The 56731-nt window shown below is 67.1% G+C and carries 55 protein-coding genes (2 of these 55 cut by a window edge); 29 read left to right on the plus strand and 26 right to left on the minus strand.

What is annotated here, in order from left to right; translation table 11 throughout:
- Positions 1-976, plus strand: partial view of an alkaline phosphatase gene (locus GD627_RS08995; protein ID WP_152272220.1) — the 3' end only. Its footprint begins 1382 nt before the window's first position; only the last 976 of its 2358 coding nucleotides appear in the window; its start codon lies off the left edge, out of view; its stop codon occupies positions 974-976.
- 100 nt (positions 977-1076) lie between these two features.
- Entirely contained in the window at positions 1077-1496 is a 420-nt protein-coding gene (locus GD627_RS09000; protein WP_152272221.1) for an SRPBCC family protein, read from the plus strand.
- Positions 1497-1608: 112 nt separating this feature from the next.
- Here GD627_RS09000 and GD627_RS09005 read toward each other — a convergent pair whose 3' ends face one another.
- From GD627_RS09005 to GD627_RS09025, 5 genes are all read right to left on the minus strand, one after another.
- Positions 1609-2337 (minus strand): YqjF family protein, encoded by a 729-nt coding sequence (locus GD627_RS09005; RefSeq protein ID WP_246165407.1) that lies wholly within the window; start codon positions 2335-2337, stop codon positions 1609-1611.
- Positions 2338-2395: 58 nt separating this feature from the next.
- Entirely contained in the window at positions 2396-3700 is a 1305-nt protein-coding gene (locus GD627_RS09010; RefSeq protein WP_152272507.1) for a cation:proton antiporter, read from the minus strand.
- Between the two features lie 75 nt (positions 3701-3775).
- Positions 3776-5365 carry an ABC-F family ATP-binding cassette domain-containing protein gene (locus GD627_RS09015; protein ID WP_152272222.1) on the minus strand — a complete coding sequence of 530 codons (1590 nt, stop codon included), beginning with the start codon at positions 5363-5365 and terminating at the stop codon, positions 3776-3778.
- A 122-nt stretch (positions 5366-5487) separates the two neighbouring features.
- On the minus strand, positions 5488-5754 hold the full coding sequence (locus GD627_RS09020; RefSeq protein ID WP_152272223.1) for a hypothetical protein: 267 nt from the start codon (positions 5752-5754) through the stop codon (positions 5488-5490).
- A 125-nt stretch (positions 5755-5879) separates the two neighbouring features.
- On the minus strand, positions 5880-6332 hold the full coding sequence (locus GD627_RS09025) for a Fur family transcriptional regulator (protein ID WP_146362129.1): 453 nt from the start codon (positions 6330-6332) through the stop codon (positions 5880-5882).
- A gap of 162 nt (positions 6333-6494) precedes the next feature.
- Here GD627_RS09025 and GD627_RS09030 point away from each other — a divergent pair, with 162 nt between their 5' ends.
- The 3 genes from GD627_RS09030 to GD627_RS09040 all read left to right on the plus strand — a co-directional run bounded on the left by GD627_RS09030 (position 6495) and on the right by GD627_RS09040 (position 8528).
- Positions 6495-6959 carry a GatB/YqeY domain-containing protein gene (locus tag GD627_RS09030; RefSeq protein ID WP_152272224.1) on the plus strand — a complete coding sequence of 155 codons (465 nt, stop codon included), beginning with the start codon at positions 6495-6497 and terminating at the stop codon, positions 6957-6959.
- Positions 6960-7027: 68 nt separating this feature from the next.
- On the plus strand, positions 7028-7615 hold the full coding sequence (locus tag GD627_RS09035) for a TetR/AcrR family transcriptional regulator (RefSeq protein WP_152272225.1): 588 nt from the start codon (positions 7028-7030) through the stop codon (positions 7613-7615).
- Between the two features lie 94 nt (positions 7616-7709).
- On the plus strand, positions 7710-8528 hold the full coding sequence (locus tag GD627_RS09040) for an SMP-30/gluconolactonase/LRE family protein (protein WP_152272226.1): 819 nt from the start codon (positions 7710-7712) through the stop codon (positions 8526-8528).
- Positions 8529-8562: 34 nt separating this feature from the next.
- Here the strand turns inward: GD627_RS09040 and GD627_RS09045 are convergent, their stop codons facing one another.
- Positions 8563-9792 (minus strand): acyl-CoA dehydrogenase family protein, encoded by a 1230-nt coding sequence (locus tag GD627_RS09045; RefSeq protein WP_152272227.1) that lies wholly within the window; start codon positions 9790-9792, stop codon positions 8563-8565.
- 60 nt (positions 9793-9852) lie between these two features.
- Positions 9853-10458 carry a mycofactocin system transcriptional regulator gene (gene mftR / locus GD627_RS09050; protein ID WP_246165408.1) on the minus strand — a complete coding sequence of 202 codons (606 nt, stop codon included), beginning with the start codon at positions 10456-10458 and terminating at the stop codon, positions 9853-9855.
- Positions 10459-10553: 95 nt separating this feature from the next.
- On the opposite strand from mftR, the gene mftA reads away from it, so the two are divergent.
- From mftA to mftF, 12 genes are all read left to right on the plus strand, one after another.
- Positions 10554-10685 carry a mycofactocin precursor MftA gene (mftA, locus tag GD627_RS09055; RefSeq protein ID WP_146362135.1) on the plus strand — a complete coding sequence of 44 codons (132 nt, stop codon included), beginning with the start codon at positions 10554-10556 and terminating at the stop codon, positions 10683-10685.
- An 8-nt stretch (positions 10686-10693) separates the two neighbouring features.
- A complete protein-coding gene (gene mftB, locus GD627_RS09060) occupies positions 10694-10972 on the plus strand; it encodes a mycofactocin biosynthesis chaperone MftB (RefSeq protein WP_146362136.1) in 279 nt (92 codons plus the stop codon).
- Complete coding sequence (gene mftC / locus GD627_RS09065; RefSeq protein WP_152272228.1) at positions 10969-12249, plus strand: mycofactocin radical SAM maturase; 1281 nt, start codon at positions 10969-10971, stop codon at positions 12247-12249. The genes mftB and mftC overlap by 4 nt, the downstream gene beginning before the upstream one ends.
- 51 nt (positions 12250-12300) lie before the next feature.
- Positions 12301-13131 carry a mycofactocin-coupled SDR family oxidoreductase gene (locus GD627_RS09070; protein WP_146362138.1) on the plus strand — a complete coding sequence of 277 codons (831 nt, stop codon included), beginning with the start codon at positions 12301-12303 and terminating at the stop codon, positions 13129-13131.
- A gap of 33 nt (positions 13132-13164) precedes the next feature.
- A complete protein-coding gene (locus GD627_RS09075) occupies positions 13165-13977 on the plus strand; it encodes a mycofactocin-coupled SDR family oxidoreductase (RefSeq protein ID WP_146362139.1) in 813 nt (270 codons plus the stop codon).
- Between the two features lie 23 nt (positions 13978-14000).
- Positions 14001-14813 carry a mycofactocin-coupled SDR family oxidoreductase gene (locus tag GD627_RS09080; protein ID WP_152272229.1) on the plus strand — a complete coding sequence of 271 codons (813 nt, stop codon included), beginning with the start codon at positions 14001-14003 and terminating at the stop codon, positions 14811-14813.
- A gap of 22 nt (positions 14814-14835) precedes the next feature.
- Positions 14836-15675, plus strand: a complete 840-nt coding sequence (locus tag GD627_RS09085) for a mycofactocin-coupled SDR family oxidoreductase (protein WP_152272230.1) — start codon at positions 14836-14838, stop codon at positions 15673-15675.
- An 18-nt stretch (positions 15676-15693) separates the two neighbouring features.
- On the plus strand, positions 15694-16605 hold the full coding sequence (locus tag GD627_RS09090; RefSeq protein ID WP_210250480.1) for an AAA family ATPase: 912 nt from the start codon (positions 15694-15696) through the stop codon (positions 16603-16605).
- Positions 16606-16710: 105 nt separating this feature from the next.
- Positions 16711-17595, plus strand: a complete 885-nt coding sequence (locus tag GD627_RS09095) for a vWA domain-containing protein (protein WP_194266011.1) — start codon at positions 16711-16713, stop codon at positions 17593-17595.
- A 55-nt stretch (positions 17596-17650) separates the two neighbouring features.
- Positions 17651-18847 carry a pre-mycofactocin synthase MftD gene (gene mftD, locus GD627_RS09100; protein ID WP_152272232.1) on the plus strand — a complete coding sequence of 399 codons (1197 nt, stop codon included), beginning with the start codon at positions 17651-17653 and terminating at the stop codon, positions 18845-18847.
- Between the two features lies 1 nt (position 18848).
- Positions 18849-19580, plus strand: coding sequence for a mycofactocin biosynthesis peptidyl-dipeptidase MftE (gene mftE, locus GD627_RS09105; RefSeq protein ID WP_246165409.1), 732 nt, complete (start codon positions 18849-18851; stop codon positions 19578-19580).
- Between the two features lie 98 nt (positions 19581-19678).
- On the plus strand, positions 19679-21136 hold the full coding sequence (mftF, locus tag GD627_RS09110) for a mycofactocin biosynthesis glycosyltransferase MftF (RefSeq protein WP_152272233.1): 1458 nt from the start codon (positions 19679-19681) through the stop codon (positions 21134-21136).
- Here the strand turns inward: mftF and GD627_RS09115 are convergent.
- The 3 genes from GD627_RS09115 to GD627_RS09125 all read right to left on the minus strand — a co-directional run bounded on the left by GD627_RS09115 (position 21133) and on the right by GD627_RS09125 (position 24723).
- A complete protein-coding gene (locus tag GD627_RS09115; RefSeq protein ID WP_152272511.1) occupies positions 21133-22701 on the minus strand; it encodes an MDR family MFS transporter in 1569 nt (522 codons plus the stop codon). The two genes, mftF and GD627_RS09115, sit on opposite strands and share 4 nt — an antisense overlap.
- 106 nt (positions 22702-22807) lie before the next feature.
- Positions 22808-23131: a hypothetical protein gene (locus tag GD627_RS09120; protein ID WP_152272234.1), complete on the minus strand. Its 324-nt coding sequence runs from the start codon at positions 23129-23131 to the stop codon at positions 22808-22810.
- A gap of 11 nt (positions 23132-23142) precedes the next feature.
- A complete protein-coding gene (locus GD627_RS09125; RefSeq protein WP_152272235.1) occupies positions 23143-24723 on the minus strand; it encodes a Na+/H+ antiporter in 1581 nt (526 codons plus the stop codon).
- Between the two features lie 371 nt (positions 24724-25094).
- Between GD627_RS09125 and GD627_RS09130 the strand changes: the two genes are divergently transcribed.
- On the plus strand, positions 25095-26255 hold the full coding sequence (locus tag GD627_RS09130; RefSeq protein ID WP_194266012.1) for a cupin domain-containing protein: 1161 nt from the start codon (positions 25095-25097) through the stop codon (positions 26253-26255).
- Here GD627_RS09130 and GD627_RS09135 read toward each other — a convergent pair.
- The gene (locus tag GD627_RS09135) at positions 26236-27258 is read right to left on the minus strand and encodes an FUSC family protein (protein ID WP_152272237.1); all 1023 of its coding nucleotides are present in this window, start codon (positions 27256-27258) and stop codon (positions 26236-26238) included. The genes GD627_RS09130 and GD627_RS09135 overlap by 20 nt on opposite strands.
- 8 nt (positions 27259-27266) lie before the next feature.
- The gene (hrpB, locus tag GD627_RS09140; protein ID WP_194266013.1) at positions 27267-29885 is read right to left on the minus strand and encodes an ATP-dependent helicase HrpB; all 2619 of its coding nucleotides are present in this window, start codon (positions 29883-29885) and stop codon (positions 27267-27269) included.
- Positions 29886-30183: 298 nt separating this feature from the next.
- Between hrpB and GD627_RS09145 the strand changes: the two genes are divergently transcribed.
- The 3 genes from GD627_RS09145 to GD627_RS09155 all read left to right on the plus strand — a co-directional run bounded on the left by GD627_RS09145 (position 30184) and on the right by GD627_RS09155 (position 32259).
- Positions 30184-30675, plus strand: coding sequence for a CarD family transcriptional regulator (locus GD627_RS09145; RefSeq protein WP_186764260.1), 492 nt, complete (start codon positions 30184-30186; stop codon positions 30673-30675).
- A gap of 123 nt (positions 30676-30798) precedes the next feature.
- Positions 30799-31542, plus strand: coding sequence for a GntR family transcriptional regulator (locus GD627_RS09150; protein ID WP_152272239.1), 744 nt, complete (start codon positions 30799-30801; stop codon positions 31540-31542).
- A gap of 99 nt (positions 31543-31641) precedes the next feature.
- A complete protein-coding gene (locus GD627_RS09155) occupies positions 31642-32259 on the plus strand; it encodes a malonic semialdehyde reductase (RefSeq protein WP_152272240.1) in 618 nt (205 codons plus the stop codon).
- A 68-nt stretch (positions 32260-32327) separates the two neighbouring features.
- Here GD627_RS09155 and GD627_RS09160 read toward each other — a convergent pair whose 3' ends face one another.
- From GD627_RS09160 to GD627_RS09180, 5 genes are all read right to left on the minus strand, one after another.
- Entirely contained in the window at positions 32328-32942 is a 615-nt protein-coding gene (locus tag GD627_RS09160; protein WP_152272241.1) for a TetR/AcrR family transcriptional regulator, read from the minus strand.
- A 21-nt stretch (positions 32943-32963) separates the two neighbouring features.
- A complete protein-coding gene (locus GD627_RS09165; RefSeq protein ID WP_152272242.1) occupies positions 32964-34160 on the minus strand; it encodes an NAD(P)/FAD-dependent oxidoreductase in 1197 nt (398 codons plus the stop codon).
- Positions 34161-34170: 10 nt separating this feature from the next.
- The gene (locus GD627_RS09170) at positions 34171-34362 is read right to left on the minus strand and encodes a ferredoxin (protein ID WP_146362156.1); all 192 of its coding nucleotides are present in this window, start codon (positions 34360-34362) and stop codon (positions 34171-34173) included.
- Positions 34359-35531 carry a cytochrome P450 gene (locus GD627_RS09175; RefSeq protein ID WP_152272243.1) on the minus strand — a complete coding sequence of 391 codons (1173 nt, stop codon included), beginning with the start codon at positions 35529-35531 and terminating at the stop codon, positions 34359-34361. The genes GD627_RS09170 and GD627_RS09175 overlap by 4 nt, the downstream gene beginning before the upstream one ends.
- A gap of 68 nt (positions 35532-35599) precedes the next feature.
- The gene (locus GD627_RS09180) at positions 35600-37330 is read right to left on the minus strand and encodes an MFS transporter (RefSeq protein ID WP_152272244.1); all 1731 of its coding nucleotides are present in this window, start codon (positions 37328-37330) and stop codon (positions 35600-35602) included.
- A 244-nt stretch (positions 37331-37574) separates the two neighbouring features.
- On the opposite strand from GD627_RS09180, the gene GD627_RS09185 reads away from it, so the two are divergent.
- The 5 genes from GD627_RS09185 (at position 37575) to GD627_RS09205 (ending at position 43199) form a co-directional block, all read left to right on the plus strand.
- On the plus strand, positions 37575-38627 hold the full coding sequence (locus tag GD627_RS09185) for a phosphotriesterase family protein (RefSeq protein ID WP_152272245.1): 1053 nt from the start codon (positions 37575-37577) through the stop codon (positions 38625-38627).
- A gap of 71 nt (positions 38628-38698) precedes the next feature.
- Positions 38699-39631, plus strand: coding sequence for a phosphotriesterase family protein (locus GD627_RS09190; RefSeq protein ID WP_246165410.1), 933 nt, complete (start codon positions 38699-38701; stop codon positions 39629-39631).
- Between the two features lie 138 nt (positions 39632-39769).
- Entirely contained in the window at positions 39770-40882 is a 1113-nt protein-coding gene (locus GD627_RS09195; protein WP_152272247.1) for an FAD-dependent oxidoreductase, read from the plus strand.
- Positions 40883-40893: 11 nt separating this feature from the next.
- The gene (locus GD627_RS09200; RefSeq protein ID WP_152272248.1) at positions 40894-41856 is read left to right on the plus strand and encodes an alpha/beta hydrolase; all 963 of its coding nucleotides are present in this window, start codon (positions 40894-40896) and stop codon (positions 41854-41856) included.
- Positions 41853-43199 carry an MFS transporter gene (locus GD627_RS09205; RefSeq protein WP_152272249.1) on the plus strand — a complete coding sequence of 449 codons (1347 nt, stop codon included), beginning with the start codon at positions 41853-41855 and terminating at the stop codon, positions 43197-43199. The genes GD627_RS09200 and GD627_RS09205 overlap by 4 nt, the downstream gene beginning before the upstream one ends.
- A gap of 142 nt (positions 43200-43341) precedes the next feature.
- On the opposite strand, the gene GD627_RS09210 is transcribed toward GD627_RS09205, so the two are convergent.
- A complete protein-coding gene (locus GD627_RS09210; RefSeq protein ID WP_152272250.1) occupies positions 43342-44280 on the minus strand; it encodes an MBL fold metallo-hydrolase in 939 nt (312 codons plus the stop codon).
- Between the two features lie 140 nt (positions 44281-44420).
- Between GD627_RS09210 and GD627_RS09215 the strand changes: the two genes are divergently transcribed.
- A complete protein-coding gene (locus tag GD627_RS09215; protein WP_152272251.1) occupies positions 44421-46151 on the plus strand; it encodes a CocE/NonD family hydrolase in 1731 nt (576 codons plus the stop codon).
- A 75-nt stretch (positions 46152-46226) separates the two neighbouring features.
- On the opposite strand, the gene GD627_RS09220 is transcribed toward GD627_RS09215, so the two are convergent.
- Positions 46227-47972, minus strand: coding sequence for a glycerol-3-phosphate dehydrogenase/oxidase (locus tag GD627_RS09220; RefSeq protein WP_425481905.1), 1746 nt, complete (start codon positions 47970-47972; stop codon positions 46227-46229).
- Between the two features lie 258 nt (positions 47973-48230).
- On the opposite strand from GD627_RS09220, the gene GD627_RS09225 reads away from it, so the two are divergent.
- Both GD627_RS09225 and GD627_RS09230 read left to right on the plus strand, forming a co-directional pair.
- Complete coding sequence (locus GD627_RS09225) at positions 48231-49139, plus strand: sugar-binding transcriptional regulator (protein ID WP_246165439.1); 909 nt, start codon at positions 48231-48233, stop codon at positions 49137-49139.
- Between the two features lie 104 nt (positions 49140-49243).
- Entirely contained in the window at positions 49244-49780 is a 537-nt protein-coding gene (locus GD627_RS09230) for a DUF4334 domain-containing protein (RefSeq protein WP_152272253.1), read from the plus strand.
- A gap of 44 nt (positions 49781-49824) precedes the next feature.
- Here the strand turns inward: GD627_RS09230 and GD627_RS09235 are convergent, their stop codons facing one another.
- From GD627_RS09235 to GD627_RS09270, 7 genes are all read right to left on the minus strand, one after another.
- Positions 49825-51774, minus strand: a complete 1950-nt coding sequence (locus GD627_RS09235; protein ID WP_153297124.1) for an HNH endonuclease signature motif containing protein — start codon at positions 51772-51774, stop codon at positions 49825-49827.
- A 479-nt stretch (positions 51775-52253) separates the two neighbouring features.
- Positions 52254-53081, minus strand: a complete 828-nt coding sequence (locus GD627_RS09245; RefSeq protein ID WP_152272256.1) for an SDR family NAD(P)-dependent oxidoreductase — start codon at positions 53079-53081, stop codon at positions 52254-52256.
- Positions 53082-53155: 74 nt separating this feature from the next.
- Positions 53156-54103 carry an RNA polymerase sigma factor SigJ gene (gene sigJ / locus GD627_RS09250; RefSeq protein WP_152272257.1) on the minus strand — a complete coding sequence of 316 codons (948 nt, stop codon included), beginning with the start codon at positions 54101-54103 and terminating at the stop codon, positions 53156-53158.
- Positions 54037-55197, minus strand: coding sequence for an NAD(P)/FAD-dependent oxidoreductase (locus GD627_RS09255; protein ID WP_152272258.1), 1161 nt, complete (start codon positions 55195-55197; stop codon positions 54037-54039). The genes sigJ and GD627_RS09255 overlap by 67 nt, the downstream gene beginning before the upstream one ends.
- A gap of 93 nt (positions 55198-55290) precedes the next feature.
- Positions 55291-55608 (minus strand): transcriptional regulator, encoded by a 318-nt coding sequence (locus tag GD627_RS09260; protein WP_152272259.1) that lies wholly within the window; start codon positions 55606-55608, stop codon positions 55291-55293.
- Positions 55601-56071 carry a hypothetical protein gene (locus GD627_RS09265; protein WP_152272260.1) on the minus strand — a complete coding sequence of 157 codons (471 nt, stop codon included), beginning with the start codon at positions 56069-56071 and terminating at the stop codon, positions 55601-55603. The genes GD627_RS09260 and GD627_RS09265 overlap by 8 nt, the downstream gene beginning before the upstream one ends.
- A 50-nt stretch (positions 56072-56121) precedes the next feature.
- Positions 56122-56731, minus strand: partial view of a M15 family metallopeptidase gene (locus tag GD627_RS09270; RefSeq protein WP_152272261.1) — the 3' portion only. It continues 119 nt past the right edge of the window; only the last 610 of its 729 coding nucleotides appear in the window; its start codon lies beyond the right edge, outside the window — the gene reads right to left on this strand; the stop codon is at positions 56122-56124.

A 56731-nucleotide genomic window follows, 5' to 3' on the forward strand; every position in this document is an offset into this window, starting at 1 on the left:
CGGTGTCTACGAGAACACCCGCATCTTCGATGTCATGGTCTCCGTGATGCGCTCCGGAACGGACCGCGACCTGGACCTCCAGGCACACCGCGGCGGCCGGGGCGAAAACACGGAGGAATCCCTGGCGGCCTTCGCGCACGCGCTGGAACTCGGCGTGACCACCCTGGAATTGGATACGGTTTTGACCGAGGACGGCCGGGTGATCGTCTGGCATGACGACACGATTATGGACACGAAGTGCGCCGACACCGCCCCTGCCGCGGCCGGGGACCCGGAGTTTCCGTATGTGGGTGACCGGGTGGCGGACCTCACCCTGGCGCAGGTGAAGACCCTGGACTGTGGCTTCCAGCAGCTGCCCGGGTTTCCGGAGCAGAATGTGGCGGAAGGCAACCGCATTGCCGAACTGCGCGACGTCTACAGGCTTGCCCGCGACTACCGTGCACGCCGGATCCAGTTCAACGTGGAGACCAAGGTGGAGGACGGCCAGGCAGGCGGTCCGCGCAGCGTCGCCCTGACCAGGGCCGTGGTGAAGGTCGTGCGGGACTCCGGCCGGTCGCGCCGCACCACTATCCAGTCCTTCGATTGGTCCACTCTGAACCTCCTGGACCGGATCGCCCCGGACCTGACGCGCGTGGCCCTGGCCGGCACGGCGGAGGAGCTCGGCGTCGGCCAGCCCGGGGCTGCGCCGCAGCTGGGGGGAATCGACATTGACGATTTCGGCGGCTCCGTGGTCCAGGCAGCCCATTCCCGGGGCTACGACGTCGTCTCCCCCATCGCCACCACCGTGACGCCGGAGATGGTGCGCAGCGCCCACGAGCTCGGCATGACGGTCATCCCCTGGACGGTGAACGAGGTGGCCGACATGCACGCGCTCATTGACCTGGGTGTGGACGGGATCATCACCGATTACCCCACCCGGCTGCGGGCAGTGATGGCGGAGCGGGGATTCGATCTGCCCCGGACCTATCGGCGCTGAGCTGACCGGGTAAGCGGGGTCACCGTGTCGGGGCCATGGCACCGGTCCCGACACGGTGCCCGTTTGGGGATGCGGCGAAGGCCAGTGCGAAGCTGGACCAATGCCCGGTCTCTACATCCTTCCTTCCAGTTGGCTGCTCGACGCGACTCCGGAGGCGGTCTGGGAGACCATCGCCAGTCCTGACATGAGCTGGCCCCGCTGGTGGCCGGGCTGCACGCTTCAGGAGCTTGCCACCGGTCCGTCCGCGGACCCCGGGGATCCGATCGCACGGCTGCTCGGCACCACCGTCCGCCTGCAGTTCCAGGCTGCCCCGGGTTACCGGCTGTCCGTCGCCATTCATCCCACCCGTGCCCTCCGGCCCCGGAACATAGAGTTCGACGCCGATGGAGACCTGGCCGGCACCGGCCGGATGCGACTGTTCCCCGCCTCCTCGCCGGGCCCCGGATGGAGACCGGGACCCGGATCGAGACTGGGCTCCGGATGGAGACCGGGACCCGCATGGAGATTGATTGGCGGGTGATGCCCACGCGGCGGTGGATGCAGGTGCTCACTCCTGTGGCCCGGCCGGTCTTCACCGCAGCGCACGCCCTGCTGATGCGCCGCGGTGAACGGGGCCTGCGCCGGGAACTGGGTCAGGCTATCCGCCGGGGACGGCCAAACACCGTGCTCACCCCGGGTGAGTAATGCACCGTGTCCGGCGGTCCCTCCACGGGAATCCCGGCGGCCGGCACCAGTTCATCGCGCAGGTACGTCAGCCGGGCAGGATGCAGCGGCCACGGCGGGTGCGCAATCGGGACAAACGCGGTGCGCCCGGCCAGGGACGTGTGCAGCCCGAAACGTGCGGTGAGCAGGAGGGACAAATCATCATCCGCCTTACGGCCGTAATCCGGCACCACGGCGAAGGATGAGCGGGCCTGGCCGCCGAACCGGTCGACGTCGTACCCCAGGCCCCAGCCGGTCCGCCGGGGACGGCAGCGGGACCAGACGTACGGGACGCCCAGGGCCCGCGCCGTCAGCACGGGCGCAAGCCTGGAGGCATCCAGGCTCAGGAACAGCACCCCGCGGCTGCCGTCCCGGCCCCGGGAATACAGGCGCACGTTGATCTCCGTGTAGGTACCGAAAAACGGCACCGGAATCGTTCCGAGTTTCGTCGCCGGCGCCCGGAAGCCGATGAGCCCTACCCAGGAGGAGCCATGGAAAACATCGGGTTCGACGCCGGCCGGCATGTACGGCGCAGCAAGGGCGGGATCGATGCGCCAATGCAGGAACACCGCAGCCGCCCAGGTCTGGGCCATCAGGGCCGGAGACGGAAGCGGCGCTCCGGCAGGCGGACCCGGGTCCGGGCGGGCGGGCGAATTCATAGCGCCAAGCTAACAGCGGGGCCCGGGTGCGAACAGGGCAGGTACCGCCGGCCGGGGGTCAGACAGGGGTATCCGGACGCTCGTCGCCGAAGCGTTCCACGGCAGTCTTCCGGCGGATCCGGTCCAGCCGGTTAATCACCGGGGCCGCCGTGATGCCGTGCAGCACGATGGAGGAGGCCACCACCAGCCCGAGCAGGCCCCAGAGTTGTTCCTCGTTCCCGAAGTGTCCCTTGTCCAGGGCGTAGCTGAGGTAATAGAGCGATCCGATGCCCCGGACTCCGAAGAACGCGATGGCCAGCCGTTCGCGGGGACCGGGCCGGCCGCCCAGCAGGCCCAGCCAGCCGGCAAGGGGACGGACCACCAGCAGGAACGCTGCGGTGACCACCACTTCGCGCCAGCCGATGCCGGCCAGCAGCCCGCGGGCAATGGCACCCCCGAGCAGGAGCAGCAGGACCACAGTCAGCAGCCGCTCCAGCTGTTCCACGTAGCTGTGCAGCACCCGGTGGTAGCCGTGGGTGCGCTCCGCGGTACGGATGGTGACTGCGCAGACGAAGACGGCCACGAAACCGTAGCCGTCCAGCATTTCGGTGATTCCGTAGGCCAGAAACGTGGCTGCAAGGGCCACGAATCCTTCGGAATGGTTGGACAGGCGGATGCTTTCCAGCCGCGCGGAGAAGAAGAGCCGGCTCAGCATTTTGCCGGTGAGGAAGCCCAGGAGGACGCCCATGCCGATCCGCCAGACGATGTCCACGCCGATCCAGTGCGGGAACCACGCGGACGGCGCGGTTCCCACCAGGCTCATGCCGATGGCGAGATAGACAAACGGAAACGCCAGACCGTCGTTGAGTCCGGCTTCGGAGGTCAGGCCGAACCGCACCTCGTCCTCGGCTTCACCTGCCGAATCCTCCTCCTCGGAGTCGGCAGGTTCCCCCACCTGCACTTCGGAAGCCAGGACCGGATCGGTCGGAGCCAGGGCGGCGGCCAGCAGCACGGCTGCCGCGAGGCCGAGGCCGAGGACCCAGACATTGAGCAGGGCCAGGCCCAGCAGGCTCAGCGGCATGGCGATGCCCAGCATCCGCCACGTGGTGGACCAGCGGTGCCAGCCCAGCGGGCGGTCCAGGGCCAGGCCCGCACCCATGAGTGAAATGATCACGCACACCTCGGTGAGGTGTGCGGTGAAGTCTCCGTGGCGCACCGGATCAGGGTCGGGCAGATCCTTCAGGAGGTTGAACGTCAGGATGCCCGCCCCGAGAAAGACCATGGGCATGGACACAGGGACGTCGCGCAGCAGTTTGGGCAGCACTGCGGCGAGGAACACGGCGAGGCCGGCAGCAAGGAATACAAGGCTGGGTCCGTCAAACAATCCGTCGAGCACCGCCCAGACGTTACTGGAAGATCGGGGTCCGCGATAGACGGCGCGCCCGGGCGGATCCGCCGGTCAGGCCTCGCGGAGGTGGACGGCTCCCGGTTCCGCGCCGTCGGCGCCGAACACCAGCCAGCGGGTGGCGATCTTTTCCGTGAAGAACCGGTCATGGCTGACCACAATCACGGCGCCGGGGAAATGCAGCAGGGCACGTTCCATCACCTGGGTGCTGGACATGTCCAGGTGGTTGGTGGGTTCGTCCAGCAGCAGCACGGGTGCACCCGAGAGCAGGCACTGGGCCATGGCAACACGGGCGCGCTGGCCGCCGGAGAGGTTTCCGATCTTGGAGGTCAGGTCAGCTTCGGAGAACTGGAACATCGTCAGGAACCGGTTGACGGACTTGCGGGTCGCGCTGAAGGCGAGGGACCCGGGCAGGGAGTTCACCGCGTGGGTGACGGTGTCGGCGTCGTCAAGCTCCGCCAGCATCTGGTTGTAGGACACCATCGCCGGACCCTTGGGCCAGGTGACCTCGCCGGCGTCGGGCTTCTCCTCGCCCGTCAGTACGCGCAGCAGCGTCGTCTTGCCGCTGCCGTTGGTTCCGGTGACGGCAATGCGGTCCCCCTTGTTCACCTCGAAACTCAGGTTCTCGAAGAGCACCTTGTCGCCGTAGGACTTGGACACTCCGCGGACGCGGCCCAGGACGTCCTTGACGTGCAGGCCGCCGTAGATGCCCGTGATGATTTCATCCACGGGCCGCGGGGCCCGGGATTTTTTGATGCGGGTCAGCTGGGTGCTGAGCCGGCCTCCGGCTTTCGCAGCCTCGCGGCGGTCGGCGATGCCTTCGGCCTCAAAGGCCAGCAGCTCCGCCTCGTGCACGAACTGTGCCTGGAGGTTCTTGAGCCGGAACTGTTTCTGCACCACGTATTCGGCAAAGTTTCCGGGGTATTCGTGCAGGTGGAAGTTCTCCACCTCCACGATGCGGGTGACGACGGCGTCCAGGAACTTCCGGTCGTGGGAAACGATGATGGCCGCGCCCCGGAAGTCGCGGAACCAGCCCTCAAGCCATTCAACGCCGGCCACGTCCAGGTAGTTGGTCGGTTCATCCAGGAGCAGGACATCGGGCTGTTCCAGCAGGATTTTTGCCAGTGCCGCGCGGTTCCGCCAGCCGCCGGACAGCGCATCGACGGGGCAGACTCGGTGTGCGGCGGTGAATCCGAGCGTGGTGAGCACGGTGTCGATGCGGCGGGGGTAGTCCCAGCCGTCCAGCCGGTCCATGGTTTCGAACAATTCGGACTGACGGCGGATCAGCCGGTCCATTTCCTTGTCCGCGGGATTGGCGGCGATGGCTGCATCAATCCCGGCCAGCTCGGCCTCGACGTCCTTGATCTCCATGAAGACGGCGTCCAGGATCTCGGCGATGCTGGCCTTCCCGTCCAGTTCGGAGAACTGGGAGAAGTAGCCGATCCTGACGCCCGGCTCCACGGTCACGGTGCCGGAATCCGGCTGGACCTGGTCCAGGACCAGTTTCAGGATGGTGGACTTGCCGGAGCCGTTCCGGCCGATCAGGCCGATCCGGTCCTTGGGATCGAGCCGCAGGAACGCTTCGCGCAGGACCTGCTTGTTCTCGAAGGAAGTGTTGACGTCCTGCAGCCGGATCAGGCTCATGGTGTCCTCTCAAAGGGGTTGGTTTCCTCGCCCCGCGGGACAACGACCATTCATCCTACCGGCTGCGGTCCGCAGTCCCCGCCGAGGCGCAGCGCCCCACGCGCAGGACGGCGGCTCCCCGGCTAGCCGCGCAGGGTGTAAGTGCCGGCGGGGCGGCGGTTGAGGTACGCGGCGGTGTCCACGTAGCTTCCCGCGTGCCGGGGGCGGGCGGCGTCGGGGCGGTCCGCGGACACATAGGTTCCGGCGGGGCGTGCGGTTCCCAGCGGAGTGTCATAGCTGGTGGTGTAGGTGCCCCGGCGGCGGGGCCGGGCAGCCGGGACAGCAGCGGTGTACTCAGCGGCGCGCTCAGCGGTGTGGGCGGCTGCAGGTCGGTTCATCAGGGTGGTCATGGTGTCTCCTCAGTTGACGCTTGGGGGTGAGACTCGGGCCGCGGCGACGGTTTTTGGGCAGCGTTGAGCCCGGTAGTGAGTCGCCGTTGAATAGTGCCCGCCGAAATGAATGGCGGTGCTGCGCGTTAGCGGGCGGAGGTCTCCGCCTGCTGTGCGCAGGTGCTGCAGATGCCGCTGAAGGTCACTTCGGCGGCCAGTACGGTAAAGCCGGAATCGTCGTCCGGGGTCAGGCAGGGTGCCTGGCCGATCACACAATCGACGTCCTTGATGGCTCCGCAGCGGATGCAGACCAGATGGTGGTGGTTGTCCCCCACCCTGGCTTCGTACAGTGCCGGTGAACCCGCAGGTTCAACCCGCCGGGCCAGTCCCGCCTCGGTAAAGGCGGACAGAATGCCGTAGACGGCCTGGGCGGAAATGTTCGGCAACGTCGAACGGACCGACACCAGGACAGCGTCTGCACTGGAGTGCGGTGCCTGCTGCAGCGCCGCCAGGACGGCAACGCGCTGTGACGTGGATTTCAGCCCCGCGGCCCGGATGTCTCCGGCCAGGGTTTGGGCTGTGTCCGCCGCTTTCCGCATAACAAAAACCCTATCAGTTGTTTTGATTGCCTCAAGACAACTGAGTCCTTTTTGGGGTGTGATCCCGAACGCTGTGACCGCGGCCGCATCCGGTTCTCCGGGGCGGCCCCGCATGGGGGACGATGGAAAGGGAAAGCTATACATCACTGAAGGATGAGGACCATGGGCACTTTGAAAGAGCAGCTGCAGGCGGACATGAAAACCCACATGAAGTCCGGCAACCGAACGGCCCTGACCACGGTGCGCAACGTGCTGGGCGAAATCACCACCCGGGAAAAGTCGGGCAAGACGCCGGTGGAGCTCGACGACGCCCAGGTCGTCTCCCTGCTGCAGAAGGAAGCAGCCAAGCGCCGCGACACTGCCCGGATCTACACGGAGGCCGGCGAAGCCGACCGGGCGGCCTCCGAGGTTGCCGAAGCGGAGATCATCGAGGCCTACCTGCCCGCTCCCCTGACCCGGGAGGATGTCGAAGCCATTGTGGACGGGGCCCTCGCGGAGCTTCGTGCCGGCGGCGCCGAACTCTCGATGCGCCAGATGGGACAGGTCATGAAGCCGGTCACCGCCAAGGTGGCGGGACGGTTTGACGGCAAGGCCGTAAGCGAGATTGTCCGCTCCCGGCTGGCCTGACGGCAGCACGCTCCCCCGCTGTTACTCTGGTGGCTAAACGCTCATTCCGCCCACCACCGGAGGTACAGGTGCCCGCAAACGGCACGGGCCAGCGCCTGCTGGATTCCGCCACGGAAGCCTTCGCGGCCAAAGGTTTCCACGGCACCACCACCCGGGACATCGCGACGGCGGCCGGGGTCACCCCGGGCGCCGTCTATGTGCATCACCGCTCCAAGGAGGAGCTGCTGTACAGCATTTCGCGGGTGGGGCATGAACGCACCCTGGAGCTGGTCCGCACCGGTGCCGCCTCAAGCAGCGACCCCGTGCAGCAGATCTCGACCATGGTCCGGGACTTCGTGGAGTGGCAGGCGGCCAACCGCACCAAGTCCAGCGTGGTGAATTTCGAGCTCGCGGCCCTCACGGAGGAGCACCGGGCCGATGTCCTGGAAATCCGCCGTTCCGTGGACGCCGAGTTCCGCGCCGTCGTGGACCGCGGGCGGCAGCAGGGACTGTTCCACATTGAGGACACGGGGCTTGCCGTCCTGGCCCTGCTCTCGCTCTGCGTGGACGTGGCCCGCTGGTACCGCGGAGACGGACGGCAAAGCGCCGCCGGCATCGGAGAACACCACAGCCGGATGGCGCTGCGGATGCTGGGTGCCGAGCCGCCGTCGTCGTGACCCCGGAACAGGAATTTCCGGAAGCCCCGGCCCGTTCTCCGCTCCGGGCGGCATACTGGAAGCCGGACCCTCCGGGAATCGAGGTGCGTACGCAATGGACCCCACGACGCTGGTTTCAGGAATCGGCATGGGCGAATCGGCCCGCTGGCATGCCGGTGAATTCTGGTTTGCGGACTGGACGGCCGGGACCATCTCGGCGCTGGATTCATCCGGCTCAGTACGGCGGGTAGCCGCTGTCCCGTCATTTCCCATCAGCTTTGACTGGCTGCCGGACGGGCGGATGGTGGTGGTCTCCGGAACGGACGGACGGGTCCTGCTGGAAGTGCCGAATGCCGGCCTCGTGCCGCTGGCGGATCTGGCCGGGCTCTCCGATTATCCGTGGAACGAGATTGCCGTGCACCCCTCCGGCAATATCTACGTGAACGGCCTCGGCTATGACTATGCGGACACCCCGCAGAACAACGGTGCCATCGCCCTGGTGAGGCCGGACGGCTCGGTGGAGCCCGTGGCGGACGGTTTGGCGTTCCCCAACGGGATGCTGGTATCCGACGACGGCGGCACGCTCGTTGTCGCCGAGTCCGACGCCGGCCGCCTGACGTCCTTCCACATCGGCGACGACGGAAGCCTGACGCCCGCCGGGGTCTGGGCCGAGGTCTCCGGCAGTGCACCGGACGGCATCAGCTGGGACGGCAGCGGCGGCATCTGGTTCGCCGAAGTACCCGGGGAACGCTGCGTCCGGGTCCGCGAGGGCGGGTCGGTGCTGCAGACGGTGCAGCTGGATCAGGGATGCTTCTCCTGCGCCACCGGCGGCAGCGACGGCGGCCTGCTGTTTATGATGACTGCCCGCTGGCCGGAGGCCATGGATCCCGCAGCCCCGGGCAGCGGCCGGGTGCTGGGGCTGCGGGTACGCTGACCTACGCGGGAGATGACCTGGAGTACGGCTGCGGTTAGGCGAACGCGGACAAGCCGGTGATGTGCCGGCCCAGGATCAGCGACTGCATGGAGTCGGTGCCCTCGTAGGTGAACACCACCTCCATGTCGGTCAGGTGGCGGGCCACATGGTTTTCCAGCAGCAGCCCGTTGCCGCCCATGATGTCCCGCGCCTCGGAGCAGATCCACCGGCCCTGCCGGGCGGCAAACATCTTTGCCATGGAGGCCATGGGGCCGGTCATCTTTCCTTCCTCGCCGAGTTCGTTGAGGCGGAAGCAGGTCAGCTTGATTGCGGTCAGCTGCGCGAGCATGTTGGCCAGCTTGTTCTGCACCAGCTGGAAACCGGCGATAGGCCGGCCGAACTGCACCCTGTCCTTGGCATAGGCCACGGCGATCTCATAGGCGGCCACTGCGTGCCCCAGCGCTTCCCAGGCGACTCCCCCGCGGGTGGCGGCCAGGACCTTGTTGACATCCTTGAAGGAACTGCAGTTCTCCAACCGGTTTTCCGCGGGAATGCGCAGGTTCTCGATGCGGATGTCCGGCTGCAGCACGGCCCGCTTGCCGATCTTCCCGGTGATGACGTCCGCCCGGTAACCGGCGGGGTGGTTGCCGTCCGCGTCCTTTTCCATCACGAACGCCTTCACGGCGCCGTCCGCTTCGTCGCGTGCATAAATGATCACGATGTCGGCAAAACTGGCGTTGCCGATCCACCGCTTGCTTCCGTTCAGGATGTAGGAATCACCCTCGCGGCGCGCGCTGGTCTCCAGTGAGACCGAGTCCGATCCGTGGCTGGGCTCCGTCAGGGCGAAGGCGCCGATTTTCTCGAGGCGGGCCATCGCCGGCAGCCAGCGCTGCTTCTGCTCCTCGCTGCCGAGCATGTCGATGCTGCCCATGGCCAGGCCGGAATGGACGCCGAAAAAGGTGTTGATGGAGCCGTCGCCGCGGGCAAGCTCGGCTGCGGCCGTGGAGGCGGCAATCCGGCTCAGGCCCGGACAGCCATAGCCCGTGATGGTGCCGCCGGCGATGTTCAGTGCGGCGAGCCTGGGAACCAGCTCGAATGGGAACTCGGCCCGCTCCCAGTAGTCGTTGATGACCGGCAGCAGGTCCCGGTCCACGAATCCCCGGACCCGGTCCCGGACGTCCCGGGCCTGGTCATCCAGCAGGTCGTCGAGCAGGTAGAGGTCGGCGTCGATGCCGTCCAAAGCGGTGGGATCGAAATCGGGAGGCGCGGTCTGCGTGACGGTCATGGGGGCTCCTGGGTTCACTAACTAATCGTTCAGTTAGTATGCGGTGCATCACAGGAAGGGTCAAGGGTTCCGGAACTCCTTGACCAGGGCCAGCGATTCCCGGAGGATGTCCGTCAGCTCCGCACCGGGCCGGTCCAGCCACTGCTCGTAGGCCGCCAGGCATAGGCCCAGCAGGGCCCACGCGATGGCCTGCGGCTGCAGGCTCCCCTCCGGCACCCCCAGCCGCGAGGCAGCGAACCGTGCCACCACCTGCCGCCACGCCGTGTAACGGAGTGTGGAATGGGCCTGCAGGGCAGGCACCCGGAGCAGCAGTTCCATGCGCTGACGGTGGTACGGGACTTCCTCGGGCGGCAGCCGGTTGAACTCGATCACGGCACTGCAGAGGGCGTTACCCAGCGGCACGCTCTCCGGCAGTGAGCGGAGGTAGGTTTCCATCCCGGCCAGCAGCTCCTCAAAGTCGCCCCAGGGCAGATCGTTCTTGGAGGGGAAATACCGGAAAAAGGTCCTCCGTCCAATACCTGCCGCGGCGGCAATCTCATCCACGGTGACCCGGTCAAAGCCCCTGCGGTCAAACAGCGCCAGGGCCGCGTGGCTAAGTTCAGCCTTGGACGTCACAGGTTTTCGTCCGGTCCGCGCCGGCGGCTGGCCTGCCGTTTCAATAACCACGAAATTACCTCTTCCCTTTGGCACCGGGTGCCGTTACTGTCGCCGGCACACAGAGTAACGCCACTGATGCCGGTTTCTGCCGCGAGGAGCACATAATGCGACCTGGAAAAGACCTTTTCGATACCCCGCCCACCGACACCGCCGCCCCGGCGGAGACGCAGCAGGACGCTCCGGAGGACCTGTTGGTGGAGGAAGTCTCCATTGACGGCATGTGCGGCGTCTACTAGGCCGTCCCATGCAGGCCTTTGACCTGGACCGTTCCTGGCGGCTGCATCCCCAGGTTTCGATACGCCCCGAACCGTTCGGAGCACTGCTCTATCACTTCGGCACCCGCAGGCTGTCCTTTCTGAAGGACAGGACCCTGCTGGCGATTGTGCAGCGGCTGCGCACCGAGCCCAGCGCCGGTGCTGCCTGTACCTCCGCAGGGGTAGGGCCGGCAGACCTGGCCCGCTATCAGCGGGCGCTCGGCGCCCTGGCCTCCTCCAACATGGTGATCGAAAGGCAGCAGCCATGACAGTTCTTTCCACACCCCGTCCTTCCACGCCCAGTCCGGGAACGCTGGTGGATCTCTTTGAAACCGGACTGGATGCCCCCATCTGCCTTACCTGGGAATTGACCTACGCCTGCAACCTTTCCTGCGTCCACTGCCTCTCGAGTTCCGGCCGGAGGGATCCGCGGGAACTTTCGACCGGGGAATGCAAGGCGGTCATTGACGAGTTGGAGCGGATGCAGGTGTTCTACGTGAACATCGGCGGCGGAGAACCGACGGTCCGCCCGGACTTCTGGGAACTCGTCGACTACGCCACCGCCCACCACGTGGGTGTGAAGTTCTCGACCAACGGCGTGAAAATCACACCTGAAATAGCTGCCCGGCTGGCTGCGAGTGATTACGTCGATGTGCAGATTTCCCTGGACGGAGCCACTGCGGAAGTCAATGACCAGGTCCGCGGACCGGGCTCGTTCGATACGGCCATGCGGGCCATGCAGAACATGGCGGACGCCGGATTCACCGGCTTCAAGATCTCGGTGGTCTGCACCCGGCAGAACATTCCGCAGCTGGACAGGTTCAAGGAAATTGCGGACCGGTTCCAGGCCCAGCTCCGCCTGACCAGGCTCCGGCCCTCGGGCCGCGGAGCGGATGTCTGGGATGAGCTGCACCCCACGGCGGCGCAGCAGCGGGAACTGTATGACTGGCTCGTGGCGCACGGCGAAGATGTGCTGACCGGCGACTCGTTCTTCCACCTCTCCGCCTACGGCGGTTCCCTGCCCGGACTGAATATGTGCGGCGCAGGGCGTGTGGTCTGCCTGATCGATCCGGTGGGCGATGTCTATGCCTGCCCCTTCGCCATCCATGACGAGTTCCTGGCCGGCAGCATCCGCAGCCCCGGCGGCTTCACGGAGGTATGGCAGCACTCCGAGCTGTTCCGGCAGCTGCGCTCACCGCAGACCGGCGGAGCCTGTTCGGGCTGCCCGTTCTTCGACACCTGCCGCGGCGGCTGCATGGCAGCGAAGTTCTTCACCGGACTGCCGCTCGACGGTCCGGATCCGGAGTGCGTCTGCGGACTGGGGGAAGCCGCCCTTCAGGCCCGCCCTGCGGCCGGCCTGCCGCGCCCCGACGGCGACCATTCCCACCGCACCTCTCCGCCGCGGCCCCGCACGGGCCCGGTGCCCGTGACCATTTCCAGGCGCCGGGTCGATGCCGCACCGGTCAGCGCCTGCGCCGAAGATCCGCTGGCGGGCTTCAACCCGGCCTCGGAACCATCCGGCTGCGGCGGAGGCTGCGGCAACTAACGTTCGGCCCGCAGCAGGCGGGCCGTCGAATAAGGAAAGAAGGTACACGCAATGGGGCGTGTTGAAGGCAAAGTCGCATTCATTACCGGTGCCGCCCGCGGGCAGGGACGCAGCCATGCCCTCCGGCTGGCGCAGGAAGGGGCGGACATCATCGCCGTCGACCTGTGCGGGCAGGTGAACAGCGTGCGGTACCCCCTGGCCACCCCGGAGGACCTCGCCCAGACGGTCAAGGACGTGGAAGCACTGGACCGGCGGATTGTCGCAGTGGAGGCCGATGTCCGCGACTTCGGAGCGCTGAAGGCAGCGGTTGAAGACGGCGTCGCCCAGCTCGGGCGGCTGGACATTGTCAGCGCCAACGCCGGCATCGCCGGTTTCGGGTCCGCGGAAGAGCTGACCGACGAGGAGTGGGGGGACATGCTGGACATCAACCTCACCGGTGTCTGGCACACGGCCAAAGCCGCCATTCCGCATTTGAGGGCGGGAGGCAACGGCGGCTCCATTATCCTCACCAGCTCCACCGCGGGGCTGATGGGCATGGAAAACCTGGCGCACTATATTGCCGCCAAACACGGCGTCGTGGGTTTGATGCGCGCACTGGCCCTGGAGCTGGCACCGGACATGATCCGGGTCAACTCGGTGCACCCGACGAGCGTGGACACCGACATGATCCACAACAGTGCCACGTACAAACTTTTCGCACCGGATATCGAGAACCCCACGCGTGAACAAATCGGCGAGCGGTTCCAGGCCCTGAACGCACTGCCGATCAAGTGGGTGGACGCCGTCGACATTTCCAACGCCGTCCTGTTCCTCGCCTCCGACGAAGCGCGCTACATCACCGGCGTCACGCTGCCCGTCGACGCCGGATCCACCACCAAATAACCGATCCACCACCTTTACTCCAGGAGGCATGCCGTGGGGCGTGTAGAAGGAAAAGTTGCTTTCATTACCGGTGCCGCGCGGGGCCAGGGGCGCAGCCACGCCGTCCGGCTGGCGCAGGAAGGCGCCGACATCATTGCCGTTGACCTCTGCGGCGCCCTTCCCGGCGTCGCCTATCCCTCCGCCACCGAGGAAGACCTGGCCCAGACCGTCAAGGAGGTCGAGGCACTGGACCGGCGCATCATCGCCACCAAGGCCGACGTCCGCGACCGGGGCGCCATGCAGCGTGCCATCGACGCCGGCGTAGCCGAGCTCGGCCGCCTGGACATCGTGGTGGCCAACGCCGGGATCTGCATCATGAAGCCCTGGGACGAGATCACGCCGCAGATCTGGGACGACACCGTGGGCACCAACCTCACCGGCGTGTGGAACACCGTGCAGCTCACGGCACCGCACCTGGTGAAAGGCGGCGGCGGCTCGATCATCCTCACCAGCTCGGCAGCCGGGCTGAAGGGACTGCCGTTCCTCACACCCTATGTTGCCGCCAAGCACGGCGTGGTGGGCATCATGCGTGCCTTCGCCACGGAACTGGCCGAGTCCAACATCCGGGTCAATTCCGTCCACCCCACCGGCGTCGACACCGCCATGGCCTCGGGGGACGGAATGGCGGCCATGGGCGGCATGCTCGAGGCCCATCCACGGCTCGGCGCCATGATGACCAACCTGCTGCCGGTGGACATCACCCAGCCGGTCGACATTTCCAATGCGGTGCTTTTCCTTGCCTCGGACGAGTCCCGCTACGTGACGTCGCTGGCCATGGCCGTCGACGCCGGCAACACCCAGTACTGAAAACCAACCGAAAGGAGCACGCATTGGGGCGTGTAGAAGGAAAAGTAGCGTTTGTCACCGGTGCAGCCCGCGGACAGGGCCGCAGCCACGCGGTCCGTCTCGCCCAGGAAGGCGCCGACATCATCGCGGTGGACCTCTGTGATTCAGTCCGGGGCGTGAAATACCCGGCCGCCACCGAGGAAGACCTGGCGCAGACGGTCAAGGAAGTGGAAGCCCTGGACCGGCGCATCATCGCGTCCGCTGCCGACGTCCGGGACCGCGCCTCAATGCAGAAGGCGATCGACACCGGGGTGGCGGAACTGGGCCGGCTGGATATTGTCGTGGCCAACGCCGGGATCATGATGATGAAGCCGTGGGATGAGCAGACCCCGGAAATGTGGGAGGACACCATAGGCGTCAACCTCACCGGAGTCTGGAACACCGTACAGCTCACGGCACCGCACCTGGTGGAATCCGGCGGCGGCTCGATCATCCTCACCAGTTCCGCCGCCGGACTGAAGGGCCTCCCGTTCCTGGTTCCCTATGTCGCGGCGAAGCACGGCGTCGTGGGGCTGATGCGCGCGTTCGCCACCGAGCTGGCCGAGTCCAACATCCGGGTCAATTCCATCCATCCCACCGGTGTGGAGACCACCATGATCACGGGCGAGGACATGCAGGCCTTCCCGGGCTGGCTTCAAGCGCATCCGCGGCTGAGCGCCATGTCCACCAACCTGCTGGATGTGCAGTCGGTCCAGCCGGGGGACATTTCCAATGCCGTGCTGTTCCTTGCCTCCGAGGAGGCGCGTTACGTGACGTCACTGGCCATGACCGTCGACGCCGGCGTGACCCAGTACTGACTCAACGAAGGGGAAAACACACATGGGAAATCTCGAAGGCAAAGTAGCACTGATCACCGGTGCAGCACGCGGCCAGGGACGCTCGCACGCCCTGCGCCTGGCATCGGAAGGCGCGGACATCATCGCCGTCGACCTCTGCGGGCCGGTGGATACCGTCACCGATTTCTATCCCCCGGCAACACCGGAGGATCTGAAGGAAACCACGCGGCAGGTCGAAGCACTGGACCGGCGCATCGTGGCGGTGGAAGCGGATGTCCGGGATATCAATGCCCTGACGACGGCAGTGAATGAAGGCGTGGCGCAGCTGGGCCGGCTGGATATCGTGGTGGCCAATGCCGGAATTTTCACCTTCGGTCCGGACACCCACAAGGTGGACGAGCAGTCCTGGCAGGACCTGATGGACATCAACGTGACCGGCGTTTGGCACACCTACAAGGCGGCCGCCGAACACCTGATTGCCTCGGGACCGGGCGGCTCGGTCATCATCATTTCCTCCCTCGCCGGATTCAAGGGGCTGGCCAACGTTGCCGCGTACACCACCACCAAGCACGCGGTGGTGGGCCTGATGAAGGTCCTCGCCAATGAGCTGGGTCCCCTGGGGATCCGGGTCAACACCATCCATCCCAATTCCATCGACACCCTGATGGTGAAAAACCGGAAGACGTATCAGTTGTTCCGGCCGGACCTGGAGGATCCGCAGGCCGAGGATGCGGAAGCGGCCTTCGCAGGAACCAACCCGATGGGTAAGGCGTGGATTGAACCCGAGCACGTGTCCAACGCCGTCGCCTGGCTGGCCTCCGACCAGTCCTACTACGTGTCCGGCGGCCAGATACCGGTTGACGCCGGCGGCGCCGTCGCCTGAACGGCCGAAAGGAACCCCGTGCAGACTACGGATATTGCCGCGACCCGGACCCGTATTGCCGCGCACCTCGTCGGCCGCGGGCGTGAACTCGAACTCACGCTCGCGGCCGTCGCAGCGGGCCGCGACATTGTCCTGGAAGGTCCTCCCGGGACCAGCAAAACCACCATGCTCAAAGCCATCACCGCAGAGTGGGGCATCCCCCTGCTCTTCGTGGAGGGCAATGCCGATCTCACCCCGTCCAAGCTCGTGGGCCACCACAATCCGGCCCGCGTGCTGCGGGAGGATTACAGCGCGGATAACTTCGTTGCCGGACCCCTGGTGGAAGCCATGCAAAGCGGCGGGTTCCTCTACATCGAAGAATTCAACCGGGCCCCGGAAGACACCCTGAACACCCTGCTGACGGCCATGGCGGACCGTTCCATAGCGGTCCCCCGGGTCGGGAGCATTGCTGCCCTGGACACCTTCCGGGTCATCGCGTCCATGAATCCGTACGACAACCTCGGCACCACCCGGCTGTCCACCTCGGTGCATGACCGGCTGAACCGGCTCGCCATCGGCTACCAGGACGACGACGCCGAGCGCGGCATCGTGTCCCTGCGCACGGGGGCGCAGGGACCGCTGGGCGAGGTGCTGATCGGCGACGCCGTCGCCCTCACCCGCGCCACCCGGGACCATCCCGACATCCGGCAGGGCTCCAGCGTGCGCGGCGCCATTGACTGCGTCCTGGTGGCCGGCCGGCTGGCGGAACTGCGCGGCATCGAAGATCCCGGCGACCCGCGGTACCGCGAAATGGTGTACGACGCAATGGTCGTGACCCTCTCCGGACGCATCCATCTGGACGAGAGTGCCGAGACCACGCCGGAGCGTGTCCTGCGGGAAATCTGGGAGGACCATTTTGTCCTCAGCCCGGCGGCGGCGGCTCCGGGTTGAAGAGAGGTCTCCGCCGATTCCCCGCTGACCCGGCGCACGGCACGGCGCCCGGCTCCGCGGACGCCGCTGCGGCGTGCGCCCAAACAGCTGACAGAGGAGCCCACCATGTTTGAGCCGGTGCCCGGCGGCGGTTCCGGAGCCGTGATCCGGCCGGTCCCGGCGGGCCGCCGCGCCCCTGCGGGTGCGGCTCCCCCGGGATCGTCCCGGCCGGGTTTCACCGACGACCCGGCAGAACGCACCGGGGCCGGTCTGTCCTCCGTTGCGGTGGACGCAGCCGTCCGCGCCCGGGTCCGGCACATCGCCGCCCTGATGTCCGTGCCCCGGCCGCGGCACGATTCCCTGCAGCGGCGCGGCAGTGGAACCCTCGCCAGCCTGCCCTACCGCGGCGGCACCGACGAAATCGATCTGGACCGGACCCTGGAGGTCCTGGCCGAACGGCCGGTTCCGGACGATGAAGACATAGTGGTCCGGGACCGGGTGCGCACCCGCCGGTCCGTGGTGCTCGCCGTGGACGTTTCCGGGTCCATGAAGGGGGAACGCCTGCAGACGGCTGCGGCCACGGTGGGAGCCCTGGCCGCCGAACTGCACCGGGACGCGGTGGCCGTTATTGCCTTCTGGTCCGATGCCGCCCTGCTCCTGCCCCTGGGCGGAGAGCTCAAGCCGATGGATCTGCTGGACACGCTGCTGCGGATCCCGGCCCGGGGACTGACCAACATCAGCTTTCCGCTGGAGCTGGCGCGCCGGGAGCTGCTGCGGGTGCCGGCGCGGGATGCCCGGGTGCTGTTGCTTTCAGACTGTGTCCACAATGCGGGACCGGACCCCCGGATTGCCGCCGCGCACCTGCCGAGACTGGACGTTTTGATCGATACCAGCGCCGAAACCGACGTCGATCTGGGCCGGGAGCTGGCCCGCGAAGGCCACGGCACCTCCCGCTCCATCCGCACTTACCGGGATGCTGCTCCGGCAGTGAGCTCGGTGTTCGCCACCTGATGCCCGGCAGGCAGTTCCGTGCAGAAATCCAGTCTCAACTCCGAAAGGCAGACTCATGTTGACCAACCCCTGGTTTGAAACCGTTGCCGAGGCGCAGCGCCGCGCCAAGAAAAACCTGCCGAAGTCTGTCTACTCAGCCCTGGTTGCCGGCTCCGAGCGCGGGGTGACCGTCGAAGACAACATTGCCGCGTTTTCCGAGCTGGGGTTCGCCCCGCACGTGGTGGGGCAGTCCGCCAAGCGCGACCTCTCCACCACCGTGATGGGGCAGCCCATTTCCCTGCCCGTGATCATTTCCCCCACCGGGGTGCAGGCCGTGCATCCGGACGGCGAAGTAGCCGTGGCGCGGGCCGCGGCGAACCGCGGAACCGTGATGAGCCTGAGTTCCTTCGCAAGCAAGCCGGTGGAACAGGTCGGGGCGGCGGCCCCCCAGCTGTTCTTCCAGATGTACTGGAGCGGTACACGTGACGCCATGGTCCAGCGGATGGAACGTGCCCGGGCCGCCGGAGCCACGGGCCTGATTTCCACCCTGGACTGGTCCTTCTCCAACGGACGGGACTGGGGCAGCCCGGTGATCCCCGAGAAAATGACGCTCAAGGCCATGGCCCGGCTGGCACCGGAAGTCCTTCCGCATCCCCGCTGGCTGCTTGCTTTTGCCAAATCCGGCCGGGTACCGGACCTGACGGTGCCCAACCTGGTTCCGCCGGGCGGCCAGGCGCCCACCTTCTTCGGTGCGTACGGGGAATGGATGCAGACGCCGCCGCCCACCTGGGAGGATGTCGCCTGGCTGCGCGAGACCTGGGGCGGTCCCTTCATGCTCAAGGGGATTACCCGTGTGGACGATGCCCGCCGGGCAGTGGACGCGGGCGTCACGGCCCTTTCGGTGTCCAACCACGGCGGGAACAACCTGGACGGCACCCCGGCGACCATCCGGATGCTTCCCGCCGTGGCGCAGGCCGTCGGCGACCAGGTGGAGGTGCTCCTGGACGGCGGCATCCGCCGCGGAAGCGACGTCGCCAAGGCGCTGGCCCTGGGTGCCCGGGCCGTGATGATCGGCCGGGCCTACCTTTGGGGCCTGGCGGCAAACGGGCAGGCCGGGGTGGAGAATGTCCTGGACATTCTCCAGGGCGGACTGGACTCCGCGCTGCGCGGGCTCGGAAAGACCTCCATCCAGGAACTGCGTCCGGGTGATCTGGTCATCCCGTCCGGCTTTTCCCGCTCGGTGGGTGACCCGCCCAAGGACCGTGAGGGCTAGGGTGGCTGCGTTTCCTCCCCGGACTGCGCTGGCCGGCCTGGCCTGGCCGGACGTCCGGCCGGGACTCACGGTCCTGGTGCCCACCGGATCCACCGAACAGCACGGGCCGCATTTGCCCCTGGATACGGATACCGTCATCGCCGCTGCCGTGGCGGCGGAAGCGGCAGCACAATCCGGGGCGGCCGACGTCGTGGTTGCGCCGGCGCTGGCGTACGGCGCCAGCGGAGAGCACCAGGATTTTCCCGGAACCGTCTCGCTGGGACACGAGGCGCTGCTGCTCGTCCTGGTGGAGCTCGCCCGCTCGCTCTCCGTCTGGGCGGAGCGCATTGTCTTCGTCAACGCCCACGGTGGAAACGTGCCCACGCTGGTACGGGGGGTTCGGCAGTTGGCGGCCGAGAACCACCGGGTGGGCTGGGTGCCCTGCGGGTTTGCCGGAGATGCCCATGCCGGCCGGACCGAAACCTCGCTGATGCTGCATCTGTCGCCGGAACGGGTCCGCCTGGACCGGGCGGTGCCGGGCAACACCCGGCCCATAGCCGATTTAATGCCTGCGCTGCGCTCCGGCGGAGTGAAGTCAGTGTCCCCGCTGGGGGTGCTGGGCGATCCCGCCGGCGCCTCCGCCACCGAGGGGAAGGCTCTGCTGGATTCGGCAGCGTCCGCTGTCCTTGCCCGGCTGGGCGGTTCGGCGGATGCGAACGGGTGTTTGGTGCGCTTGCCCGCGGGGGTCCGGTGACTGCGCTTGCCCGCGGGGGTCCGGTGACTGCGCTTCCGGCGGGTGCACTCCCTGCAGGTCCGCTCCCGGCTGGATTCCGGCTCCCGGCAGGATTCACCGTGCAGCTCTCCGGCAGGGTGCGGGTCGGCCCGGAGAGCCGGGTCCTGACAGGGGGCGCTCCCCTGCGGGTCCTGTTTCCCAATGCCGCCGCCCGGAACCTGCTGGCAGGGGGATCCTTTTCGGTCTCGGACGAAGCGTCGGCGGCATTAGCGGAAAAGCTCCTTGCCTTCGGCATGGCTGATCCCGCGGCGGATGCGGGAATCCCGGTGGACGCCGAAGCCGTTGCGGATACCGGCGCCCGGCTTCCCGCCGGCACCGTGACTGTGGTGGTGCCGGTCCGGGACCGGCCGGACCAGCTGGATCGGCTGCTCGGCAGCATCGGTTCCGGATACCGGGTCATTGTGGTCGACGACGCTTCCCGTTCGCCGCAGCCCGTCGCGGACACGGCGGCCGCCCACGGCGCGCGGTACCTCCCGCTTCCGGTCAATGTGGGCCCCGGTGCTGCACGTAATGCGGGGCTGGCCCTGGTGCAGACCCCTTACGTAGCGTTCGTGGACTCGGATATGGTCCTGGATCCCGGAACCATTCCGGAACTGCTGCGCCACTTTGCCGATCCGGGGGTGGCACTGGTGGCGCCCCGGATCCTGGGCTGGAATCCGGACAACAGCCCCGGCTGGATCTGCCGGTATGAAGATTCGCGGTCCTCGCTGGATCTGGGCCGGCGCGCTTCGCTGGTGCATCCCCGGGGACCGGTTTCCTGGCTGCCCGCCGCCTGCCTGGTGGGCCGGGTCGACGCCCTGGGCGGCGGGTTCAGCCCGGAACTCCGGGTGGCTGAGGACGTGGATCTGGTCTGGAGCCTGGTCCGCCGGGGTTGGCGGGTGCGGTACGAGCCCTCGGTTGCGGCCCGGCATGAGCACCGGCGGGAAGTGTCGGCGTGGCTGGCGCGGAAGGCCTTTTACGGTACCGGGGCGCACGAGCTTGCCCGGCGGCACGGCAACAGCGTTGCGCCCGCCGTCCTGGCTCCGTGGAGCGTTGCCTTCCTTCTGGCCCTGCTGGCGCAGCGGCGCTGGTCGCTGCCCGTGGCCGCAGCCCTGGCCGGAGCCACCACCCTGCGCCTCAGCCGCCGGCTGCGGCGCAGCCCGCAGCCGGCGCGACTCGCCGGGGAGCTGGTGGGACAGGGCATCCTGGCGGCACTGGGACAAGGCTCCGCGCTGCTGCTTCGGCACTGGTGGCCGCTGACCATTGCGGGCTGTGCGTTTTCGGCGCGGCTGCGGCGGGCAGCGTTACTGGCCGCCGCAGTGGATGCCGGGGTGGAATACGTGCGGACCGGAGCGGACCTCGATCCGCTCCGGTTCGCAGCGGCCCGCCGCCTGGATGACCTTGCCTACGGTGCCGGGGTCTGGTTGGGTGCCTTCCGCGGACGGTCGGCGGGAGCGCTGCTGCCGGAAATCACCGGGCTGCCGGCTTTCCGGCGGCGCAGCAGCCGCTCCCCTTCCCCGGGTTCCGGGACCTCCTAGTGGGCGGCCAACCCCTCGGGCAGTTCGTTGGTGGGCCGGCGGACGAAGAACGAGGCCGCCACGGCCACGAGGGAAACCGCCGCACCCCAGAAGAACGCCGTGTGCACGCCGGAAGCGGCAGCGCCCACGGCTGACGCGCCGTCGGCCAGGGCCGCCGTCGTACCGGTGGTCATCAGGGTGATGAAGACAGCGGTGCCGGCCGCTCCGGCCAGCTGCTGCAGTGTGTTGATGATGGCACTGCCGTGGGAGTACAGGGACTTGTCCAAGGAGCCCAGTGCCGAGGTGAACAGCGGCGTGAAGATGAAGCCGAGTCCGGCATTGAGCAGGCAGTGCAGCAGGATGACCAGGCCCGTGGGGGTTTGATCGGTCAGCAGGGTCATTCCCCAGAGCGCGCCGCTGAGCACCACGGCACCGGGAATCACCAGCGGGCGGGGACCGAACCGGTCAAACAGGTTGCCCACGATCGGAGACAGGATGGCCATCACGGCGCCGCCGGGAAGCAGCAGCAGCCCGGTATGCAGTGTGTCCAGGCCCAGCACGTTCTGCAGGTACAGCGGCAGGACGATCAGGCAGCCGAACAGGGCCATCATGGAAACCAGCACCATCACAATTGCCACCACGAAGGGCTTGCTGGCGAACGTGCGAAGGTCCATTAAGGCACTGTCCGTACGCTGAAGCACCAGCTGGCGCAGGACGAATCCGGCCATGGCAAGGACACCGACGGTGAGCGGAATCCACAGCGGCATCAGTTCCTTGCCCTGTGCGGCCTCGCCGATGCTGCTGAGCCCGAAGATGAGCCCGCCGAAGGCAAAGGTGGACAGCACAATGGAGAGCACGTCGAACGGCACGCGCTTGGTCTCCGTCAGGTTCTGCACCTTCACCGCGCCCAGGATCAGGGACAGCAGGGCGATGGGCAGGACCAGCCAGAACATCCAGCGCCAGTCCAGTGCGTTGAGGATGATGCCGGAGACCGTGGGGCCGATGGCCGGCGCCACCGCGATGACAATGGAAATGGTGCCCATCATCTGCCCGCGCCGGTGCGCGGGTACGGCGTTCAGGACAGTGGTCATCAGCAGCGGAAGCATAATGGCGGTACCGCCGGCCTGGATGACCCGCCCGCCCAGCAGCGTGCCGAAGCCAGGGGCCAGAGCGGCCAGCAGGGTGCCGGCGCTGAACAGGGACATGGCGGTCAGGAACAGCCCGCGCATGGAGAAGCGCTGCAGCAGGAAGCCGGTGGCGGGAATGACCACGGCCATGGTCAGCATAAAGCCGGTGGTGAGCCACTGGGCGGTTCCCGCGCTGATGTTGAGGTCTGCCATAAGCCGGGGCAGCGCCACGCTCATGATCGTTTCGTTCAGGATGACCACAAACGAGGACACCAGCAGCAGGCCGATCACGGTCTTGGTACGCGGATCCAGTTTGTCCCGGCCGCCTGACACGGACGGTGCGGCGGAGGCGGAGGGTGCGGCTGCAGCTCGCCGGGAGGTTCCGGCGGCGGGCACGGGTTGTGCGGAGGGATCGATACTCAAGGAGGCAGGGTCCTGTTCAGGGTGCGCGGGCGCCATATGCGGCGCGGGGATGGACGGCACTTCAGCGGGCCAGGCCTGCCAGCCTACGTTGGCCGGGGATTCCACGGTGCGGATATTCGCCCTCCGCGGAAAAGGTGCGCCGCTAGAAACCGGTGACCAGCAGCCCGAAACCCAGCACAAACAGCACTACCATCGCGCATCCGCCCAGGATGGCAGCCGCCGCTGTGAGGATCAGCCCCGTCCCGGGCCGGAAGCGGTTGCGCAGCCAGGTGAAGACCAGGGGGGCGGAGAGCATGAGCATCACCGCCGAGCCCAGGAGCAGGGCCAGCAGTACGATGGCCTGCACCGTCTCGGGGAAGATCCAGAACTGCAGGACGACGACGGTGACCGCCAGCACGGCGGCCGCAACCGACTGCACCAGCCAGGCCACACCCAGATGCGGCCAGGTCTCTCCATTGTTGCTCATGGTGCCGAAGTCTAGTGGTGTTCCCGGCGGTCCATGGTCACGGTGCGCAGATCCAGCCGGCGCAGCACCCTGTCCACGGCTTCGGGATCAACGCCGCGCTGCTGGCGGGCGTCGAGCACTTCGCGGCGCGCAGCATCCATGGCCTCGCGCTGGACCACGTCCATGATCTCCAGGGTGGCCTTCCTGTCCAGCAGCTTCTGCGACTCGTCCTCTCCGTCGCTCTCCAACATGGCATGCAGTGATGACATCCGCTTGGCCAGGGCGGCGCGCCGGTCCGGAGGCAGCTGCTGGATGGCCGGTGAGCGCTTCATGGTTTCCACGGCAACACGTTCGGCCCGGAGGGCGAGCTCGCGTTCCATCCGGTCCGCTTCCCTGGAGTCGTTGGGAAGCTTCAGGACGCGCATCAGCCACGGTAGCGTCAGCCCCGGAACCACCAGGGTCACCACGAGAACGGCACACGCACAGGCCACCACGAAGTTGCGCCCGGGCAGGGCCTCGCCGGCGAGCGTGGTGCCCGGAAGTGCGAGGGCAAGGGCCAGGGTGGCCAGCCCGCGCATGCCGCACCAGGTGAGGACCAGAACCTCCTTCAGCGAACCCGGCACGCTGTTCTTTTCCGCGCCGCCGATCCGGTAGATGGCCATCATCCACAGGAACCGGACTATCAGCACGGCGGCGCACACGGCCACGATGCCCGGAATAAACGCCAGCAGTTCCCTGCCTTCGTCCTCAATGATGTACCGCATCTCGATGCCCACCAGCCCGAACGCGGCACCGGTGGTCAGCAGCTCCACCACATCCCAGAAAGCGGTTCGTGTCAGGCGTTCCTCGGAGTCCTGGGGACGTGCACGGCGGCCCAGCTCCAACGCCGTGACGACGACGGCAACCACTCCGGAGAAGTGGAACTCTTCGGCAAGCAGGTAAACGGCAAAGGGAGCAACAAGCGTCGACGCCGAGCGGGCCACGAGGTTCGGCACGAAGCGGTTCAGGCTGCCGACCACCCAGGCCATGGCCAGCCCCAAAACCACGGCCCCGGCCGCGGCGATCAGGAACTTCGGTACAACGTCCCAGCCCACGTCTCCGCCGCTGGTGCTGGCGGCGACTGCTGCCTGGAAGATGACGATGGCAATGGCGTCATTGAAAAGGCCTTCGGTCTGCAGGACCGTGATCAGCCTCCGCGGCATGCGGACCTTGCCCGCAACTGCTTCCACTGCCACCGGATCAGGCGGAGCGACAATGGCTCCCAGCGCAATCGCGGCCGGCAGGCCCAGCGCCGGCACCATGACCCAGGAGACACCCGCAACCACGGCCACGGTAACGGCCACCAGGGCCACGGCCAGCAGTATCAGGGAACGCCAGCGCAGCCGGAAAACAGACCAGGAGCTCCGCTGCGCTGCGGCGAAGAGCAGCGGCGGAAGGAACAGGGGAAGGATCAGTTCAGGGTTGATGTGCACTTCGGGAATGATCGGCAGGAAGGCGATGAGTGCCGAGAAGATCAGCATCAGCACCGGGTACGGCAGCCGGATGCGTTCGCCGATTCCGGCGGCCAGCACGGTGCCGAAAAGCAGCCCGATCAGGAGTACCAGGAAATCCACCGGCTCAACCGTCCGCTCGGAGGTTGCTTGGGACCGACCGCGCCGCGTATTCCATGACCGCACCTGCTTCTTTCGGATGTGTAAGTATTTCGTTAATTATTGCATTGAGTGCATCTACTACGGGGAATTTACACGGTGGGCGCGGCACGCCGCCGTTCACACTGGCGGACACTCGGGGTGGGCTGGGAAGGTTCTATAAGCCGGTGAGGGAGACTACTGAAAACCGGGAGCCCGGGCCCCCCGCACCGCGGCGGAAACCCGGTAACCTTGAACGGAAATTGTCGTGTGGCCAAGGAAGCCAGGCCGGTGTCCATCAGTGGCATGGGGCGGTCTTGGCCTCACCTGCCGTCCGTAAGGAGGCGCTGCACCCCGTGACTGCCGTCTACGGCCAGGTAAGGGAAACCCGCAACCCTGCAGCTGCAATGAATGCACCGGGGGACGAGGACGCCGGGCAGCACGGCCGGGACAGCCGGCACAGTTCTCCCTCCGCCACGGGTGCCGTGATTACCTGGGATCCCGATGACCTCCCCGGTGCCCTCCATCGGCTTCTTGCCGCCCACCCCCGCCGTTTCTCCAATCCGGAACAGATACCGGCCCGCCCTATCCCGTTCCGGATGCATGTCATGGACGCGGATATACCCAAGCCGATTCAGCTGCATCCCCGGCCGGACCAGGCGTTGGCCGGTTATGTCCGGGAACAAACCCGCGGGGTCCCCTTGAACGCCGGAAACCGAAACTATAAGGACAGGTACGCCAAGTTTGAAGTAGCCGTAGCGCTCACGCCGCTCCGCGTACTGTCGGGAGAGCGCAGCCGGGAAGAACTGCGGGCCATCGCCGACGGAGCGGGCCTTCCGTGGCTTCGCGGCATATTGGCGTTCCGGCATGAGTTGCCGGTACACGCCCTCCTGCGCATGGAACCGTCCGAGACTGAGCGTGCAATCCGGGAAACCAAGGCCGCCATGGCAGAGGTGACCGAAACCGACGGTCCCACGGCTGACGCGGCTGGCGTCTTCCGCCGGCTTGAGCCGCTTTTCCCCGGCGACCGCGGGATTCTCATAGCCCTCTGCATGAACCTCCTCAAGCTGGACACCGGACAGGCAATGGTGACCCCTGCGGGCTGCCTCCACTCCTATCTTTCCGGGCAGTCGCTGGTGGTGATGGGCCTGTCCGACAATGCCCTGAAGGCCGGGCTAACCACGGACTACGTGGACGTTGCCGAACTGCAGCAGGTTCTGGACAACGGCCGGCCCGGGCCCGCACCACTTGAGGTGGAGCGAATCAACGAGTGCCAGGAACATATTCCGCTGTGGAGCGAGGATCTGGACCTGCGGCGGACCGTGATCCAGGGCGGCACCGCCTCCATCCCGCTGGAACGGTTCACCGTGGTGCTCGCTGCCCGGGGAGAAGCGATGGTTTCGGTGGGCGACGTGAACACCTACCTGGAACAGGGTGCCGGCATGCTCTACCTGGGTGACCCGACAACGGCCGACGTCGAGGGCTCGGCACAGCTCTTCAGCGCGTCGAGGCAGTAGCAGCCGTCGAGCCACTGCGGGTGGTGGCGGCAATGACCGCCACGGCTACGAGCGCCCCGATGGTCGTTTCGACGGCCCGGTCCAGGGTCACCGTCAGCACCGGCTGGCTGGCGACAAACCCCGTCATGAGCAGGGCCACCGGCGTCAGGAACACCATGGCCAGGCCATAGTGCCGCGCCACGTAGATCTCCCCGCATAACTGCAGCACGGCTAACAGCACCGCCAGCTGGACCGGCGACCATGAAACCTGGAGCAGCACCGCGGAGACCAGCACACCCCCGTAGGTACCCAGGATGAAGTGCACGGCGCGGATGGTTCCCCCGGCTGCATCCACTGCCGCGATCGGAGCACAGGCGGCGAGCATCGCCCAGTATCCGTGCCCCAGTCCCAGCCCTGCCGAGACCGATCCGGCGGCGGCGACGGCCACGGCGTAACGGCCCGAGTGACGCAGGATCCGCCCCCACGACGGCGGCCGGTACGGCGGCAGCGGGCGCGGAGTATGCCGACGCGCGTGCAGCCTGCCGGCAAAACCCAGCGCTACGGCGAGCAGTACGCTGCCCGCCACGGTCAGCGCAGCTTCCTCCAACCGGCCAGGGAACGGTGCCGCGGACGTAGCGGTAAAGGCGAAGATGTAGGTAAACGGACCGGCGGGCCGAACCCTTAGATAACTGGCAGCCACCGCAACAAGGCCGGCAATGAGGGTTCCGGCGCCTACAACAGTCCAGGACTCCGCGCCGGAAAGGGACAGAAACACACCGGCCACCACGGTCAGGACCATGAGCAGGCCTGACAGGGACTGGTGCTGCAGGCGCCGCCAGTGCACTTCCGCACGGCCGAAAATGCCGGTCAGTGACCCGAAGACGGCACACATCGTCAGGTCGGTGCGGCCCAGCAGGATCAGGACCAGCAGCGGTGCGAAAATGCCCGCAGCCACGCGGACGGCGGGTAGCCGATGCCCGCGCCCGGACGGCACGGTGAGGAAGTCACGGAGGTGTAGCTGCATGGAAAAAACTACATCCGCGCCTTGGTCCGGGCAGTGGCCCTGGCAGACCACGGATCCTCCGGCCAAGGGTGCTTGGGATACCGCCCGCGCATCTCGGCCCGGACCTGCGCATACGGACCTGACCAGAAGGAGGACAAGTCATCGGTAACCGCCAGCGGCCGGCCCGCCGGGGACAGCAGGTGGAACAGCACCGGGACCCGCCCGTCCACGAGCCGCGGTGTCTGCGCCCACCCGAAGCACTCCTGCAGCTTCACCGCCACCACCGGCCTGCCGCCGTCGTGCCCCGCCTCCGGATACTCAATGCGGACCCGTGAGCCGCTGGGAACCTCCAGGCGCTCGGGCACGAGTTCACCCAGCCGCGACGCGGCCGGCCACGGCAGCAGCCGCCGCAGCGGATCGGCCAGGTCGATGCTGCGGGTGGAGGCCCCGCCGGCCAGGCGGTCCAGCTCCGGTCCAAGCCAGTCCTGCAGCCGGCCCAGCAGGGCCGCATCGCTGACATCAGGCCACGGCTCCCCCAGTTCCCGGTGGAGCAGGCCAAGGCGACGGCGGAGTGCCTCGGCTGCGTCGGAGAAACCGATGAGGTCCAGGCCGCGGGCCGCCAGGGCGCGGGCGACGGCGGTCCGGCCCTCTTCAGCGGTCGGGCGTACCGGGGTGGAACCCAGCAGGATGGCCCCCAGCCGGTGTTCGCGCCGTGCCGTGATCCGGCCGCCGGCAAAGTCCGCTTCCACGGTGTCCGTCACCAGATGTTCGGCCGCGGCTTCCGCAGCGTCCAGGGTCAGCGGCGCCGCCGAGCGGATGACGGCACCGGTGCCCGCGGCGTCCCTGCCCTGTGCACGGGTGGCTTCGGCGACGGCCAGCCACTCCTGCCCGGTCAGGGAGCTGCCGGAGGGAAGGCCGGCCCTGGTCCCGGAGGCCAGCAGATACTGCTCCGGCCCCGAGCCTGGAACGCGCCGGGCAATCCGGTCCGGGAAGGCCAGGGCAACGACGTAGCCCAGGGCGTCCGAACCGGAAACCCCGGCCGCGGCCGGAGCGCCCGTTGTGGTTCGGCGGGCCAGCTGTTCCAGTCGGCGCACATCCTCGGACCAGCGCCGCTCCCCCGGCTCCCGGCCGTTGCGCAGTCCGGACGCCAGCCTGGTGAGGTCCGCACCGGGTGCCCGGTGGTCCGCCGAGAGCAGGGCGACGGCTTCGGCTGCGGCCCGCACTCCCACTGCCCCTGCGCCGTCGAGCAGGGCCCGGGCAAGCCGCGGATCCGCCGGAACGCGGGCCAGGGTTTTACCCCGGGACGTCGCCTTCCCGGCAGCGTCCACGGCGCCGATGCCCTGCAGCACCTCCACGGCATCGCGCAGGGCGGCGGCCGGCGGAGCATCGGGAAGGGCAAGCCCTTTACCCCCGGGTGCGCCCCAACAGGCCAGGATGAGGGCTGCGGAGGTGAGGTCTGCGACGGCGATCTCCGGGGTCTGATGCGCGGGGGCGGCCCCGAAGGCCTTGTCGTCATAGCAGCGCACCACGATGCCGGGGCCGAGCCGGGCGGCACGTCCGGCCCGCTGGTCCGCCGAGGCACGGGAACAGGACAGGGTGACGAGCCCGGACATCCCCCGCAGAGCGTCGCGGCGCGGCTCACGCGCCAGGCCGGAGTCGATGACCAGGCGGACACCGGGCACGGTCAGCGAGGATTCGGCCAACGAGGTGGACACGATGATCCGGGCCGGCTCCCCGGCCGAACGCCCGGACACGGCGCGGTCCTGATCGGCGGGGCCCACCTGGCCGTGCAGCTCCAGCACTTCGGTGCCGGCCGGGACCCGGGAACGCAGCCGGCCCGCCACCACGGACACTTCGCGGGCACCGGGGACAAACACGAGTGCGTCGATGCCGGGGTCCCCGGCGACGGCGTGCGAGTGTTCGCGCAGCGCCGTGTCCGCCACATGGTCCAGGAAGCCGCGGGTCACCCCGTGCTCATCCAGCCGGGGAACCGCTGGCGGCGCCCAGACGGTCTCCAGCGGATGCAGTGCGGACGGGCAGCCGATCACCGGGGCCGGACCGTCACCGGAACCCACCAGTGCGGCGAAGCGCTGCGCGTCCAGGGTGGCGGACATGGCAACCAGGGTCAGGTCCCCGCGCAGCTGGCGTACCTCGGCAAGCATTCCGAGCAGCAGGTCCGTTTCCAGTCCGCGCTCATGGACCTCATCCAGAACAACCGCCGCGGTGCCCTCCAACCCGGGATCGGCCAGCAGCCGGCGCAGCAGGATGCCCGGAGTCACGAACTCCACGAGCGTGTCCGGTCCGCTGCGGCTCTCGCCCCGGACCGTGTAGCCGATCCGCCCACCCGGGGCAGTGCCGTCCAGCTGCGCCAGCCGGCGCGCCGCGGACCGGACCGCGACACGCCGCGGCTGCGTGACCACCACCTTCGGCCGGGTGCGCCCTCCCGCCAGGATATTGGCGACGAGCGGCGGCACCAGCGTGGTCTTGCCGGTTCCCGGGGGTGCCTGCACGACGGCGGTGCCACCGTTTGGCTGCAGCACGCCCGCCAGCTCCTGCAGGGAGGAGGCGAAGACCAGTCCGGTGCCGATGCGGATCAGGTCGAACGGCTGCCGAAGGTCCGGCGGGAGCTGGGAGGCTGGAGCATTCACCTTTCCATTCTGCCTCCCTGCGCCGCGGGGTCCGTCGCCTGCCGGCGCAACGGCCGCCTCCTGAATTTCGGGCGCCGCGTACCCGCTTCTGCCCCGGGCACCGGTTTTTACCGGCGCGGACGGCGTAAAATGGAAGGAGCGGCCAAGCTCGCAGGCAGGCCCGTCTCCACCGGTGGTTCCGGGGATGCCTGTGCTTTCCGGCGCCGGAGTCCCGCCGGCCCTGAAACGATGGTTACCGCCGGCATCCTGCCGGGCGGCGTCGAGCGTGGCACCCGGACTTCCGCCAGGAGGTAGCTACTTGCCATTTTCAGAGGGCCAGGTTCTGGTCCATCCCCACCACGGCCCCGCGGTCGTGATGTCCTATCAAACCCATCCCCGGATGCAGAAGGACTGTATTGTCCTGGAGGTCCAGTCCTCCCGGCTGATGGTCTGGGTTCCGGTTGACCAGGTGGAACACGTGGGCCTGCGTCCGGTGCTTGACGGCGCCGGCCTGGCCGCTCTGTTCGCGGTCCTGAAGTCTCCCGCCGATGATGAGGATCCGCAATGGTCCCGTCGGTTCAAAGAGAACAGCGAGAAAATCGCCACCGGCGATCCAATGGTGATTGCCGCCGTCGTCCGTAACCTCATGCTGCGCGAGGCTGACCGCGGACTGTCGCAGGCGGAGCGGGAAATGCTGCGCCACGCCCGCCGCCCGCTGCTGACCGAGATCTCCCTTGCCCTGGGTATTTCCGAAGACGACGCCGGCGGCCGGCTTGACGCCGTCTGGTCGCCCTCGGATGCGGCCGCCTAGGGCTGCGGTTCCGAACCTCCGGACCTTCGCGGGGGTCTCTCCCGGGCCCGCGTCCCGGTGTCATGCCGTGATTCGTGATTAACTGTGATCCCCGCTGTTTATCACTTGGAGAGTGCGTTCCCCATGGCCTCTGGCGAACTCGATCCTGCCTCCGGGGTCCCCCTGTACCGGCAGATCAAGGACATCCTGCGCACGGAGATTTCCGACGGGACCGCGGATCCGGGAACGCCCATGACCGAGGACCGGCTGCTGGACCGTTTCGGCGTCAGCCGGGCACCCATCCGGCAGGCCCTGAAAGAGCTCTCCTCGGAAGGGTACGTCTACCGGAAGCAGGGCAAGGGCACCTTTCCGGTCACCGGTCCGCGCATTCTCCGTCCGGCGCACGTGCGCACCGGCGACCTTTACCATTACCTGACGGAAAGCGGCCTGCATCCGGCGTCGATCGTTTCGGACATCGAGCGGGTGGCACCTCCGGAAAAGATGACGGAAATCCTGGGCATCGACGCCGCGGAACGCGTCCTGCACTTTACGCGGGTGATTTCCGTCGAGGGTGAGCCTCTGCTCGAAGCGCGCATTTACATCCGCGCTCCCGAAGGGTTTGCTCCCACCGTCTCCGAACTGGAGGAATCAGGTTCCGGCTTCGAGCTGCTGGAGCAGGATCTGGGCATCGCCCTGGGCCGGGCCGAGCACGAATCCTGGGCCACCGCCGCCTCGTCGGACCAGGCCGCCGCCCTGGGCGTGCGCGAGGGCAGTCCGCTGCTGGTGATCGAGACCGTTTTCTACACCACCGACGGGCAGCCGGCCGGCTGGCGGTCGGCGGTGCACCGCGCGGACCGGTTCAAGTACCGGTTCGTTACCGCGCGCTAGGACCCGCCCCGGTACCCGGCCGGCCGTTCGTTTGGATATCTTCCGGCGCAGCCGTATGGTTAAAGCTTCAACCATCTCCTTGAAGGAGGACTGCTGCGCATGAGCGACGGCACTCTCGAATCAACCTCTGCCCTCGACTCGGCAGCACTGGACCTTCTCTTCCGCGATGCCCGGACCGTCTCCGATTTCACGGACCAGCCGGTCACCGACGAACAGCTCCGGGACATTTACGAACTGACCAAGATGGGTCCCACGGCGATGAATATCCAGCCGCTGCGGATCACCTGGGTACGTTCTCCCGAGTCCCGGCGGCGCCTGGTGACGCATATGGCCGACGGCAACAAGGCCAAAACCGAGGCGGCGCCGCTGACCGCAGTCCTGAGCGTGGACATCAGCTGGCACCGGCATTTCGCCACGGTTTTCCCGCCCGCTCCCGCACAGGGCGCCGTCTTCGCGGCCAACCCCGAGCTCAGCACCGTGATGGGCAACAACAACGCCCACCTGCAGGCCGGTTATTTCCTGCTCGCGGTACGTTCCGTGGGCCTGTCCGCCGGACCCATGGGTGGCTTTGACGCCGCAGGCCTGGACGCGGACCTGCACGCCGGCCTGGACCGCAAGTCTTTCCTGGTGGTCAACATCGGTGTTCCGGCTGCCGGCGAACCGCGCTACCCCCGCCTGCCCCGCCTGGATTACGAGGCAGCAGTCACGGAGCTCTAAGAACCACGGAACACACAAAAAGGCCCGCCGGAAAAAACTCCGGCGGGCCTTTTGGGCGAAAGCGCCTGTCAGGAATCATCACACAGCAGGTGGTACCAGCTGTCGGCCAGCACCTCGAGCGCATGCTCGCGGTGCGGCTCGAGCTTCCGCCTGGTCCACAGCGTGGCCACATAGTCCAGCTGTGTGTAGGCGAGGGTTCCCCGGATGTGGTGGGTTTCGGCGGCGAAGCGGCCGGCCACCTGCAGTCCCCGGACCAGGTCGGAGATGACTTCCTCATGCCAGGCATCCATGAGGGCACGGACCTCCGGGTCAAGGGCCGCAGCCTCCTCCAGCACGTCCAGATAGGGCCGGAATACCGGCCAGAGCGCTGCCCGGGACTCGAGCCAGCCCAGGATGCCGGCCAGCTCCCCGGCGTGCACCACGTCTACCAGCTCCTGCGCGGTGGAGGGCTGTCCGGCACCGGAGGCGCGTTCCAGGACCGCGTTGACCCGGCCCATGAAGTCCTTCATCAGCTCGGTGCGGGAAGGATAGTAGGCGTAGAAGGTGACCCGGGTGGTGCCGGCCGCCACCGCAATCTCATCGATGGTGGTGGCGGCGTAGCCCTTGGCAGTGAAGAGCTCCAGGGCGCACTCGACAATCCTGTCCCGCGTCAGTTGTTTTTGGGCCTCACGCAGCGACGACATGCTGTTCACACTAACAGCCGGTCAGGGCTGTGATGGCACCGGCGGGCCGAGCGCAGCCGGTCCCTGGTTAGCCAGGCGGCGCAGCCTGGGAACCGGGATCCGGTAGTTTACCGACACCGCGGTTCCTGCACCGGCAGGATTGGCCCACCACATCAGCTGCGAGTCCTCATCGGACCCCTGCCCGGTGTAGTCGGGGGCGCCGCTGACGGGCGTGAAACCCACCGATTTCAGCGACAGGCCGAACGCTTCGGTCCAGAAATACGGCTGGAACTTCAGCTCGGCTGCCTCCTGCCCCCGCAGCAGCCCCGCAGCCGCCACCTTGGCCTGGTCAATGGCGCTGGTCCACAGGGGTACCCGGGCCAGGCCCCGGCCGGTTGGAAAACCGGCCACGTCCCCGGCGGCAACAATCTCCGGCCGGACCCGGCCGCGGGAATCCACCCGGCCGCGCGAATCCACCCGGAGGGCACCGCCGGTCAGCAGTCCGGAGCCGGCCAGCCACTCGGTGTTGGGCAGATCGCCAACGGCCGTCACCACCAGGTCCGCTTCCAGCACGGTGCCGTCGGCCAGCAGCACCCGGGGGCCGGAGCCTGAAGTAACAAGCTCGGCCCTGCCGCCGTGAACCATCCGCAGGCCCTGCCGGGCCGCCGCGGAGACGAACAGATCCGCCAGGTATCCGCCCAGCTGCCGGGACAGCGGCTGCCCGTCGGAGACCAGCGTCACCTCGCAGCCCGCCGAGAGGCAGCCCGACGCCACCTCCGTTCCGAGCGGTCCGCCGCCCACTACTATCACCGACGGCCGGCCGGCGGTCAGCTGCTTGAGCCGGACCGCGTCCTCGAACGTCCGCAGGGTGAGTTCCTGCCCCGCGCCGCCGTCGTTGGCAGTGAGCCGGCGCGCCCGGGACCCCGAGGCGATCACCAGGCCGTCATAGGGCAGCTCGCCTCCGCCGCCCAGCCGGAGCACCCGTGCCCGGACGTCCAGCCCGGCGGCGGTTTCCCCGAGCAGCTCTGTTGCCCCGTGGGTGGGGGCGGGCAGTTCGTGGGCGGACAGGGTGTCCCCGCCGTGCAGCAGCGCCTTGGACAAGGCCGGACGGCTGTAAGGCTGGTGGGGTTCTGCGCCCACTACGGTCAGCTCTCCGTCGAAGCCGGCCGTGCGGAGCGTGTCGCAGGCCGTGAGGCCCGCGATGCCGTTGCCGACCACCACTATGCGGCGCTGTTTCATCCTCCGGGCCTCATACGCTAAGCCGAAGGGCTGCCACGGGGCAGATCCGCACTGCTGCATTGGCCGCCGCCGCGTCCGCCGCATCCACCTCCGGGACGTCGAGCACCAGCTCGCCGTCGTCGTCCAGGTGCATCAGCTCCGGTGCCGCTTCCTCGCACAATCCGTGCCCCTCGCAACGCGGCCGGTCCAGTTCGATCCTCATGCTGCCTCCACCCCGGTCACCTGCAGCTGTTCCAGGCTGCGCGTAATGTTGCTGGGAATCCGCTGCTCCCCGCTCACCGTCCAGGACTTCATATGCCGGGCCAGGGCGGACACAATGGCGTGCCCTTCCAGCTTCGCCAGCCCCTGCCCGGCGCAGCCGTGGGGTCCGTACCCGAAGGAGAGATGGTCCACGGGGTTGCGGGTGACGTCGAAGGTATCCGGATTTTCGTAATGCCGCGGGTCGTGGTTTCCGGCGCCGAAGAGGATGCCGGCCTGCGCGCCGGCCGGCAGCACGGCGGAGCCGATCTCCACGTCCCGGGTGACCCGGCGTCCCCACACATGGATCGGCGCCCAGTAGCGCAGCACTTCGGCGAATGCCGCCGGTACCAGCGCCGGATCTTCCCGGACGAGTTCCAGCTGCTCCGGATGGCGGCCGAACAACGCCACAATATTGCCGATGGAGGCGATGGTGGTGTCCACGCCGGCACCGAGGTACTGGTGGATGATGTTCCCGGCGTAGCCTGCGGGAATCTCCCCACGGGCTTCGGCGTCGAAGATGCCGCGCCCGATCGAGCCGGGCAGCAGGTCCCGGGCCGTTACGGAGGAACACCACTCGTACAGTTCACCCGCAATGGGGAAGCTCTCCTGGGTGCGCTGGTTCAGCGGCCCGATCACCTGCATGGCTGCCTGCCCCCAGCGCAGCATGTTCGCCTTGACCGGCCCCTCGAAGCCGATCAGATCGGAAACAATATCCAGCGGAAAGGCACGGGCAAGCGCGTCGACGGCTTCGAATCCCCCGCCCGCGGCGAGCGCGGCAACGAGTTTGTCCGCCTTCTCGTCGATCACTACCTTCAGTCCGCGCAGGGCGCGCGGCGTGAGGTTTGCGGACAGGACGGCCCGCAGCTGGGTGTGCAGCGGCGCATCGGAGGCCAGGGAGGTCCCGGCCAGCGCCTCGTTCACCATCGGGTTGAATCCAATGGACGTGGAGGAGAAGGTTTCGGGATCCCCGAGTGCGTCGCGGATGGTGTCATACCGGGTCAGCACATACACATCGTTGCGCGGCAGGTAAACCACCGGCGCGAGTTCGCGCAGTTCGGTGTACACGGGATACGGGTCAGCGAGGATGGCGTCATCCCAGAGATCGACGTCGGATTCGGCGGGTGCCGTCATGGCACTCTCCTGTCTGTTGGGGTACGGGGGTGTGGGGTACGGGGGTGTTGGGGAAGATCCGGGCCGGTTCAGAGGCCGGCCTTGGCTTCGGCGGATTCATCCGCGGCGTCCGCGGCGTCGGCGGCGGTACCGGGTGCCGAGGTTGAGGCGGAGGTAATGAAGAGCGTGAGGAAGGCCGAGACCGTCGCGGCAATCCCGGCGGTCAGGTACACGGCCTGGAAGCCCCGGCCCAGTGAGGACCCGGCAGCTCCCTGGATCTGCGGCTGCACTCCGGTGAGGCTGCGGACCATACCGTCCACGGCTTCCGCCGGGGCGCCGCCGGACAGTGCCGAACCGGAGAAGGTGCCAACGACGTCGGACCAGCCGGACAGGAAGGCCAGCGGCGGCACGTTGGACAGCCCCTCAACGGCAGCGGGCGTGAGCCCTGCCCCCGTGAGGATTCCGGCCAGCGGCGCCGCGAAGGCGGTGGCACCGATGCCGAAGGCAATGACCGACCCGAGGACCGGTCCGAGGGCGAAGCCCAGGTCCCGCAGCAGGTTGGTGGTGGCGGAGGCCATGCCGATATGGTGCTCATCCACCGTGTTGATGGCGACGGCGGTGATGGAGCCGACGGTAAGGGCGAAGCCGATCCCCAGCAGGAGCAACGGCAGCATAAACGCCGTCCACGGGGTCCCTCCGAACGCTTCGGGTGTGCCCAGCGGGAAGGTGGAGAGCCAATAGCCGGAGACGGCCATCAAGGCGAAGCCGGAGGTCAGGACCCAGCGCGGGGCTACGTGGTGGATCAGCCATCCCACCACGGGGATGAAGACAAAGGCCGGTCCCTGGATAAAGACGAACAACACCCCCACCTTCCAGGTCTCGGCCAGGGCCAGCCCACCCACCGCCACGCTGGTGCTGTAGCAGACGGCCAGGAAGGCGAACATGCCCGTGACGGCCACGATGCCGGTGATGGAGTAGGCCCGGTTCCGGAACAGCGAGAGATGGATCAGCGGCTGCTCCGTGCGGGATTCCACCACTACGAAGAGGATCAGGAGGATGCCGCCGGCAAGGTAGCCGGTGATGACGTCCCACGCGCCGAAGCCGGCGTCCACGGCCCGCACCGTTGCATAGAGGGCGGCAATCAGGCCAAGGGCCAGCGTTGCCTGTCCGGGCAGGTCCAGCCGGCGGCCTTCGGGGGCAGCGGAATCCTGCGCCCGGGTGGCGCTGACCATGACGCCGAGGGCGATGGCCGCGGCAATGAAGTACGCCACCCGCCAGCCACTGAAGACGTTGGGATCACCGGCGCCGGCGCCGGGCACGGTGAAGAGCTGGGAGGTCAGGCCGGAAAGAACCGGGGAAATCACCGCCCCCAGGGACAGGAAACCGGCCCAGGTGGCAATGACGCGTGCCCGGGCCCGGTGATCGGGGGTAATCGCGGCGATCATCGACAGTGAAATCGGGAACAGGATGCCCGCCCCGATGCCGCCGATGGCCTGGGCGGTAATCATCACGCCCGTGGTGGGGGCCAGACCGGCCAGGACGGACCCGGCGATGCTCAGTCCCGCTCCCACATAGAGCAGCTTTTTCCGTCCGAACAGGTCTCCCAGCAACCCCCAGCTGAGCTCAAAGACGACCACGCCGATCATGAAAATGCCGGCAATCCACGTCAGGCCGGCGCCGGAGGTATGAAACTCCGCCGCGAAAGTGCCGTTGAGGGCACCGGGCAACGCGTTGGTGATCTGCGCCAGGGCAACCGCACTGTAGGCAGTGAAAAACGTGGCCCGCGCCGATCCCGAGCGCGCTCTCAAGCTGGTGCTCATGGGTGAAACTCCTTCGTTTCCGTCCGCCGGCAGGGCGCCGGCCGTGAAGCCGCTGGATCCCGGCGTTCAGGTGACAGTGTGGATGAAAGCTTTACAATGTGTCAAGCATCACATATTTGCCTGACATCCCGATGGCTTACTTGACACGATGTAAAGAAATCTGTGATGCTAGGCACTCCCAACCCGGGTGTGACCAGCGCCATCTGGGCGCCCCGAATCCACCCGAGCTTCAAAGGAGAGGCAAGTGAGCCACTTCGTCGGCGACGACGCCGCACGTACTTCCCACGGCGCCGTCGCACATCAGAACGGCAACGCCGTCGTCAATACCGTCCTCGGTCCCGTCCCCGCAGATCAGCTGGGTCCGGTGGCCGTCCACGAGGCACTCCTCTCAGTGGTTCCCGGCGCGGAATACGCTCCGGAGATCACCATGGACCGGGCGGAGATTTTCGATGTCCTCGCCGCGAAGCTGACCGATTTCCACCGCCACGGCGGACGGACCATCGTGGACAGCACCGGCATGTTCCACGGCCGGGACCTTCGTTTGTATGAAGCACTGTCCCGCTCCACCGGCGTGAACATCATCGCCTCCACGGGCATGGGTCCCGAGGAAATGCTGGGCGGCTACTTCCTCACACCGCAGACCAACCCGCCCACGCCGTGGCCTGCTGATAAGTTCGCGGACCTGTTTACCAGAGAGGCAACCGAGGGCATGGTGATCCCCCGCCTTGAGCGCCGGGCCGCCGCCGGGCTGGTGACGACGACGGCGGACCGTGCCGGCATGACGCCCACCGAGGAGAGCCTGTTCCGCGGCTCTGCACGCACCGCGCTGGCCACCGGCGTTCCGCTCTCCATCCGCTTCGGGGCGGACGCCCTGCATGACCTCGACGTGGTCCTCGACGAGGGACTCCCTGCGGACCGCGTCCTGGTCGGCGGCCTGGACCGCCGCGACGCCGTTGAGGCGGGTGCGGCCCTCGAAATCGCCCGCCGCGGCGCCTACGTGGGACTGGACCATGTTGGCCTCAATGAGGATCCCGGGTATGTGGATGACCGGCAGCGTGCAGCCCTGGTGCTGGAACTCGTTGCTGCAGGTTTTGCCGACCGGATCCTGCTCTCCGGCAACGCCGTCGGCGTGGCCAAGGGCCACCCCGACTATGACCTGCCCTTCAGTTACGTACTGTCCGCCTTTATGCCCTTCCTGAAGTCCCGGGGGGTTGGCGGCGCCGATGCCGAACGCATCCTGGTCGGCAACCCCCGCGCCCTGCTTTCCGTGCAGGCAGCCGTCCCGGCCCGGGCCTGACGCACAGGCCTGAAAACCGTAAAACCTATCTATTTTCTGAGGTGTTGGTGTTGGCAAAAGTAAACACTGTTTTGGGCACGATCCCTGCTGCCGAGCTGGGCATTGTCGCCATCCATGAACATATCGGCTACGGCATGCCCGGCAGCGAGCTGGACGAGAAATGGTGGAAGACCCCCGAGCAGCGGTACGCGGAAACCGTCCCCAAGCTCCGGCAGTTCCACGAGTACGGCGGCGGCACCTTCGTGGATGCCACCGGCATCTGCAACGGGCGCGACGTCGACTATTACAAGTCCCTCTCCGCGAAGACCGGCGTCCACATTGTGGCCTGCACCGGCTTCGTGGGCGGGGACACCGCCCTGCCGCACTTTGCGCGGGCCGGCGTCGCCTACCTGGCGGAGGTGTTCATCTCCGAGATCACTGTCGGCATCGGCACCACCGGCAGCAAGGCCGGCGTCATCAAGGTGGGCGTCAGCCGCGGCGGCCGGATGACCGAGCTGGACAAGAAAATCTACCGGGCGGCCGCCCGCGCCTCCGTTGCCACCGGCGCCCCGATTCTGACCCATCTGGCCATCGATCCGGCACCGGCCATCGACATCTTCGGTGAGGAAGGCCTGCCGCTGGACCGGGTGCTGTTCGGCCATGCGGATGACGGGCTCAACGCCCCGAATACCCCGAGTGAATGGATCATGGGCCAGGGCGGCCGCATCGGCTTCGACACGTTCGGCTACGAAACCGAGCTTCCTGACCCGCCGTTTTGGGCACGCCCCCGTAAGGAACGGCTGAACCACTTCCTGACCCTGATCGAAAAGGGGCACCTGAGCCAGCTGCTCGCCTCCGCCGATGCCAACTGCAGCCCGCTGGGCTGGCCGGGCGTCAAGGGCCACACGGTCAACTACATCTTCGAGGACCTCATGCCGGACCTGAGGAACGCCGGCATCGACGAGGAAACCATTACCACCCTCTTCGTTGACAATCCTGCCGACTTCCTGTCGCTGTCGGTCTGACCTGCGGCTTCCCTGTCGCAACTCCCCGACCGTTCTCCCCACGGCCATCCCCTCCCTCCCCCTCCGTCCCCTCCCCCTCCCTCCCGATTCGTTCCGCCGGTGCACCGACGCAGCGGCGAAAAGAAAGTGAAGAATCCCATGCAGAATCTCAAGGACCTGAAGATTGCCATTATCGGCGGCGGCTACGGCGGCGCCGCGGCTGCCATCGCCCTGCGCAGCGCCGGCGCTGAAAACGTCCATGTGTATGAGCAGGCACCGGCCTTTGGCCAGGTGGGTGCGGGCATTGGGCTGCGTCCGGCCACGGTGGAGCTGTTCCGCGAGTGGGGCATCTTCGACGAAATCGCCGCGGTGAGTGCCCCGAGCGAATACCTGGAAATCGTCACCGCCGACGGCGGGCAGGTCCTGGCCCGGGAAGAGTGGCCGATGCTGCACGGCTTCGCCCAGACCAACCACACCCGCATCATCCACCGCGGAGACTTCATCGAAGCCCTCTTCGGTGTGCTGCCCCCGGAATTCGTGCACACCGGGCACAAGATGACCGGCATCAAGGATAACGGCGACACCGCAACGGTGACCTTCGAAAACGGCAGCACGGTCACCGCGGACCTGGTCATCGGTGCCGACGGCATCCGTTCCCTGGTGCGCCAGCAGCTTTTCAGCGACAAGGAACCCGTCTTCGCCGGCGAACACGCTTACCGCACCGTCATCTCCATAGACGATGCCTTCGGCCTGGTCACCGACGACAACCCCCGTTTCTACGTGGCACAGACCGGCACCATCGCCTACAACCTCCCGCTGCGGCACCGCAACCAGGTGTCCTACGACATCACGGCTGCCTCCGACGACGACAGCTGGGCACCGGTGATCACCAACGACTACCTCGTCTCCCTGCTCGAAGGCTTCGACGAGCGGATCGTCAATGTGGCCCGCACCCTGGACATCAGCCAGGTCACCAGCCGCTCCGTGTACGACATTGATCCCATCGACTGCTGGCACAGCGATTCCGTCACCCTCATGGGCGATTCCGCGCATGCCATGCTCCACCACCAGGGCCAGGGCGCCAACTCGGCCATCCAGGACGCAGGTGCACTGGCCGACGCCCTGGTGGCCGCCGATTCCGTGAAGGACGCCCTGGAGCAGTTCCAGGCCACCCGGAAGCCGCTGACGGATGAACTGCAGCGGCTCTCCCGCCTGGGCTGGACTCCGGAGTCCGCGGAAAACGCGTTCCCCGAACACACTCCGACCACGTAAGGAACCGAGCCATGACCATCCATCCCGAAATCGCGAAGATCCTCGCCGCCCTGCCCGCTCCCGACGGTTCACCGCTGGACCCGGCCGCCATGCGAGCCGGTGAGGCCGCCCAGGTACCCCCGCTCGAAGACCGGCTGCCGCTGCATGCCGTGGAGGACACCACCGTTCCCACGCCGTCGGGCGCAGTACCGGTGCGGATCTACACTCCGGCCGAGGCCGAATCCTACGGGCTGCTGGTGTACATCCACGGCGGTGCGTTCTTCCTGGGCAGCCTGGACACCCACGACCATGTGGCCCGCTCCCTCGCCAAGGAAACCGGCTGCCGGGTAATTTCCGTGGGGTACCGGCTGGCGCCGGAGGCCGCCTTTCCTGCCGGGCTTGAGGACTGCTACGGCGTGCTGCGCTGGGCTGCGGAGCACGGGGACCAGCTCCAGTGGAACGGCCGGACCCTCGCTGTCGCCGGTGACAGTTCGGGCGGCAACTTCGCCGCCGCCGCCGCGGCCATGGCCAAGGACGACGGCTTCACCGGCATCACCCACCAGATCCTCTTCTACCCGTCCCTGGACCTGGATTTCGACGTCGACCGCTATGCCTCGCTGCGCGAGAATGCCGAAGGGTACGGGTTGGAAACAGCGGGCCTGGCGCCCTTCAACGCGTTTTACCTGGATAACGGCGCAGACCCGGCGGACCCTCGGGTCTCCCCGATCAAGCGCGCGGACCTCACCGGGCTGCCGCCGGCCCTGATCCTGACGGCCGAACACGATCCGCTGCGTGACGAGGGCGAGCTGTACGGAAAGCTGCTGGCTGCGGCCGGTGTCCAGGTGCAGGTCTCCCGCTACGAAGGCGCCAACCACGGCTTTGTAGCCAACTTCTCCTGGCTGCCCGAGTTCTACCAAGCCTTCCGGGAGACGGCAGGGTTCCTTGCCGGCACGGGCGCTGTCACCGGCGCCGCGACCGGGAACGGGCAGGCATGAGCCGTGCCACCGCGACGCCGGTGAACATCCGGGAGTTTATTGCGGACACTCCGTTCAACCGGTTCCACGGCTGGATGCTCTTCTGGGCCTGTTTCATCATCACCTTCGATATGTATGACCTGGTGGTGTACGGGTCGGTTCTTCCCGTCCTGATGGAGGAATGGTCCCTGGGTCCGGTTGCGGCCGGCGCGATCGGAAGCTACGGCATCTTCGGCATGATGGTCGGTGCCATCCTGTTCGGCATTCTTGCGGACCGGATGGGACGGCGGAAGGTCCTGACCCTCAGCGTCGTGCTGTTCTCCGTTGCCAGCGCCCTCTGCGGGTTTGCCCCCGGACCGGAGATTTTCTCCGTGCTGCGTTTCCTGGGCGGACTGGGGATCGGCGGCATCCTGCCGTGCCTGATCGCGATGCTGACCGACTACGCACCCAGGGGCCGGGCCAACACCCTGGTGGCTGTGGTGATGTGCTTCTTCTCCGTGGGCGGCATCCTGGCCGCGTTTGTGGCCATGTTTATGCTTCCCGCCTTCGGCTGGCACAGTGTCTACTGGGCTGCTGCCCTCCCCCTGGTGTTCCTGCCGTGGATGACCCGGTTCTTCCTCGATTCCCCGGCCGTCCTGCTGGAACAGGGCAGGATGGACGAGCTGCGCTCCGCACTGGCCAAGGTGAACCCCGGCGCCGCGCTTCCGGCGGATACTGCGTTCACCGGCATCGCCGTGAAGGAACCGGGCAGTCCCGTGGCTGCGCTATTCACCAACCGCCGCACGCTGGGGACGCTGATGATCTGGGTTGCGTTCTTTATGTGCCTGCTCATGATCAACGGCTTGTCCACGTGGCTGCCGAAGCTGATGGTGGAGGCAGGATATGCCCTGAACTCCAGCCTGACCTTCATGATCGTCCTCAACGTGGGTGCCATCATCGGCACCCTGGTCCTGGGCAGGCTTTCGGACATGTGGGGCGTCAAACGGGTGCTGGTTCCCATGTTTGTGGTCTCGGCCGTTTCCCTGACCCTGCTCGGCTTTGGCAACAACATGGCCGTCCTGCTGCTTCTCGTGGCGGTCACCGGCGCCTGCACCATGGGTGCGCAGAACATCTCCTACTCCTTCGTGGCGCAGTACTACCCGTCCTTTATGCGCTCCACGGCGATCGGCCTGGCCTCGGGTGTGGGACGGATGGGAGCCATCCTCGGGCCGACGTTCGGCGGCGTGCTGCTGACCCTGGGCCTGCCGGTGCAGATGAACTTCGTTTTCTTCGCTATTCCCGGAATCATTGCGGCGCTGGCATTCGCCTTTGTGCCGCTGGCTGCCGGGAAAACTGCCGGTGCCGGGAAAACGCTCACTCATTGATGCAGCGGCACCGCTCCGCTGATCCGCCGCCGGCAACTGCACACAGGGGAATCCCCCAGACGAAAACGACGCCGGTCCGCATCACGCGGGCCGGCGTCGTTGGTGGTCATCCCTGCCCCAGTCCCGCCCGTCGCCAGTCCCGCTACTTACCGGAAAACGCCCTGCGGTAGCCGTCCAGGGTGGTGAAGAAGGGCGAAGGCTCCAGCGTGGGGTTGCCGGTGTAGCCAAGCTCCGCCGCCACGGGCTCAAACGGCGAGTATGCCGAGTCCGTGTCCCGCAACCCCTCCTTCAGGTACCTGGCCGCCGCGCCGGCGATGCGTGCCTCAATGTCCAGGCTTTCCTGCAGCGCTTCCCGGGCCCGGGCCGCGTCGAGTTCCACGCCGTAGGGCACGCCGTCGGACCGGCGGTATAGGTGGCCCAGATAAAGGTGCCGCGGGGCGACGTCGTCACGCAGGTACGCCAGGCTCGCGCGGTAGGCCGCCGGGTCCTCGTAACCGGGGAAACCGTTGGCGGCGCCGTGGACCTGCACCGCGTCCCCCACAAAGACATCGTTCTGCCCGTCCACCACATAGGCCACCGAGCCCGCGGTGTGGCCGGGGACCGAATGCACCGACACGGTGACCCCGCCGCCCAGCGAAAGCGTTTCGCCGCCCCTGACCAGCATGGTCGGCTCCAGCTCACCGGAGATCACGGTACCTGCCGCTTCGGTTTGTTCGCGCACCCCGTCGGGGTTGTTAAGGTACTGCTGCCGCACCGCCACGTACTGGTCCAGATGCCGGTCGCGGGAGCGCAGCAGCGGTGCGTCGGCCTCGTGGATGACCACCTGGGCCTTGCGGTCCGTGAGTTCCCACAGCGCACGGGCACCGCCGAGGTGGTCGATGTGTCCATGGGTGAGCAGGATCCAGCGGACATCCTTGATGCTGCGGCCCAGTGCTTCGAGGGCCGGCACCATTCCTTCGGCAGGCGATGAGGAAATCCCGGTGTCCACAATGGCCGGCTCGGGGGCATCGATGAAGAAGCTGTAGAGGCCGAACCTGCCCCAGGGGGACTCGAGGGGGTGGATGTTCACGTCCTGCGTCATTGCTGCTCCTAGCTGAGGATCCTGCCTGTGGTCTTGCGCACACAAACTTTATTATAATAATATGTCGTTGTCACGCCCTCTTGGGCCTGCCTGCCAGGTACAGCACTGGCACCTGACTGTTTCAAAGGAGCTTCACCTGCATGGCTGAATTCAAGACGTGGAATGCCGGCGGCGAGACCATTTCCATCCGCAAGGACCTGCGCGCACCGATGCGTGACGGCGTCGAGCTGGCACTGGATGTCTACCACGGTGCCGAGGACAAGCCCCGCCCCGCGCTCGTCGCCTTGAGCCCCTACGGCAAGGAACTCCAGGCACTCGCCCTCACCATGCCCCCGCAGCGCCGGCCCAGCCCGATGTGGGACGGCTGCATCGAGGCCGGCGATATTGCCAGGATTGTGAAGGAAGACTATGCCCACGTCATCGGTGACCTGCGCGGCTCCGGGGACTCGGGCGGTGAGCACATCGGCAATTACAACGCCGGCGGCGTCTCGCTGGGCCAGGACGCCTATGACTTCATCGAATGGGTTGCCGAGCAGCCATGGTGCGACGGCAACGTCGGCATGGTCGGTATTTCCTACTTCGGCTCCATGCAGGTCCTCGCCGCGGCCGAACGCCCGCCGCACCTGAAGGCCATTTTCGTTTCCGGCGGCCACTACGACTTCTACGAAACCACCTACCACGGCGGGGTCATGTGGTTCATGCCGCGCGCCGCCCGCGAAGGCCGCGGCGGTGATTCGGGCTGGGCGTTCACCGACCGGACCAAGTCCCGGATGCTGGAGAAGCACTCCCCCGAAGAACTGAAGAAACTGGTCGCCGAGCGCCTGGCCGATCCGGACGTCGCCGCCTGGCCCAACCTGGTCCACGTGCTGAACTACCCCAAGCACCACGAAGCCTGGTTCGACATTGCCATGAACGAGCTCGACGGCGACTGGTACGAGGAGCGCAATCCCATCACCCTGGCCCCCAACATCGACATTCCGGTGTACCTGCAGATCGACCAGGGGCGCGGCTGGACCATGGACGGGACCATTGAACTGTTCGATGCGCTTCAGGGTCCCAGGAAGCTGGACATCGGCCCCTACCCTCCCATGCAGTCGCGCCCCTTCATCGAGGAACACGACAAGATGTTCCGCTGGTACGACTACTGGATCAAGGGCATCGACAACGGCATCATGGACGAGCCGGCTGTCAGCGTTTTCGTGGAGGGTTCACGGGAGCACGCCACCGGTGCACAGTGGCCGCCGAAGGACGTGGATTACCGTCCCTTGTATTTGCGGCCGCGGCGGAAGCTTTCTCCCGAACCCGAACCCATGGGCACGGAATATGCCGCTCCGGACGGCTTTTATCAGGCCCCGCTGACGGTCACGGACAAGGTCGAGATCCTGGACTGGAGCACGGACGTGTTCGAGGAGGACACCGAGCTGATCGGCACCGGCGCTGCGCACATCTTCGCCGAGATTGACCAGCCGGATACCAACTTCATCCTCCGGCTCTGGGACAGCGCTCCCAACGGCAAGCGGCAGCTGGTCACCACCGGTTATCTGAAGGCGTCCCACCGTGAACTCGACGAGGACCGGACCACCGAGGGCAACCCGTACCACCCGCACACCCGGGCCGTTCCGGTGGAACCGGGCACTATCGAGGAGTACGTGGTGCGCCTGTACCCGTTCGCGACCACATTCCGGCCCGGGCACCGCCTGGTGGTGGAGCTGTCCAATGACGAGCCGCTGGCGGACGAGCACAACGCCCTGCTGCCGCCGGATTCCTTCCATCTGCCGGTGGGCCGTCCGGTGACGCACAAGATCTACCGCGACGCAGCGTACCCGTCCCGGCTGGTGCTGCCGTTCACTGCTCCGGCTGCAGGGAACTGACAGAACTGTTGGACACACGCCAAGGGCGGGCACCGGTTCCGGTGCCCGCCCTTGGCGCTGTTGATTCTGTGGCTGCTAGGAAGCCATCGCCGGAATCTTCATGCCGTGCATGTTGACCAGCAGGTCGCGGGCGCCCTCGACCTGGCGCTTGGCCTCGGCGTCGTCCCAGCCCAGCTGCGGGGCCAGCAGAGAAGCCATCTCATTGAGCATTTCCTCGGACACGAGTCCGCGGAAGGCCAGCGAGGTGCGGCGGATCAGGACGTCGGACAGACGGGTGATCTGCTCGTGCTCCACCATGTACTCAAGCTCGCGGGTGCTCAGCTCCTTGGTGGAGGCCAGCAGCTGGTCCCCGCCCTGGGCCAGGAAGGCCATGACGTCGGTGGCACGGGTGCCGTAGCGGGTCAGCAGGACGCGGACGCGGTCACGGTCGGCCACCTCGTTTGCGGTGCGGTTGACCCACAGGCGCTCTTCAGCCGCTGTGCGCGGGAAGTCCTTGCCGCCGCCGATCTGCAGTTCGGCCGTGGTGGTCTTGCGCGGCATGCCGAGAGCGGTCATCGCTTCGGTGGCGAGGTTCTCGGACAGGGCGCGGAACGTGGTCCACTTGCCGCCTACCAGCGAGAGGCTGGTGACGTTCCTGCCGGCACGCTTGTCCGTGCGCTTTTCGATCCGGTAGTCGCGGGACACGAAGCCGGGCTGCGTGTCGTCGTGCTTCGGGAGCGGGCGGACGCCGGAGAAGGTGTACACAATATGGTCACGGCGCACATCGACGGTCGGGAACACGTGGGCGATGAGCTCGAAGAAGTACTCGATCTCCTCGTCGGTGCAGACCGCGGCTTCGCGGATGTCGGCGTCGATGTCCGTGGTGCCCACCAGGACGCGGTCGCCCATCGGGTAGATCAGGACGATGCGGCCGTCGGTGTGCTCGAAGAACATCTCGCGGCCGTTGCAGGCTGCGAGCAGTTCCGGGTGGTCCAGGACGATGTGCGAGCCCTTGGTGCCGCCCATAAAGGAGGTGCGCTTGCCGAAGGAATCGTTGGTCTCGTCCACCCAGGCGCCGGTGGCGTTGATGACGACGTCGGCCTCGAAGGTGAATTCCTCACCGGTGAGCTCGTCGCGCAGCACCGTGCCGGCGTCGGTGGTGCCAACGGCGGACACGTAGTTGCTGGCGCGGGACTGCGGGTTGGCTTCCAGACCGTCACGCAGCACATCCAGGGTCAGGCGCTCCGGGTTGTGCACGGAGGCGTCGAAGTAGGTGGCCGTGTACTTGACGTCCGGTCGCAGCAGGGGCAGTTCCTGCAGGGACTTCTTCTTGCCCACGAAGTTGTGCCTGGGGGCCACGCGGCCGCCGCGGGAGAAGAAGTCATACATCATCAGGCCGGCCTTGATCAGCAGCGCGCCGCGCTCGTTCGGCTTGCCCGGCTTGTGCGTCAGGAAGCGCATCGGTGCAGCAGTGATGCCCGAGAACGTGCTGGTGATCGGGATGGTGGTCTGCAGCGGCTTCACGTAGTGCGGGGCCAGGCGCAGCAGCGCGTTGCGCTCGACGACGGACTCGTGCACGAGGCGGAACTCGCCGTTCTCCAGGTAGCGGATGCCGCCGTGGATCATGTGGGAAGAGGCTCCCGAGGCGCCCTGGCAGTAGTCGCCGCGCTCGACGAGGGCTACGTCCACACCCTGCAGCGACAGGTCCCGGAAGGTGCCGACGCCGTTGATGCCGCCGCCGATGATCAGCACCGAGGCCCGGGGGCGGTCCTTCAGCTGCTGTACAACCGGACGGGTCCGGGCGGCGGTCTTTGCCTTGCTGGGGTTCACGGAATTGTCCACGTATATCTCCAAACGCTTCTGTGGCTGCATTGCCATATCTACTCAATGGTCGAAGCCCTGCAACCCCGGGGCCGTACCAATGCACATACGTGCACCCTGCGATAATGAATTCATGGAGTACGCAGCGGTGTCGATGGACAGCGAATGAACATTGGTGTCAGTGGACGGATCCCGGATGCGTCCGGTCCGGGCCAGGGCCCCGGCCCGGCAGCGAGTGAGCGGGAGAGCCGCGACAGGGATGCTCTGCGGGCAGCCCAGATGTATTACCTGCAGAGCCTCACTATGGAGGCGATTGCGCGGGAGCTGCGGATCTCCCGTTCCACGGTGTCCCGCCTCCTCTCCTATGCCCGTTCCACCGGGCTGGTGCGGATTGAAATCCGTAACCCTTCGGACCGGGCGCCGGCGCTGGAACAGGAAATTGCGTGCCGCTTCGGTATCCAGGCCCATGTGGTTCCCGTTGCCGAAACCGTCTCCCCCGCGCAGGCCCTGCAGCGGGTTGCCGTGCAGGCCGCCCATCTGATCAGTCCGTTGATCGATTCCGACGCGATCATCGGCGTCGCCTGGGGATCGACCCTGACGGCTGTGAGCCAGCATCTACCGATCAAGAACACCCACGACAGCACCGTGGTGCAGATGAACGGGGCAGGGAACTTCCGGACCTCGGGCATCACGTACGCCAGCGAAATCCTGCAGCGTTTCGGCCATGCCTACGGTGCGCGCGTGGTCCAGTTTCCGGTTCCGGCGTTCTTCGACCATGCGGAAACCAAGGAAGCCATGTGGCGCGAACGCCCGGTGAAGCGTGTCCTGGACCTGCAGGCCCGGATGAACACGGCGATTTTCGGGGTTGGTTCCATGGAAGCCGGAGTTCCCAGCCACGTTTACAACGGCGCCTACCTCGATGAAGAAGACCTCCACGAACTGATCGCCGAAGGTGTCGTGGGCGATGTTGCCACCATGTTCTACCGGGCCGACGGAACCTGGGACGGAATCAAGCTCAACTACCGCAGCACCGGTCCGGACCTTTCCACCCTGCGGCAGGTTCCGCGCCGCATCTGTGTAGTGGCCGGGGAAACCAAAACCACCAGCCTCCTGGGTGCCCTGCGTGCCGGGCTGGTCACGGATCTGATTCTGGATGAAAATTCCGCGCGGCGGCTGGCGTCGTCGTAGGAGCTGTAGTCTGCAGGCGAGCCGGTGTTCCCGGGCCGGGCCGGATCTGACGCGGTTCGGATGCGGTTCGGTCCAGTCCAGTCCAGCACCCAGGAGGAATCAGCATGGATCCCGTTCCCCTGCAGCGCCTGCAGGACCTGCAGGCCGGTACCGACGCCGGCACAGCCCTGGCCTTCTTTGATTCCCTGCCTCCGGTTCAGGTAGCGGACATGTACGGCTCCTGGCGGGGCACCGAACTGCCCACTGGGCATCCACTTGACGGCCTGCTGGAGCCGCTGGGCTGGTACGGAAAGCGGTTTGACGGCGCGGAGGAGGTGTTCCCCCTGGTGTTCTCCGGTGGCGGCGTCTTCAACGTCAATCCTTCGCTGGTTCCGCTCCCGATGGTTCTGCGCTTCAGCCCCATGCTGCGGAAGCGGGAACTGCTGGCGTCTGCTCGTCCCTTCCTTCGTGTTGCGCGCACCCGAAGGCCCGGCGCGCGGTTGCGGATGACCGAGTACCGGGGCGTGTCCAGCGCGACCATGATCTACGACGCTCTGCCGGTCCTGGACGTTTTCCGCAGGGTCGACGCCGACACGGTGCTCGGTGCCATGGATTTGAGGGGGGTAAGGCTTCCGTTCTTTTTCGTGCTGCGCAGGGACTAGTTCTGCACGGGAACCAGTTCGGCGCAGGGACCAGCGGTGGCAGATCAGAACGGCGGCGGAGGTTCGTCCCGGGGGTCCGTCTCCGCATCGTGGCATCTCAGTTCCAGAAACGGTTCGGTGCGGTAGACCCGTCCGGTCGGGGACGTCCATTCCATCACCCCGGGTGTGGGTTGGGTGGCTTTCCAGAATCCCAGGGTCTTGAACCGGTGGTGCCGGCGACAGAGGTGTTCCAAGTTTCCGTGTTCGGTGTCCCCGCCATTCGCCCAATCGGTGGTGTGGTCGATCTCCGTGACCGCAGTACTGACCCGGCATCCCGGGAACCTACAGGTCCCGTCCCGGGCTCTGAGCCAGCGTGCCAGCCCGGCCGGGACCTTCCGACGACGTCCGACCCCGAGGATCTCCCCGGTCTGTGGGTCTTGAGCCAGGCCGGTCCAGTGCACGGCGTTGCGTGCGAGCCTGCGGGCTGCATCGGCACTGATCGGCCCGTAACCGTGCAGCTCGGCAGGCTGCTCATCGGCACCGAACAACGTTTCGGCGTTGATCAACACCATGATCTCCGCCCTAGGCAGAACACCCGTGGACCCGGACAACTCATCGGATTCGGTGCCGCTGGCATCATCGGGCGTGCCGGCGGTTGCGGCACCGCCGCTGCCACTGCTTCTGTCTCGCCGAACTCGGTTACCAGAACCGCCGACACCGTGGGCGTTCCCGGTCCCGCCGCGTCCTCCGCTCCGACCAGCACCCTCCCGCGGGACCCCTCCACCGCCGCGGGGTGAACCGAGGCCGCCCATGAGCAGTTGGGTCAGGATGTCGGCCCGCAGTTGGTCGGCTGTCCGCAGGTCCCCGTCCGCCTGTTCACCACGGGCTGAGGTACACAACGCTGTGTAGATCTGTTGGGCATGTTCGGCCCGCAGATGGGCGGAGAGCCAGGACATGCCGTCCTCGTCGCGTTCCAGGACCACTTTCCGTTTCTCGAACGCCGTCTGGTGCCGTTCGGGAATGGTTTCGGGATAGGTTTTCTCCCGCAGTCGGCGGGCTTTGGCGCAGAACTGTGGCCGGGTTATGCCTTCGGCTTTGGCGAGCAGCTCCGCCTCAAACTCCGGGAGTTTGGAGTCTGGAATGTCCTGGCACTGGTCCAGGACCACCTGGGCGTGCGCGTAACTGATGCGTCCTTGTTCCAGTCCGTTGAGGGTGGCGGTGTGGGTGCTGCAGAGCCTGCCGGCTTCGACCATCATGCCCTGGGCGGTAGTCTGCGGAACATTCAAAATCGCAGCGCATTCGGCGGCAGCGACGCTGAACGCGATCCCCGGACCTTCACTGCCGAAGTGTTTGCACACATCCTTGCGGAACAGTTCCTCCATATGGTTGAGCGCCCGTGCTTCCTGGGCCTGCGTCCACCGGACCAAATGTGCCAGCCGGGCCAATACCTCGCCGGTGGCGTGTTCGTCGAAGGACTCAAGATTCGCCATCGCCAGCACCCCGGTAAAACCGTCCGGAAAGCCATCCAAACCGGTGGCACCCGTGGAGGGCTCCGCAGGCTCAGCGGGTTCGGCAGGTTCAGCGGGTTCGGCAGGTTCAGCGGGTTCGGCAGGTTCAGCGGCCGCCGAGCCTGAGGTGTCCTCTGGAACGCGTCCGGGTTCGGCGGCTCCAGGTTCAGCGGTAGTCAAGCCGGACGCGGAATCCGGTGCGGGAGTAGGTGCGTCGAAGAGGGTGGCAGCAGGCGTTGCTGCGGGGTCGGTGGAGGCGTCGCCGGTGTTGGTGTCGGTGTCCGTGGACGTGACAGTGCCGGCCTGAGTGCCGCCGTCGTCGTCGGAGTCCGTACCGTCGCCACCCTCGTGGCCGCCGGCATCGTCGCCGACGTCCGGAACCGCCCGATATACCGCCAGCGTGCAGGGCGTTCGCGGAGCACCCTCGTCGCCAGCGAAGCCTGTGGGCCGCTGATCTTCACTGCCTGCTTGTTCGGTTGTCGGTTCGGTGTTCCCGAGCTGTTCCATACCCTCAGGATTTCACCCGGCACTGACATTTTTGGCCCGAAAACGGGCTTCGAAGGGTCCCGGACGGAACCCAAAATTACCTGTCTTTTTGAGCCGATTACTTAGTCTGAATCAGGACGTTTTTGTAGGCCGGGACGGTCTGCGGGGCTCCCACAGCCCGCTGGCACCGGATGCAGAGCGGGAGGGCAGCGGGGTCCGAATCGACCCAGGTCATGGTTTCCATCTGCAGCCCGGTCTGCGCCCGAACCATCGACCCGTAGTACGGAGCCCCGGAGTAAGGGACCCGGCGCAGACCGGGCTGTGCCGGCCACAAGCTGTGCCCGCCACGAGCTGTGCAGGCCACAAAGCGCCACCCGATCCTCAGCACACAGCCAACCACCGAGCAACTGAACCGGCCCGCCGCAACCTGGCTGCCCGGCGAACCTCTCAGTCGCGGATGCCCTCCCTGAGCAAGATTTCCCGGCGGCCAAGAGCCTTGATCAGCCGGCGAGCAGTGCCACCGAACGGTTCCAGAGACCCAAAGCCAGGGCGGCATCTCCGGCCTGCTTGTTGGGCCGAGCCACCTTGCTCCGGACAAAGTACTTGCCGGTCGGATAGTCCGTCCCCGGGGTTCCCTCCGCCAGGTACACGAGCGTCCGGGCACCCTTTTCCGGCGTCGGAAGCAGCCTGCGCAGCAGCGGCGACTGGTAGACGGCCCGCATTGCCGAACCTTCTGCGCTGGAGAAGCTCGACCCGATCACACCCGGGTGGAAGGCGGTGGAAGTTGCACCGTGCGAACGGTACCGGCGGTCGAACTCCTCGGTGAACAGGATCTGCTCCAGTTTGGCGTTGCCGTAGGCCTTGCTGGGGTTGTACCCGTTTTCATTCTCCAGATCGTCCAGGTCCACGTTGCCAAACAACCGGTTGGCCAGGCTGGAGGTGTTGATCACGGTGCCCTTGGACTCAATGAGCCGGTCAGTCAGCAGCTGCGTAAGCAGGAACGGCGCCAGGTAGTTCACCTGGAAGGTCATCTCGTGTCCATCCCCGGTCTGCCGGCGCTCATTGCCGAAGATCGCGCCTGCGTTGTTCGCCAGCACGTCGATGCGCGGGTAACGCTGAAGCAGTTCCGAAGCCAGGGTACGCACGCTGCCGAGGTCCGCGAAGTCGGCGAGGAAATACTGGCCGCCGGTGTCCTTGGCGACGGCGGCGGTCTTCTCCGGCGAGCGTCCCACCACCACGACGTGGTGCCCGTTTTCGGTCAGCTGCCTGGCGGCGGCCGCACCGATTCCGTCACTGGCGCCGGTGATCACGATGGTTTTGGGAGACACAAAAGCCTGCTTTCCTCATAGCGCTGCCGTGAGCGGCAACACGGTTCCCACCTTAGTCCGGCGTGCCGGGGAGTCTAACCCTGCAGCCCCACCAGCTTGTCCGGATTGCGCATCGCATACACCGCCTGCACCCGGCCATCCACCAGTTCCAGCTGAAACACGGTAGTCACAGTTCCGTCTTCCCGGAACGCGACCGCCGGCAGTCCGTTGAGTTCAACGAATTCGGGAACGGACCCGGCGCCGTACTTGTCCGCCAGCCCGATCATCAGGCGTGCCACCTTCTCCGGACCATGCACGGGCCGCAGCGCGGCGCTGACCTTGCCGCCGCCGTCGGACACCAGGACCACGTCCGGAGCCAGCACATCCAGCAGGGACTGGATCTGTCCGGTCATGGTGGCGGCCAGGAAACGTTCGACGGCGGCGCGGTGCTCTGCGGTGTCCGGCGCAGTCCGGGGCGTGCCCGACTTCAGCCGGGTCCGCGCCCGGTGAACCGTCTGCCGCACGGCGGGCTCGCCGATCCCGAGGGTTGCAGCAATCTCCGGATATCCAAAGTCGAAGACCTCGTGCAGGATGAACGCGGCGCGCTCCGGACCGCTCAGGGTCTGCAGCAGGACGAGCATGGCGGTGGACACCTCGCTGGCCGTGAGCGCGGCGGCTTCGGGATCCGCTGCCAGCCGGGCCGGACCGGTAGGCAGCGGTTCCGGCAGCCACTCGCCCGGATAGTCCTCCCGCCTTCGGGATGCTGTGCGGAGGGAATTCAGTGCCTGGCGGGAGGCGGTGCGGGCCAGGTAGGCCCGTGGGTTTTCCACTGGAGTCTCCACCGCACGCCACCGGAGATAGGTCTCCTGCACTACGTCCTCGGCATCGGCCAAGGTGCCGAGGACATCGTAGGCGATGGTGAAGACCATGCCCCGGTGCCTTAGGAATTCGGCGTCACGGCCATCCCGCGCACCGCTCAGCTGCGTGTCATCGGCACGGGACCCGCCGTCGTCGCCCTGCCCGCCTGCGGACCTGTTGGCCATGTGTACGCTCCGCTTCGTTTGGCTTCACCACGGATCCACCGCAGTGTCATCCGGCAGATGATTTCCTTCTGGACGGCCGCCGTCCTGCCGTGCAGGTGAAAGCGGGTGGGCGAGTCGTCGGCAGACAGGAACTGCACCGCTCCGTCGCTGCGGCCCAGACTAATGCACAGGCCGCGGAATCCGCTGTCGTGCCGCACTCCCGCCTCCCCGTCCAGCGCCCGGAGGATGTTTCCTGCCGCGTCGGCTCCCATCGGCAGCGCAGCCGCGCAGCACATCCGGAGGTAGTCGTACAAGGGTTCGTCGATCACGGCGGCGTCGCCGGCTCCGTAGATCCGGTCCTGTCCGCGCACCCGAAGGCCCGGATCCACACGCAGCCTCCCGTCGTCGTCCACCGGGAGCCCACTTGCCGCGGCCAGCCCGGGCACCCCGAACCCGGCGCACCACAGCACGACGTCGGCACCCAGGCTGGCGTGCATGTCCTCGTCGGCACGCACCGGCGTCCCACTGTGTACTTCCACTCCGGCCCGGCGCAGGCTTTTCTCCACTGACCGTCGGGTCCGGGCTCCCAGCCGCGGCACGATGGGACCTGCGCTGTGCAGGCTGACTCGGATGTGGGCATAAGACCCGGCTGCTTCAGCGGCAGTCTCCACGGCGGTCAACCCGCCGCCCACCACCGCAACGCGGGCTCCGGCGGGCAGGGCAGCCAACTCGCGGCGTGCCGCCGCGGCACCGTCCAGCTGTTCGATCCGGAGGGCGCCGTCCGGTGCCGTCCCCGCTGCCGAACCCACGGCGTACACCAGGTAGTCGTAGCCCGCTTCTGCTCCCCCGGTCAGGTGAACCGTCCGCTCCCCCGACAGAATCCGCTCCGCACGGCCGGAGATCCGGCACACGCCCGGATGCAGGATCGAGTCGAAATCAACGGTGGCGTCCGCACAGGTGCCGGCAGTGTATTCATGCAACCGGATCCGCTCCACGAACCGGGGCTCCGGGGTAACCAGGACGACGTCGAGTCCCGGCCTGCCGCTGCCGGCGAGCCGGTTGGCGGCCATGACCCCTGCGTATCCCCCGCCCAGAATGACTGCTGTGGTGCCCATGAGTGCACTCCCTGATGTCCGTCGCTTCCGGCTTCCGCGCCGGCTGCACATTGGACACCGCCCGGGGAGGATTTGTGACCGGTTGCGGGGAAATCAGTCGGGCCGGACGGGCGCCGTGCCCGCAATCTCCTGCAGGGCCAGCACGTGGGCGTCAAAGCTGTTGCGGCCGGCCGGGGTGAGTGCCACCCAGGTGATGCGGCGGGCGTCCCGACGGGCGGGCGACGTCGTCTTGGCCAGGCGCACGTAGCCGGCCTCCGCCAGGATTTTCAGTTGCTTCGAGAGCGTGGCATCGGAAATTCCCAGGGTGTCCCGGAGGACGGCGAAGTCCATCTCCTCCAGCGGGCGCAGCAGCCCGCAGATCCGCAGCCGCGTCGGCGGATGCACCACCTCGTCAAACCGGGGTTCAGGCATGCGGAACCGCGCGGAGCTGGGCAACAGCGGCCCGGAATGCGACTCCGGCGAGTCCGTAAACCGCCGTGAACGCCGCAAGGCTGGTGATCATCACGGCCCAGCCGAGTCCCAGCGACACCAGGCCCAGACTCACGGAAAAAAGAAACAGGCAGACCAGCGCAGCCAGGGCAATTGCGCCGTTCGCCCGCGCGCCCAGCCTGCGGAACTTCAACCCGGTGTCACGGCGGATCAAGTGCAGGATGACGAACAGCAGTCCCGCGAGCAGCCAGGGCCAAGACGGCGATTGATAGTCGGCACCGGGCCGGGCATCCAGTGCCGCCGCCACCCAGCAGGCAGCCAGTGCACCGATGGCTGCCACCAGCGCACGGGGAGGTGTGACGCCTGCTGCCAGGGTGTCGCGGTCGGCGGTCAAGTCTCTGAGCCGGGCGGCAGCATCCTCTGCCGCACCCAAGTTATTTTCCATGATGGAAAGAGTATTGGCCGGCAACCCCGGCGTCAATGTTGTGGAAGAGGCTACGGCAAGGGTTCGTGCGCGGGCTTCGAAGGCGGGGACGGCGGCTTCGGCGGCTCATACAGCCCGGCATACTGCTCCAGCGTGATGCCGGCGTCGTGGATCTTCCCGGCCGCGGCGGGGCCCACATACCGCAGGTGCCAAGGCTCGTAGGCGTAGCCGGTAATCTGCTCGGCGCCGGCGGGATAGCGGACAATGAAGCCGTACCGGCGGGCGTTGGACGCTGCCCACGCCCCGGCGCCGGTCCCCTCGAAGCAGGCCTGCAGGGAGCACGCACCGTCGGCGGCGCCGATATCCACGGCGAGTCCGGTCTGATGTTCACTCTGTCCGGGAAGGGCCGAGATCGATTCCGCCACGTCACTGCCGTACCGCCCGGCATAATCGGCGTGCAGCGCCGCCTGGGCCTCGGCCGTCCGGAAGCCGCTCACCCCGGTGATGGTGACACCGGCCCCGGCAGCATCGGCCGTCATCCGCACAAACGCATCGGAAGCCTCGCGACGCAGGGCCACGCCGCCGACGTCGGCCAGATCCCCCGGCGCATAGGCGGGGTCCAGGAGCGGCCGTTCCTTGTTGACAACCACCAAGACGCTTGCCGGGGAGCTAAAGTCCTGT

The sequence above is a fragment of the Arthrobacter yangruifuii genome (assembly GCF_009192775.1).
Lineage (GTDB): Bacteria > Actinomycetota > Actinomycetes > Actinomycetales > Micrococcaceae > Arthrobacter_B > Arthrobacter_B yangruifuii.

Bases quoted from the DNA above. Each gene is read 5' to 3' on its own strand.
- GD627_RS09000 (WP_152272221.1), top strand. From the start codon at position 1,077: ATGCCCGGTCTCTACATCCTTCCTTCCAGTTGGCTGCTCGACGCGACT.
- GD627_RS09005 (WP_246165407.1), bottom strand. From the start codon at position 2,337: ATGAATTCGCCCGCCCGCCCGGACCCGGGTCCGCCTGCCGGAGCGCCG.
- GD627_RS09015 (WP_152272222.1), bottom strand. From the start codon at position 5,365: ATGAGCCTGATCCGGCTGCAGGACGTCAACACTTCCTTCGAGAACAAG.
- GD627_RS09020 (WP_152272223.1), bottom strand. From the start codon at position 5,754: ATGACCACCCTGATGAACCGACCTGCAGCCGCCCACACCGCTGAGCGC.
- GD627_RS09025 (WP_146362129.1), bottom strand. From the start codon at position 6,332: ATGCGGAAAGCGGCGGACACAGCCCAAACCCTGGCCGGAGACATCCGG.
- GD627_RS09030 (WP_152272224.1), top strand. From the start codon at position 6,495: ATGGGCACTTTGAAAGAGCAGCTGCAGGCGGACATGAAAACCCACATG.
- GD627_RS09040 (WP_152272226.1), top strand. From the start codon at position 7,710: ATGGACCCCACGACGCTGGTTTCAGGAATCGGCATGGGCGAATCGGCC.
- GD627_RS09045 (WP_152272227.1), bottom strand. From the start codon at position 9,792: ATGACCGTCACGCAGACCGCGCCTCCCGATTTCGATCCCACCGCTTTG.
- mftA (WP_146362135.1), top strand. From the start codon at position 10,554: ATGCGACCTGGAAAAGACCTTTTCGATACCCCGCCCACCGACACCGCC.
- mftB (WP_146362136.1), top strand. From the start codon at position 10,694: ATGCAGGCCTTTGACCTGGACCGTTCCTGGCGGCTGCATCCCCAGGTT.
- mftC (WP_152272228.1), top strand. From the start codon at position 10,969: ATGACAGTTCTTTCCACACCCCGTCCTTCCACGCCCAGTCCGGGAACG.
- GD627_RS09070 (WP_146362138.1), top strand. From the start codon at position 12,301: ATGGGGCGTGTTGAAGGCAAAGTCGCATTCATTACCGGTGCCGCCCGC.
- GD627_RS09085 (WP_152272230.1), top strand. From the start codon at position 14,836: ATGGGAAATCTCGAAGGCAAAGTAGCACTGATCACCGGTGCAGCACGC.
- GD627_RS09095 (WP_194266011.1), top strand. From the start codon at position 16,711: ATGTTTGAGCCGGTGCCCGGCGGCGGTTCCGGAGCCGTGATCCGGCCG.
- mftD (WP_152272232.1), top strand. From the start codon at position 17,651: ATGTTGACCAACCCCTGGTTTGAAACCGTTGCCGAGGCGCAGCGCCGC.
- GD627_RS09115 (WP_152272511.1), bottom strand. From the start codon at position 22,701: ATGGCGCCCGCGCACCCTGAACAGGACCCTGCCTCCTTGAGTATCGAT.
- GD627_RS09120 (WP_152272234.1), bottom strand. From the start codon at position 23,131: ATGAGCAACAATGGAGAGACCTGGCCGCATCTGGGTGTGGCCTGGCTG.
- GD627_RS09135 (WP_152272237.1), bottom strand. From the start codon at position 27,258: ATGCAGCTACACCTCCGTGACTTCCTCACCGTGCCGTCCGGGCGCGGG.
- GD627_RS09150 (WP_152272239.1), top strand. From the start codon at position 30,799: ATGGCCTCTGGCGAACTCGATCCTGCCTCCGGGGTCCCCCTGTACCGG.
- GD627_RS09155 (WP_152272240.1), top strand. From the start codon at position 31,642: ATGAGCGACGGCACTCTCGAATCAACCTCTGCCCTCGACTCGGCAGCA.
- GD627_RS09160 (WP_152272241.1), bottom strand. From the start codon at position 32,942: ATGTCGTCGCTGCGTGAGGCCCAAAAACAACTGACGCGGGACAGGATT.
- GD627_RS09165 (WP_152272242.1), bottom strand. From the start codon at position 34,160: ATGAAACAGCGCCGCATAGTGGTGGTCGGCAACGGCATCGCGGGCCTC.
- GD627_RS09170 (WP_146362156.1), bottom strand. From the start codon at position 34,362: ATGAGGATCGAACTGGACCGGCCGCGTTGCGAGGGGCACGGATTGTGC.
- GD627_RS09175 (WP_152272243.1), bottom strand. From the start codon at position 35,531: ATGACGGCACCCGCCGAATCCGACGTCGATCTCTGGGATGACGCCATC.
- GD627_RS09180 (WP_152272244.1), bottom strand. From the start codon at position 37,330: ATGAGCACCAGCTTGAGAGCGCGCTCGGGATCGGCGCGGGCCACGTTT.
- GD627_RS09195 (WP_152272247.1), top strand. From the start codon at position 39,770: ATGCAGAATCTCAAGGACCTGAAGATTGCCATTATCGGCGGCGGCTAC.
- GD627_RS09200 (WP_152272248.1), top strand. From the start codon at position 40,894: ATGACCATCCATCCCGAAATCGCGAAGATCCTCGCCGCCCTGCCCGCT.
- GD627_RS09205 (WP_152272249.1), top strand. From the start codon at position 41,853: ATGAGCCGTGCCACCGCGACGCCGGTGAACATCCGGGAGTTTATTGCG.
- GD627_RS09210 (WP_152272250.1), bottom strand. From the start codon at position 44,280: ATGACGCAGGACGTGAACATCCACCCCCTCGAGTCCCCCTGGGGCAGG.
- GD627_RS09215 (WP_152272251.1), top strand. From the start codon at position 44,421: ATGGCTGAATTCAAGACGTGGAATGCCGGCGGCGAGACCATTTCCATC.
- GD627_RS09225 (WP_246165439.1), top strand. From the start codon at position 48,231: ATGTATTACCTGCAGAGCCTCACTATGGAGGCGATTGCGCGGGAGCTG.
- GD627_RS09230 (WP_152272253.1), top strand. From the start codon at position 49,244: ATGGATCCCGTTCCCCTGCAGCGCCTGCAGGACCTGCAGGCCGGTACC.
- GD627_RS09235 (WP_153297124.1), bottom strand. From the start codon at position 51,774: ATGGAACAGCTCGGGAACACCGAACCGACAACCGAACAAGCAGGCAGT.
- sigJ (WP_152272257.1), bottom strand. From the start codon at position 54,103: ATGGCCAACAGGTCCGCAGGCGGGCAGGGCGACGACGGCGGGTCCCGT.
- GD627_RS09255 (WP_152272258.1), bottom strand. From the start codon at position 55,197: ATGGGCACCACAGCAGTCATTCTGGGCGGGGGATACGCAGGGGTCATG.
- GD627_RS09260 (WP_152272259.1), bottom strand. From the start codon at position 55,608: ATGCCTGAACCCCGGTTTGACGAGGTGGTGCATCCGCCGACGCGGCTG.
- GD627_RS09265 (WP_152272260.1), bottom strand. From the start codon at position 56,071: ATGGAAAATAACTTGGGTGCGGCAGAGGATGCTGCCGCCCGGCTCAGA.